The organism is Puniceicoccales bacterium (assembly GCA_031283585.1).
Taxonomy (GTDB): domain Bacteria; phylum Verrucomicrobiota; class Verrucomicrobiia; order Opitutales; family LL51; genus JAIRTH01.
The window spans coordinates 1-57,671 of the sequence record JAITBP010000013.1 but is presented as its reverse complement, the minus strand read 5'-3'; the positions used below and the strand labels follow the sequence as shown (position 1 = coordinate 57,671).

The window sequence follows — 57,671 nt, the reverse complement described above, 5'->3', positions numbered from 1 at the left end:
AAACAATACAACCTACAAAAGGACTGTTGTGTCATATCGCTATGCAAAGGATTGCCCTATGATTCATTGACCTTCCCATCGGACATCATCGAAAGCTCCATATCCACGTCCTTTGCCATATTTGCTGGCCCGACCTACGCTAAAGAAGTGGCCAAAGGGTTACCAACAAACGTCGATTTGGCTTCAAAAAATAAAGCCATTGCCGATATCGCTAATAAATTGAACTTTGGAACCATCGGCATCCGGTGTACCAGTGACATAAGAGGCGTAGAATTAGGCAGTTGTTTGAAAAACATCTATGCCATAGGCGCTGGAATTTTAGATGGAATGGAGCTAGGCGATAATTTTAGGTGCGCTTATATAACCTCAGCCATTAAAGAAATCTCCGACATCGGTGTGAATTTTGGTGGCCAACGTGAAACTTTCTATGGCGCAAGTGGTCTTGGTGATCTGATGGCAACCTGTTCCGGAGTATGGAGCCGAAATAGAACCTTCGGCGAACGGATCGGAAGAGGTGAAACTCCGGAAAAAATACTCGCGACATCTATCTCTGCCATCGAAGGTTACAAAACATCGAAAATATTTTTTAACGAATGTACAAAGCTTGGCCTGAAAATACCAATAATGGAAAAAATATACCACATAGTCTATGGCGGTAAAAGTCTAGAAGAAGCGGATTTCCATTCGTGCATCCTCTAGTTTTTCCTCAGGACTTTCCCAAGAACATCAATCAATTTTGCAATGCCACTGCCAGTTTCACAGGATATTTCTATTAGATCTTGACCGGTCGTTCTTTTGAATTCCTCCAGGTTAGTTTTTGATTGGTCCATATCCATCTTGTTACCAACCAAGATTTTATTTTTTTTTACCAGATCTTCATTATAGTGAGATATCTCGGATATCAAAGTATGATAATCTTCCACCGGCGAACGGTTGTCCGTACCGGCCATATCTAGCAAAAATAGCAAAATATTACATCTTTCTATATGCCTCAGGAACCTCAGGCCTAATCCCTTATTTCGATGAGCATCTTTTACTATGCCTGGAATGTCTGCAATTGTTATCGATTCGGACAGGCCTTCGGATTGTAACACTCCTACCCTGGGCCAAATTGTCGTAAAAGGATAGGCACCAATTTTTTGCTTAGCATTGGTAATCAAACTGATAAGTGATGACTTCCCGGCATTTGGCAGCCCGATCAGCCCAACATCAGCAATGGTTTTCAACACAAACAAAAATTCTCCACTCTCACCAATGGCTCCGGGAATTGTACGTCTAGGTGCCTGGTTTGTAGAGCTTTTGAAATTCATATTGCCTTTGCCACCAGCACCACCGGCTAACAAAATCACGCGCTGGCCATCACTAAGTAACTCACAGGCCATGGTTCCGGTCTTAATATTCTGCACCACAGTACCTTCTGGAACTTTCAGAATGCAATCGCCGCCATTGGATCCATGCTTCTGTGCTCCTCTGCCCGGCTGACCGTTTTCAGCCCTTCCATAGGGTGTAAATCTATATTGAGATAAATCACTTACGTTCGAATCGCAGAGCAAAACCACGTCACCACCTTTGCCACCATCGCCGCCATCAGGGCCACCTTTCGGCATGAATTTTTCCCTGTGAAAACTAAGGCAACCATCGCCGCCTTTGCCGGCACTTAATAATACTTTGGCCTCATCAACAAACATTACTGAAATTGTTACTGATCAATGGCAATGACAAGATAAAATTTATAGACAAATTCGATATCAATTCTAGTTATAGTTCAAGTTATGGTCCTAGGGTACATCGTTCACAGTATCAATCCATTTATCTTAAAATTCCCCGAATGGTTCATAATATCAGGAATCAGGTGGTACGGAATACTTTATGTCATCAGCTTTCTGATAACTTTCGCCTATCTTAATCACGATAGCATTAGCAAAAAATCTGTGATAAAAAAGCATCAAACCGAACAACTTATCCTATTCTGTGCCGGTGGTGTTATAATCGGCGGCAGACTGGGCTATTGGTTGCTATATGACCTGTCAACATTTTTAGCCAATCCATTGATAATATTAAAGATATGGAACGGTGGCATGGCCAGTCACGGAGGATTCATTGGAGTAATACTCGGCCTGGTATTGTTTTCGCATAAAAACAAACTTAATCTGCTACAAGTGACCGACACCATCAGTGCCATAGCGCCAATTGGGCTATTCCTCGGCCGAATAGGAAACTTCATCAATGGAGAGCTGGTGGGCAAAATATCCTATCTGCCCTGGGCAATGAAATTCACGAACAACGGAGCCATTGACCAGGAAATTATCCAACCACGTCATCCTTCCCAGCTATATGAAGCATTTTTTGAGGGATTATTTCTGTTTTTTTATCTACGATACAGAATGAAAAAAGTCACGACGCCAGGGATTTTATCGGCAGAATTTTTGATAGGCTATTCCTGTGCTAGATTTTTTTGCGAATTTTTTAGAGAACCGGATGCTCCACTGATTTTTACCCTATCCCGTGGACAATTTTTCAGCATTTTTTCATTAATATTTGGAGTTATGCTAATTATATATGTTAAGGTCAATACTCTTTGTCGCAGTCGTTAAACGGATTACAGGCAATTAATCTCTTGGCAATCAAATACAAAGCCAAGCACACTCGGTGTTTTTTTAACGCAATTATCGCATATTCCGAACAGGATGGGCTAAATCTACAGCCGCACCCGGGACCAAATATATACGGCTTTAACGGAGACAAAAATACTCTGTAACCCTTTAGAATTAAAATCAATATATTACTGATGATTTTCTGAATGGCCATATTTGGACAACTAAATAGCGATAATTGTGATATTTATTCAAAAATCAATAGCGATTGCTATTGATTTTTGTAAAATATATGACAGCGTATTAGTCTATGAGTAAGGATATTAATATTTATGTAATAGGTATGTGTTGCTTACTGTTAACTGGTTGTGACACCACCGAATCATCACTAGGTGGCGCGGCGCTAGGTGCAGCGGCTGGAGCAGGTATTGGCTACGCCATAGATGGTGGTGCCGGCGGAGCTGCACTTGGTGGAGTTCTTGGTGGCCTAGGTGGCGCCGCTATTGGCCATAATATCGGTTCAGAGAACGATAAAAAGGATGCAAAAATTGCCAGACAAAAGGAAGAATTGCGTAGAGATCGGAGAGATAATTATTCAAGCTATGATTACGATAGACGAAGGTATGAAGAAGAAGAAATCCGCAGGAAAGACCTGGAAAATAAATTACTCAGGAAGGATTTGGAAAGAGCCAGGCTCGAAAAAGAATTGAGTGACACCTACAGATAGTCATTGTGGATACTATCAATCTATATACTCATATCAAAAGTTGTAATTTATTTTATAACAAAATTTTAATTTTTTTATAAATTTATAGGAAAACCGATATTCCACTGGTTATGTCCGCATGAATAGCCGAATAATAGGCATAATTTTATAAAGCTTTGCTAACTAGTACAAAAATTTCTGTCAGGTTTTTTTTTACTTTGACCGGGATGTTGTTGTGCTTTCTATGTATATTTTGCAGGACGCTGTTTATCTCTGTCATTGATAGACATAAATATATTCCCTATGTGGAAAAATTACGCTCCAGCGTAAAAATCCAACAATCCAAACGAGGCCAGATACTAGACCGTAATGAGGTTGCCATGGCCATGACAAATTGTCTCATCGACATCGGGGTCGACCCCTGTGTGGCCGACTATGAACGTGACTTTCAGAAAATACAGCAATTGGCAGCCATGCTAAACATGAATCCTGATGCATTGAAAACCTGCTTCCAAAGGTGCAAATTCCTAAAAAATCAGAAGGTACTGGATATTAGATGGAAAAAGATCAAAACAATAGAAAGCGACACATTGTTTGAACGCATATTGGCACTCAAAATTAAAGGTGTTTATGGTACAAAAAAGTATAAACGGCTCTATCCAACCGATGGCCTGGCCAGTCAGATCATAGGGTTCATAAATGATGATGGCACAGCTTCTTGCGGTATCGAAAAATCGATGGACAGATACCTAAAAGGCCAGGATGGATTGATAGAATCGGAAAAAGATGGTAACCACAAAGAGCTACGCCAGTTCCGGAAATTAGACATCAATGCTCAAAATGGCTGTGATGTGGAGCTATCCATCGACATTATAATACAAGACATGGTCGAAAAAGAGTTGGATAGTATAATTGATAAATTTCATCCCCAATGGGCAACTATCATCGTAAGCGATGCAACAACGGGCGAAATCCTAGGCCTTAGCAACAGGCCAACCTACAACAACAACTTGTACAACAAAGCTAGCATCGATAGTTTTCGAAATAGAGCAATTACAGATATTTATGAGCCAGGTTCCGTTTTCAAAATAGTTGCTTCAAGCATCGCCCTTGAACAGGGCCTAATAACACCAGAGACTGTATTCGATTGCAGTAAAGATTACATAACTGTCTCGAATCGAGAGATAAAGCTACCAAAGGATCATAGCAAATTCGACAAATTATCTCTGACCGATGTGTTGAGAAAATCCAGCAACCGAGGAATGGCTCATATCGGACTGATACTTGGCAAAAAAAGGCTCTATGAAGCGGCAAAAGCCTTTGGGTTTGGTAAACCCACAGGCTATGGACTAGATGGTGAAGTTCCTGGCATTTTGCACCCATATAATAAATGGGATAGTCTAACCATAACACGATTTCCCATGGGCCATGCGATAGGAGTAACACCCATGCAAATACATCAAGCCATGGGAATTATTGCCAATGGTGGATTTTTGTTAAAACCACAAATCGTGAGAAAAATCGTCGATCATTCCGGCCATAATGTGTTAAAATTTCATCCCGAGATAAAAGGAAAAGTATTATCCTACAAAACGACAAATATCATGATAAACATCCTGTATGACCCAAATAATAAGGATGCGAATATAAACGGTCTGGGCATTGTATATAAGACCGGAACATCACAGAAGATTGTGAATGGTAAATATTCATCGTCTCATCATATTTCTTCTTGTTCTGGATTTTTTCCCCAGGATTCCCCCCAGGTACTTATAACCGTAGTCATTGATGACGCAAAACTGGACAATGGTATAGCCTGGGGCCATCGAGTCGCCCTACCGTCTTTAAAATCGTTGGTAGATAAAATTTCCAGGTATATCGATTTACAATAAAGTAAAAAGCCACAGATACTTCTGCAGCTTTTTACTAGCAACATCCTAGATTTTGACCTACCAATGGCGATTACGCCTTCCTCTGGTTCCGCGTCTTCCTCTAGTTCTACGCCTTCCTCTGGCTCTACGTCTTCCTCTGGTTCTACGCCTTCCTCTGGCTCTACGCCTTCCTCTGGTTCTACGCCTTCCTCTACCAGTACCACTGTAGTAAGAATAGGATGAACCACTTGACCCATAGGGAGAATAGGATGATAATGACGGCGTATATGTTGGCGAGGGTGGTACAGACGAGGATACTAATGAGGGTCCAGACGGGTGTGTTAATAATGGTGTAGACGAGCGTGTTAATAGTGGTGTAGGTGTAGATAATGGTGTGAGTGTAGATGAAGATGTAGGTGGCGGCATTAATGGTAATCCGTCAGAAGCTGGAGTTGTTAATAAAATGCCATTGCCAGTGCTATAATCAACAACTCCATCACTTAAGTTATCAAATACGAATGTAAGATCATAGTATTTAGAACATAACATACCTATGTATAAAAAGATACTATTTCTATCTTTAACACCTCTAAGATCATTCGTCAATGCGTTATACTTATTATCATCTAGTAACAAAAAAATTGTAATGGTTACCCATTTATACTGTTTTGCAGATGACTTATCTACATTATATGCACCTTTATTTAGATCACTTCCAGAAACATCAGTCAATAGGATCGACTGAAATACATCATTTACCGACTGATCATTAATAATTTTATTAATTTTATACTCTTTTAATACGCCATTATTTATGTTATAACTAATTACATTTGTGTATGCTCTATTTGGGCAATGGGCATATTTGGCTGGACTTGGTAATAGTGTCCAATTATTACCATTTGGCCTTCTTTGAGCAACGATATAGAGGCTTATATCAAAAATATTAATACCTCCTGCAGTGATTTGATTTAAAGAATTTGCAATATCTTTATCCAGTTCATTCACATCTATTATCAGTTTTTGCTCATTATTTTTCGTCTCGTCTTTGTAAATCGCCGCAATATTTATTCTTGCTTTAGCCTTGGCTGCACGATCTAAACTATGCGCACTACCACTAACAACATTACTCGTTTTTTCTCGTACATTGGCTTCTAGTGCAAAGCAGATTTTCGGCGAATTATCACTACTATCACCATCTCCTATAATAAATGGCACCCTAACAGGATAATTAAATTCCTTTTTATTGTGGGTAAGAACTCCTGGTTTGCATTTATTATAAACAGCATCTGTGTAATCATAATCATTGAGATTCGTAAGAAGTGTATTATTGGCATCACAAATCTTCCGTATGTTTACTGTACCAGCAAAGCTAGATGAAGTAAGCCCAAAAGCCGAGCACAATGAAAGCAACATAACAATATATAATCTTTTTTCCATATCCCATCAACTGATTTACAAATACTATACTAGTCAGGTTGTTCAAGTCAACAACTTAGTAAAAATAATATAAAATATAAAATTATTTTAACAAAAAATTTACCAATGCTAGAATTAACTGCGTCGGGTTACAAAGGAATCCTATACCCACAATTATTTTGCTCAAAATAACCTATTGACGGTAAAAATAATGATAGAATTTATTAAATCCCGAGGTATTCTGAATAACCGGAGTTATAAATAGGCCAATCACTAAAAGGCTAACCTTTGTTATCTGTATCTTTATTTGCAACAGCTACAGGTTGTTGCGCAGCATCTTCGGACACCACATCAAAAGCCAGATCAATAACAATGTCTCGATGCAATCTCACCTTGGCGATATGTCTACCTACATGTTTAGCAGGCTCCATATGAAGTATTTTTTTGTTCAAATTGACACCAAACTCAGCCAACTTGGCTATTAAATTAGCTGCTGTGATGGATCCAAACATTTTCCCATTCTCGCCTATCTTAGCTGAAAATGACAACGCCAGGCCGGCGATGGCTTCGGCTGTGGATTTTGCCCTGGCCAATTCATCGGCCTCACGCTCCAGGCGTTTTTTTTGCAAAGCCTCAATTTGTTTGCCGTTAGCCCTGGTCACCGGAATAGCTATCCTATTAGGTAATAAATAGTTTCTGGCGTAACCAGCTCTGACACTAACCCTATCGCCCTCAGCGCCTAGATTCTCAACCTTTTTCAGTAACAAAATATTAGCAGTAGCCATTTCTTAAAAAATCAAAAAGGAACATCCTCATCACCGCTGATCTGATCCTGGGAAGAATCATTGGAAACAACGCCAACCCGTTCTAATCCAGTACCATCTAAGTTATCATCCCCTTTGGAACCAACAAACTGAAAACTCTCAAGAACAACAACCAGTTTACTGCGTTTTTCGCCGGAGGAAGACTCCCATTGATCCAATCTCAATCTACCCTCTATAAATATAGGTTTACCTTTGGTAAAATATTTAGATATCAAATCAGCTTGCTTACCAAAGCAATCCACATCCACAAACACAACCTCCTCGCGACTATCTCCTTCCTGGGAACGACTAATACGAGTAGTCGCGAGGCCAAACTTACAAATCGATACACCACTATTGGTCGTCCGGATCTCCGGATCTCTTGTCAAATTTCCAAGCAGTATGACTTTATTAAAAGATGCCATTTCACTTATTTACAACGCTCTATCATTATCCTATTGATGGTTTTATCCAATGCGAATCTATCATTAATCATCTTTGGAATACTAGAACCGGCTTCAAACAAAATCCGAACATAAACACCGGCCTGAAATTTTTTATCGGTTATCCTTTCAAAAACTTTCTGACCAATGTGGATCGTATCACTCAGCTGACAGCCAAGTGCAACAAACGCATCCTTCAATTTATCGATCAAAGACTCCAAAGAATCCTGATAATTTCTAGTATCCAACACCATTGTCGCCCGGTAGCGATACATCTTCACTGTGCTTTCCAATACCACGATTTATGAAGTTCATAGAGTAGCTGGCACCTTTGTCAAGCAGTAGCTTCAGTCCATCGAAAATATTATTCAAATTGCTGTCAATTTTTTCTCTATCTTCAGCCGGCAATTGGCCAATTACATGATCTGCAAGCATCATAAGCCTATGTTTTTTCCCTCCTATACCTATTCTAAACCTGGAAAAGCCATGGCCCAGGTATTCAGCTATGCTTTTTATTCCATTGTGACCTGCATCTCCTTCTCTTGTAGTTAGTTTATACTCACCAACAGGGATCGTTATATCATCGCAAAGAACAACGACCTCCTTGGCATCTATTTTAAAATAGGAACAAAACCTTGAAACCGCCGGCCCAGAATCATTCATAAATGTAGCTGGCCGAACCAGAAAGATAGGTCTTTCTTTATATAGCACCTTGGCAAATCTACAGCCCAGTGAATTGTCACGCTTCCAGGAAGCCAATTCAATGGCAAAAACACGACTGGCAAATTCACTAAGTACATGGGCACCAACATTATGCCTTGTGCCATCATATTCAACGCCCGGGTTACCAAGGCCAATAAATACACGGGGCAACATGCCAACGGACTAGGATTTCGAAGATTCAGCTGGTTTTGGTTCCTCGGCAGAAGGTTCATTCTCTGCAGATTCATTCTGACCTACACAGGACAGAACAATGGCATCGCTGCTACCAATCAACTCAACACCTTTCGGCATAGATATGTCTTTAATATGGATCGAATTTCCGACTTTTAAGTTGCTTACATCGATAATGATATGCTCCATCATGTCCTTCGGAAGACAACGAACACCAAGCTCATGACGAACCTGCTCGATAATGGCGCCTTCATTTTTCACACCATAGGATTCACCAACCAACTTTATAGGAACCACCAGATGGATTTTTTCATTTTCTGAAATTTCATGAAAATCCACATGCATAAACCTACCTGAAACAGCCTCGCGCTGAACTTCGGCCACAATTGATAACTTCCTTACCACTTCGCCGCCCAGCTCAACTATGGCCGCTGAACTTCCCTTTTCTTTCATAAGGACACGCAGGTCCTTATCCAAAACACTGATCAGATGTACGCCAGATTTTCCATATACCACAGCCGGAATACGTCCTTTCCTGCGCAATCTGTAAGAACTATGGCGTCCAACTTCACTTCTTTGATCAATAGAAATTTGTAACTGTTTCATAATATACCAATCCTAACCGACAATACAACCTGGTCTATGTTGTATGGCAAAGTCATAAAAAATCAACCAAAACTTTGATCGGCTACACATAAATTTAAAAATATCCCGGCAATTGTGCCTTAAGTACTTGAATTTTAGCTATCTTCCATTCTACCAGTCCAGAACACCCAGAGGCTTTTATCTCATCCTGGGATAGCCAAAAATACTCCGGAACTTCCTTGACATTCGCCACAATGGGCGGTAACTCTCCAAGCCGACAATAAAACGTGGTATCTATTATATGGTTACCATGGATATCCATATATAGATTGCTGCAAAGGTAATGCAATGCCACATCAATATGAAAACCAAATTCTTCTGATACCTCACGCCGCACTGTATTCTCAAGTATATCACGGTGGCCATCGCCGATCTCGACTTTACCACCGGGAAAAATCAACGCTGGACCTAGATTACCAACACTGCGTTTTATCAAAAGAAACCTGTCGGCGCATTCTATCGCACAGACACCTTTAACCATAAACCTGTGTTTTATTTCATCCACAAATAACTAACGATTCACATTCATTAAAAATTCCACATTATTTTGAGTCTTTTTCATCCTGCTTATGAGCATTTCCATGGCTTCCGTGTGATGGACTCCTTTCATCGCCCGCCGCAATCCATATATTTTGGTTATCTCATCAGGATGATACAACAGCTCTTCTTTTCTGGTACCACTGCGTTCTAGGTTTATTGCAGGAAACAACCTTTTGTCCGATAGGGCTCTATCGAGATGAAGTTCCATATTTCCAGTGCCTTTGAATTCTTCGAAAATAACATCATCCATCTTGCTGCCGGTTTCAACCAAAGCCGTGGCTATTATGGTTAAACTACCGCCATTTTCTATGTTTCTTGCCGAACCAAAAAATTTCTTAGGTAATTGTAATGCATTGGCTTCCACACCACCAGATAGCACTTTACCACTGCTTGGCTGTTCGGCGTTATAAGCCCTGGCAAGTCTGGTTATAGAGTCCAAAAGAATTACCACATGTTGGCCGGCCTCGACTCTCCTCCTTGCGTTTTCCGCAACTATCTCCGCCGCATGTACATGACTATCGGGAGACTCATCAAATGTGGAGCTGATAACCTCGCCCAAGGTCTGTCTTGAAAAATCAGTAACCTCTTCGGGCCTTTCATCGATTAACAAAATTATGAGATGGGCATCGGGCCGATTGTTTGTTATCGCATTTGCAATTCCCTGCAACAACACTGTTTTACCTGTCCGCGGTGGAGCAACTATTAACCCTCTCTGGCCTAGGCCAATGGGAGTTAATAAATCGACAATTCGCATAGAAAAATTATCCCATTTTACGCCATCGGTGGTCTCCAGTAAAAGACGCTCCGTCGGGTAATAGGGCACCAGTTCTTTAAACCGTGGTAGCATAGACACTTTATTTGGATCAAACCCAAGAACATCATTTACTCTTAAAACAAATGGACAGGTAGACTGTTCCAATTGGGGATGGATACAGGCCTCGATGTTTTGGCCTCGTCTAAGCCCATAGTATTGCATCAGACATTTTGGTATATAGGCACTTTTGGGCCGTATGCGGTAGTTATCAGCTCTGTACACAATAAGACCATCACCGCCTTCTATTGACTCTATAATACCTGAAACCAACACAGCCCTTTTTTTCAAGTAGGCCTCGGTGATACACAGATCGATGATTTTGCCTTTAGAAATAAATTTGTCGCTCGATAACCCGAACAGATTGATAGCCTTACTCTCCATTACATCCTGGGGATCACCGTATATATCCGACATGTTGAAGGTAGGCTTGGTGTCATCTATGACAGAGACCGCAAGCTCATCCAGTAGGTCTTTTCTTTGGAAAAAACTCAAATTTCTCAGGTTCCCAAGAGAAAACGCTCCAATTCTAACCGTTGACTGAAATCTTTTCTTCAGACCATTGCTGACATAATGTTGTTTTTGATGTATATTTTGGCTTTGGCCTTTATCTTGCTGCGGATGATTATCTTTATATTGAACCTTATTTTGCCTAGTTTCGCCCCTAGGTCTAAAAGAACTGGGTTTATCCACGATGTTTACCTCAGCATATTCCGGAAGGCTATTCAGCGTCAATTCACTGCCTACTTTAATTTCATTTAGACTAGCATTTGGCGACCAATCGTCACCAACTACATGGGAATCAGTGTACTCACAGACCAGAGACGTACAGGCGTCATTTTTACTGTGTGATGCCGTACCTCTGGCAGTTTTAACGCCGGCATGATCTTCTAATTTATCAACATTGTCTCTAATTTTTCTAGGTCTACCACGCAGGCCTTTTTTAATATTCTCGTTTTTAGACTGTACAATTTGCCCCTCCTGGATGTCATTTTCGTTCATAACATTAGTATACTTTTGTTTTATTTCTATAAAAATCTACCAAACCGATTATTCGAAAGATTAATAATTTTGATATCAAGCAAATATTTCAATTATTTTATAAAATTACTTTTAATCAATCCCTATTGATAATAGCCCTAATACAACCGTCTTGGCCTTTTATGATGAGAAACCCTAACTACACAATAAAAAAATTCACATTCTTGTATAAGATACTCAAAATAATACCATTGGCACTAGGAATTATTGGCGCTTGATTTCGTAACAGCATCGACCAGTTCATTGTCAAAATAATTAATATCCATGCCGGCATTTACCACAATGCCCTGACCGTTAATACCGCTTGATCTATTACTCAGTAAAAAAAGCACCGTATTTGCCACCTCGTCGGTGCTAATGGCTTTCTTTCGAAATGTCATTTTTTCAGCATATAAATAGTTATTTATATAGCCTGGTATGCCAGCTGATGCACTGGTTTTCAATGGGCCGGCCCTAACCGAGTTGAACCTAACATTTGTGTCAGCGCTGAACGACTTTGCCAAAAACCTCACACTGCTATCAAGCGCTGCTTTAATCGGAGCCATATAGCCATAGCTTTCAGCAGTCACCTGGGATGAGATCCCCATTGTAACCACCGAGGCGTCTGTAGAAAATATTGGTTTTAATACCCGGGCCATCTCCACCAAAGAAAAGCAGGAAATCGTAACGGATTGCAAAAAATCTTCTCTGGTGGTATCATAAAACTTACATATACCGGCTGAATAATTTGCAAAGGCTATCGAATGTACGAATCCATCAATTTTTTCACCACTTTTCGCAAGATTTTCCCCAAGGGCCAAGATATCTTCACGGTTTTCAACGTCACATATATACACCTCCTCACCGGCAATTAAATTTCCCAGAGCCTCAAGTCTAGCCCTAGACCTCAGGCTAAAAATCACCTTCGCACCCTCGGCTTTTAACTGCGAAGCCACAACCCAGGCTATGCTTTTCCTATTTGCAACTCCTGCCACCAAGATTCTTTTGTTCTCAAGATTTAAAAAGCTCACGGGTATATGAAAAAAATTGAGATAGCGTTGGAAAGTTGAAAATATAAAAAAACATAAGAATGCAAAAACGTAAATACATAAAAACGTAAAAACGTAAAAACTTAATAATATAAATCTACACCGGTAAAATAAAATTAATAAACGATCACAAAAACAAAAAATATGTTAATTATGAGATTCTATGATTGGCAAAATGATTAGCAAAGGCTAGATTATATGACCTATAGTTATGGAAATCACCATTGTTGGAGCAGGTAATGTGGGGAGTTTTTTGGCAGAGACTTTTAGTCAGTCTCATAGAGTAACGGTTATAGATATTGATCCATTGGCATCTAAGGCAATCTATGAACGATGCGAAGCTCGCATCATATGTGCTAATGGCTGTTCTGCTGAGACATTGATAAACGCAGGAATCGAAAACTGTGACTTCTTCATGGCCATGATGAACGACGACAAATCCAACCTATTGTCCGCTTCCATAGCCAAAGCTCTCGGCGCCGAAATGACGATCTGCAGAGCCAGGGACAGAACCTATGTGGATAATTCTCAGCTAAACTATCAATTGCATTTTGGCATAGATATGTTTGTTAATCCCGAGGCATTGTGTGCCATAGAATTAGCAAAGGAAATAATAAACCCTGGGAGAGTAGCTGTGGAAAATTTCGCCAGAGGTTCCATAGATGCCCAGCAAATAAAAATCAGCGCTGATTCAAAATTTGTTGATAGGACACTGCGAGAAATAAGGCTGGATCCAAGCGTTCGAATAGGATGTATCTGTCGCAATGACAAATATGAGGTGGCCACGGCCGAAACCAACATGTGTATCGGCGACATACTAACAGTGGTAGGAAATTCTGTTGCTATAAGCGAAGTTCGCGACCAATTAAAGCCCCAGGAGTTTCCAGAATCATCGTCGATAACAGTGTTTGGAGGTAACGAAACAGCAATAGCTCTGATCAGATATTTGAGCGACTCAAAATATAAGATCCGCATCATTGAAAAAAACAGAGAAACCTGTGATCTTCTGTCGCAACAGTTTAGGAACATAACCGTCATCCACGGTGACGCCACATCGATAACTCTGATGAAAGAAGAACAAATTAACCTCAGTGACTATTTCATCGCCTGCACAAAAGATGATGAGGAAAACATAATGACCTCACTGCAGGCCTGCCACATTGGGACTAAAAATGTCATGCTTACTCTGAATAAAGGCGACTATGAAAACACACTTATGAATATAACCAAGGGTCTCGGTATCAAGAGGATAATATACCCTCGGGTGGCAACAGCCAACGAATTGATCAAATATCTTTCAACGGAAAAATGTGTAGAATTATCGAAATTTCCTGATAATTCCGGATCATTTTTAGAGCTAAAAGTTTCAAAAAATAGTGAATGTATCGGTAAAAAAATGAATGAAATCCAATGGCCAAAAAATTGCGTAATCGTTGCCCTATCGCATAAATTCAGCACAAAAGTTCCCCGGGCAGAAGATGTCATAAATGCCAACGATAGAATGATCGCCATAGTGGATAATGAAAACACACAGAAATTGAAAAAGCTTTTATTGTAAGAGACTTATATCTCCCAGCTTAGGACATCAACCGCATCATCCCTCACGGCTGCGTAATTTTTACCTACTTCGGCACAACTAAAAACCACCACAGATTCATTAAGGCCATCGGCGGGCACCTTGGTTTTAACCGACGGATAGGCATCGAAGGCAGATTGGAGAATTCTGGCAGAAGGAATATTTGAATTAGAAAAAACAGCATAAATAGCCGGGTTATTAAAACTGTCTGCTAATCTATCTTTTTGTATAACGGAATTTTGTTTATACAAATCGCTGTTTGTTATGTCGATGAATCTTAACCTTTTTGGATTCAAATAGAGCAAATCCTCTGGCATGGAATCATCAACGTAATTACAATTACCCACAAGCATTGATGAAAATATTGTACTTTTGTCAACAAAAGAATGGGCTAGATTCGGGGTCAATATATCTGGCCAACAGCCATATTCGTTATAGTAGCTCTTCAACGCATTGACTATCTGGGAAAAGCGTATCTTTGTTTTGGAAATTTTTACAGAGCGACTGGATTTATTTATGGCTGGCAGGGCAATGGATATCAATATACCCACAACCGAAATAATTATAACCAGCTCTACCAGTGAAAATCCTATGGTTTTTTTGTAATTTTTCATAATATTCCAGTGTTATCTGCAATTATATCATCACCTTTATGTTGCGAAATCGTACCGTCGTTGCCAATAACTACGGTTTTTATTCCGTCCACACCCTTGCTAACTAATACAAATGAATGCCTTGTCCATACCCTGTTATCCACATCATTCCTTGTGGCATAATAATACAAATAGCCATTGCCGAACTGATCAATAAATCTTGCGTCTAGTTCCCTTATTCTTGTATTGATGAGGCTTATTTTTTTCCTATCACCAGGGTGAGCATCGGCAGGATCATCAGGGACCACAGCACCAAATGGATCCATATTTCCTTTTAGTGCCGAGTTTAAAGTTTTGCTGTTTTCATCGTCATCTGAATTGTTCGATACCCTTGGGTAATCCCCATGAATCTCCTTGTACTTTTCCAGTGCAGCTACCAATCCAACAAGTTCGGCAACCACACGATTTCGATTAACATGTTCTCTATAAACCGACTCAACTCTGCCTAGGAAAGCATATATCAATAACATCAAACCAATGGTTGCTACCACTTCAAGTGCACTGAATCCAGACAATTTTTTACATAAATTCCTCACAATGGCATCCGGAACATATACTGCCTGAACAAAATCTGCTATTTTTTGATAATTCCACGGACCCTGTTTCCAACTACAAACAAATCCATGGAATAATCATCTATCTCACTACCACCATGTCATCATCCTCTTTGTCATCGAAATTAAAATCATCCACAACCTGGCGGCCATTGGTTCGGCGTTCCTGACGTTTGGGTTCTACCCTATTGTACCTGGATTCCTCGATCATCGAAGCGTTTTCGCCAACTTCGATGGGAATTTTTAGTTCATTGAATCCCCTTGCGTACACAAACAGAGATCCCACATCGCTGTTATTACTACCTTCGATTTGTACCTCGGCAAACCGACTACCTTCGGGAATCCTGACTTCTGGCATAATAACACTATCCGGAATATCTGTCGTTATATCTAGATCTATTCCTCCTTCCGGAGCATCATGGTCTATGAAAAAAGACAACATTGCCTTTTCGCCATTACCAATCCTTATGGATTCCACATCGGTGCCTAATTTAGAAACATCAATAAAAAATTTATCGATAATCACTTTCTCTTCGCCGCTGATTAAAATCACATCATAGAAAGTACCAGCATCCATCAGTGGTATCGTAAATTCGATGGCTCCTTTCGTCACATTATTGACTCTAGCCGGCACGCCACCAACCCTGATCATATCTCTTGGTAAAAAGCCTGATCCTAGTATACAAACCCTTGCACCAACTGGTCCTCTTTTGCAGTCCATGCCAAGCACATACTTATCACTTATCGAGAGGTTGAATAGTTCGGTTTTTTCCACTTCCCTTTCTACTATTGATCCATTTTTATCCACTACCTGACGAACCAATTCGTAATAATATGGTACTTTGCAGACTCCATCGGGAATTTTGTAATCATAGTAAAATAGATTGTTGTCTATGTCATTTACCTTCATTTCATGCCTCTTCCCACCGATTACGATGTAGGGTTTTATCCCTCTTTTTCGAAGGTTATCACTATTATTAATGGATATGGTCATTGTGTATATATTTGACTGATTACGAGACACATGACCAGGTGTCATATCATTGACTATGGAAGCACACCCACCTAATCCTAATCCAAAACACAAAAACATAAATCTGGAAAATTTGGAAAATTTGTAAAAAAACTCTTTTAGTTTCATATTTTAGCAATTGATACAAAGATACAAAAATGAATCTGCAAGCAAAACCTTACACAGATAACCCACTCGGACTGTACGTTCACGTACCGTTTTGTCCAACAAAATGTGCCTATTGTGCGTTTTACCAAGAATCTATATCGAAATTTTCCGTTGATAGATACGTGGAATATCTGCAAAGGGAATTACAAAACATCGAAGATAGCCGAGCTTTTACAACCATATATTTCGGTGGTGGCACACCGGGGGTTTTAACTCCAGAGCATATTGTAACCATTGGCCAGGCCATCGAAAAAAAGTGTCACCAACTTCCCGTCGAGTGGACGTTTGAAATGGCACCATCTACGGTAAAAATCGACAGATTAGCCGCATTAAAAGAAATTGGTATCACACGTATCTCACTTGGCATACAAAGCTTTAACGATCACACCCTCGGACTATTTGGTCGTAGACAATCCAATCAACTGGGTGCCTATTATAGGCTTCGAGACCAAGGTTTTTCCAATATCAATATGGACCTGATTTTTTCGCCAATCCACCAGACGCTCAGATCTTGGGTCGATGATCTTAACCAAGCCATTTGTCTAGCTCCTGAACATCTATCCACCTATTGCATGACCCAGGAAAATGACCCTAGTATTCCTACGGATGAGGACAAGGAAGCGGAATTTTATATAGAGACCTGCGACATATTAAGAGCCAATGGATTCCAGCAATACGAGATTTCAAATTTTTGCCGGCCAGGCCAGGAATCCCTTCATAATATAAATACCTGGAAAATGGGTGAATGGCTTGGCCTGGGACCATCAGCTAGTTCCCAGTACAGATTCCGGAGATATACAAATATTCCGTCACTGCAGCAATGGATGGCCGGTCTTGATTCTGGCATAGCAACCTTGGCCGATGATACCAAATTATGTTCACGTGACCTGTTCATAGATAGCTTGCTCTTTGGCCTGCGAATGAACCAAGGCGTTGATCTACTTAGCCTAACAGCCAAGTTTGGCGATCACAGCAACGCCAGCTTAGAAGATTTATTCCGTCGACTGGTGGATGAAAACTATGCCCAGGTCAACGAAACAACCCTGGCACTAACTGATTCCGGACGTTTACGTTGTGACGCCATAGAACTAGAGATTCTTCAGTGTTTCTAACCTTTCGCTAAACAGGCTGCTTTGTTTTACGCCACCCATGGCCAGTTCTTCATTGCCACCGCCTTTGATATCGATTTTTTCTGACAATTTTTTAAGCATAAGGTTAGCTTTTATCCCGTTCGCCAGAGCTTTCCTAGAGCACGAAATTAAAACAGCACCAGACCTATCAGGCATTTTACCGCAAAGCACAAACCAAAAGCCATCTGACAATTTTTTGGACAGCAATAAAGCAATGGATTTAAGATCAGCAATATTTTCTACATCAATGACATCTAGAATAAACTTAAGATCGTTTTTCAGCGAACAATTGTTAACAAGGGCATTAGCCACAGCCTCATTTTTACTATTTTTCAACATCTTCAACTGACTTTCCATGCAGGCACTATGCTCGATCATATGGGTGAAATTTTCAAAGACCTTATCAATTGAACAGGACAGTTTTTTTGAAATATTTTTCAAATCTCCGATGACTTTTTCCACAAATGAAAACGCAGCAAATCCTGAAACGGCCTCAATTCTTCGGACACCAGCGGATATGGCACTCTCGGACAGGATCTTAAAAAACCCTATTTCGCCGGTACTGGCTGCATGACAACCACCACACAACTCGCAGGAAATGCAACCGATGGTCACAACTCTTACGATTTTACCATATTTTTCACCAAAAAATGCTATACAGTTATCCGGTTTTTCGGCAAATGGCATGGTCTCGCACTTCACGGGCAAATTCTCTAATATGCAACGAGTTACAATATATTCAATGTCGTGTATTTGCTCATCCGAAAGCGGAGAAAAATGGTTGAAATCAAATCTTAATTTTGTGCTGTCTACCAAAGAACCAGCCTGCTTTACATGATCACCAAGCACATCCCTCAGAGCAAAATGCAACAGGTGCGTGGCCGTATGGTTTCGCTGGATGCTTTTCCTTCTTTCCATATCAACAACACATTCAACCCTATCTCCAAGCTTTAGGCCAACATTTTTTGGCAACCTGTGCAGAACAAGATTCGATTCATTCCTAATCGTAGCCAAAACTTCGATCGACCTACCATCCAGGCATAGGCTACCCGTGTCGCCAACCTCGCCACCCATTTCAGCGAAAAACGGAGTGCTGTCTAAAATCACGAAATTGCCAGTTTTGTCATCAACTATGCCAACAACTTCGGCAAAAAATTTTTTATTTTTATCCAAGGAATAGCCTACGAAAGATATCTTTTCCTTATCAACCGAGGCAACGGCTAGGGATACTTTTTTTTGCGATGACCGTGCCCGTTGGCGCTGCCTATCCATTTCCTGCTCAGCAGCTTCCATATCTATTCCAAGCCCTCTCTCCTCGGCCATCAGTTTAGTCAAATCAATGGGGAAACCATAGGTATCATACAATAAAAACACATCCTCACCGGAAATCATCCCACTTTTATTGCTGCTACAAATCTTCTCCAGCACCCTGATGCCGCGGCCGAGGGTCCGATCAAACGAGATCTCTTCCCTCACCAATGTATCATATATAACAGCTTTATTATCAATGAGTTGTCCAAATATTTTTCCCATTTTTTCGATTACCACTTCGGATAATTTTGCAAAAAAACCGCTTGGTAATCCCATTTTTTTACCAAAAAGCACTGCCCTCCTGAGAATCCTCCTCAGCACATAATTCCTCCCTTCGTTGCCAGGCAAAATTCCATCAGCAATGCCGAATGTCAGGGTACGAATATGGTCAGCGATGGCTCTAAAATAGAAGTCGACTTTCTCAGTATCTGACATAAAAGACCTTGAAACCGAGATAGTTCCGGCATATTTCAATCCGGACAAGCGCTCCAGCTCGGCAAATATATAGCTAAACAAATCGCTGTCATAATTGGACGGCTGCCTCGAAAAATCACTAAAATTATTCGTAGTGGCCATTATTCCAACGACCCGTTCCAGCCCCATACCGGTATCCACGTGCTTCTGGGCAAGTTTTTTAAAAGAACCGTCCGAATTGGCATTATATTGGATGAATACCAAGTTCCAGATCTCCAAACACATACACGATCCAGCATTGACAATATTTCCATTCGTATCGCCGCTTTCAGTCAGATCCATGTGGATCTCGGAACAAGGGCCACAGGGACCGGTGTCACCCATCATCCAAAAATTATCCTTTCGGGAACATTTTTTTATATGTACTTCTGGATCAAGCTGTTCTGAAGCAAATATCTCCGACCATATGTCAAAGGACTCCTGGTCAAATTCCGCCGGCTCACCATCGTTTGGGTGATAAACCGTAGCGTAGAGCCTATTTTTGGGAAACTTCCAAACTTTTGTTAGAAGCTCCCAGGCCAGCTCTATAGCCTCCTTTTTAAAATAATCACCAAAAGACCAGTTACCGAGCATCTCGAAAAAAGTATGATGATAGGTATCAAAACCAACATCGTCCAGATCATTGTGTTTTCCGCCGGCCCGGATACAGGTCTGAACATCGGCAACCCTTCTGTCGATGGGCTCCTGGCTACCTAAAAAATATGGCACAAATTGGTTCATACCGGCGTTCGTAAATAGAAGGTTTGGAGACTCCGGTAACAACGACGCAGATGGTAAAATTTTATGTCCATGGGACGAAAAAAAATCAAGAAACTCACTACGTATTTTTGCAGAATCCATCGCAACTAGGAATTATAGTCAACACCCTTGACACCAAATCCAAATAATTTTAAAAATTCCCTACGATAGCCAGCAAAATCTGACAATTCATCAATGGTTTCGGTGGTTATTTTAGAAAACAGATCCATGACCCGGGCTTGCACATCGGCTCTCATCTCCAAATCGTCGAGCCTTATTCTTCCCCGGTCATCCAATTGCAATTTGTCCGCTAGATATAACCTGGATGAAAACAATCTATACATCTGATCCAGACAATCTTCCCATATACCATTTTCTTTCATAACCCTCATCAAAATAGATATATATAGAGGGACCACCGGAATCGCAGCACTGGCCTGAGTTACAACTGCTTTATTGACAGAAACATAGGCATTGCCTCCCAGTTTTGCCAACAGTCCGCCCAATTGCTTCCTTGTCTCATCCAGGTGCTCCTTAGCCCTGCCTATGGTACCTTTGGCATAGATTGGCCAGGTCATCTCTGGCCCAATATAGGAATAGGCGATGGTCTTTACTCCGTCGGCTAATACCTTGGCGGACAACAATATATTTATCCACCTAGCCCAATCTTCTCCACCCATGACTTTCACCGTATCGAAGATTTCTTTATCACTGGCCGGATCCAAATCCACGGTGCAAATTGTGGCTTTGTCGGTGTTGATTGTTTTACTGGAAAAATGCTCACCTATTGGCTTCAACACTGATTTGTAAACCTCTCCGGTCACAGGATCGACCCTTCTCGGTGAAGCCAGGCTATAGACAACACAATCCACCTGTCCAAGCTTTTTTCTTATAAGATTAATGGTTGCATTCTTGGTCTCTTCGGAAAATGCATCGCCATTAAGACTCTCCGAAACCAAACCTAGAGCCGTGGAGATTTTATCCAGGGCTAATGCATTGTAAAAGCCTGGTGACCCAAGCCTTCCATCCTCTTCTGGCCTTTCAAAAAACACACCAACGCTGTTGGCCCCGCAGCTGGCACTGGCAACCATCCGACTTGCTAAACCATAGCCAGTTGATGCCCCTATAACTAGCACATTTTTTGGGCCATTGGTGATTTTTGGCCTGGATTTTAAATAAGCAACCTGTTCCTTTACACTAACCTCACACCCAACCGGATGGGTTGTTGTACATACAAATCCTCGCACTTTTGGCTGAATAATCATAACTGCCTACCATGGCTAAAAAATTTTCTAACTAATACGACAAAAATTATCCGCGATAGTTTAAAATTTCGTCAGCCGTAGCCTGGGATGTGCCAAGTTTTTTTACAACGATTCCGGCAGCGATATTCGCAAAATGAGCCGCAGCTCGCAGGTCAGCCCCGGCGATGATGGCTGCGGTTAGACAGGCAATGGATGTATCACCGGCTCCGGATACATCAAACACTTCGCTGGCATAGGTAGGAATGCTGTCTATTACTTCGCCATTATGACACAATAACATACCTTCGCTTCCAAGGGTTATAACAAGATTTTTTGGAGAAAATTTTTCAAAAATATTCCTACAAACAACCTCGGGATTGAAATCATCAGCTTCGGCCTCCTCATCGAACCCGGCCAACCTCATAGATTCGCTTTTATTCGGAGTCATCAGATCCATGTTTTTATAAAAAATGCGATTCCTTGGCTTTGGATCCATCGCCACAAACACTCCAAGGGAATGGGCCACATTTTCCACATAGTTGACAAGTTCCGATGAAACAACGCCCTTGGCATAGTCGGATATCAGGACACCGTCACTGGTTTCTATTTTAGCTCTGAGCAAATCCTTAACATCTTTTAACGAAAAAGTATAGGAAATTTTGTCCTGCTCCACATCCAATCGGCATAGCTGCTGATGTCGTACCAAAATCCTGGTTTTAACTATGGTCGACACGGACTCTCTGACGCAGAAATTTCGATCAATTTTGATTCCCGACCAACGCAAAATGTCTTCTAACTTACTTCCATAGCTGTCGTTTCCTAGGACACCACATAGCTGCACATCGACACCTAGTACCTTCAGATTCAACGCCACATTGGCTGCTGCGCCCAACATGTACTTTTCACTTTGCACGCTGACCACCGGTACCGGCGCCTCGGGCGAAATCCTGAACACATCGCCAAAAATATATCGATCCAGCATAATATCGCCCAACACAAATATCTTTAGCCGGGAGATGTCATTTAACAGCTTATCCATAAGTATATTATTAATCTTGCTACTTTTTTAAATACTCTGCTATAGAATCAATCACATAATCCATCTGATCGTTGGATAGCTCTGGGAATATTGGAATACTAAGTGCTTCCAGCGCAAGTTGTCTTGACACTGTTATGGTTTCGCGGCCCCGGGAATTAGTCGCAAAACATTTCTGATCTGGTAACGGAATAGGGTAGTATATCTGGCTGCCAATGGCTTTTTCATCTAAAAACCGCTTCAACTCATCTCTTCTGGCACCTTTCACCCGCAGGGTATATTGGTTAAATGTATGAAAATTTCCCTTTCTTTCCCTTGGCAAAACCATAACGCAGGATTCATCAAATCCTACGCCGTCGATCTCAGCCAAAGCATTAGAGTAGTAGGAAGCGTTCCTTCTTCTGTTTTCTATGTAATTGTCCAGGTATGGTAACTTGACATTTAGCAGGGCAGCTTGCAGTGCATCGATCCTAAAATTTCCACCAAGGTAATCGTGATGATACTGCCGGGTCATGCCATGACTACGCAATATCCTGGCCCTGGCCGCAAGCTCATCATCATCGGTGACAAGCATCCCGGCATCGCCAAACCCACCGATGTTTTTACTAGGAAAAAAACTATAACATCCAAAGGTACCAAACTGCCCAACCTGCTTATCATTAAATCTGGCCCCAGTGGCCTGGGCACAATCCTCAATAACATGTATATCCCTTGGGCGGCAAATATCCAGTATAGCATCCATGACAGCGGCCTGACCAAACAAATGCACAGGAATTATCGCTCGGGTTTTTTCCGAAATCAGTCCCTCGATTTTGTTCACATCAATGTTGAAATCGTCGGCCGAAACATCGCACCAAACCACCCTGGCACCTAGCCTAGCTGCGCAGCTGGCCGTGGCAAAAAAGCTATAGGCTGGACTTATAACCTCATCTCCTGGACCAATTTTCAATACCATCATTGCCAACAACAGGGCATCGGTCCCCGAGGATATGCCGATGCAATGCTTCACTCCCACCTGCTTGGCAAAATTTTTCTCAAACTCCTCGGCTTCGGATCCTAGAATAAACTGACCCGAGCGAAAAACCTTGTCAACACCCTCCTTCAATTCGTCATAAATGGCAAAATTCTGCTGCTTTAGATCTAACAGTGGCACCTGCATGGTCTATTCACTGTGAATTAAAAAAATAAATGCAAATATTTCTGCCATGGTTAAGAAATATAACTATCCAGGTATAGGTAGGTAAACACTGTTGCACCACAATTCCTTTTATGCCAAGATCTTAGACGATTAGACAGCTCTTTCCTTCTGGCCTCATCTTCAACCAGATTTATTATTTCTCTGCTGGCATCATCAAAATCCGAAACCCGTATGCTGGCCTTTTCCTTTTCCAACGATGAACACAGCTCGGAAAAATTGTCCATATGATTGCCATAGACCATGGGTAGTCCAAAGGCTGCCACATCAATCGGTGATTGGCCACCGACATTGTCCCCTAGGCTTTTCCCTATGAATGCGATATCAGCCAATTGGGTTAATGTAGCCAGTTCACCGGTGGTGTCAACCAGGCAAACCTCAACGGGATGCCTGGCGGCACCCAGTGACCTCTGGTGCCAAACCAATCCGCTTTTTTCCAGAAGGCCAATGATTTCTCTACGCCGCTCGGCATGTCTTGGTACCAACAGCAGGGCAACTTTATGGCCCCGGGATTTCATCTCTAGGATGCTGTATATCAACATCTTTTCTTCTCCTGGCCAGGTGGATGAACCTAGAATTATCAGACGCTCGCCGGCTAACCCAAGTTCCTCCAGAAGACTGACCCTATCATCCTTCGACAGTGACTGGACTGACAAATCGAATTTCATGTTGCCTGAAACCACAACATTTTTTGCACCAAATTCCGAAAATATCGAAGCATATTCGTCAGAAATGGCAATTATATGGGTCGGCAAAGAAAATATAAACTTGGCTATTTTGGGAAATTTCCTGTATCTGCCTAGTGATTTTTCCGAGATTCTTGTGTTGATGAAAAACAATGGAACGTTCCTGATTTTTGCCTGCTGCATATGTTCTGGCCAAGCCTCACCATCAACCATCAATACCGCATCCGGATCTATATTTGCCCAGGCCCTGCGGCTGCAAGGATAAAAATCCAACGGGAACAATCCACAGAACAGGGCCAAGTTTGAATACTTCTTCCGAACTAAATCATAGGCCGTACTCGTGGTCGTGGTAATTACCACCTCATACTTTTTCAGCAGCAATTTCAGAAGTCCATCTATGGAATTAACTTCTCCGACACTAACCGCCTGTATCCATAGCCTTCTCTTTGTTTTCTCTGGCAGTCTACCAAAAATTCCAAAGCGATAGATAAAGTCCTTGGCATAGCCACCACGTTTCCAGATTTTTAGCAAATATTTTGGCAACATCAATAGTGCAATTGGCAAAAATAGCAGACGATAAAGCCATATCATATTATAAAAGCAGATAAACAAGAATCACGCATTTACAAGCATGATCTCCCTGGCCAATCAGGCTGCTTCCAATTCTTTGATGTTTTCTTGCAAACAATCAAAGGCCGTGCTGGACGCATGGTTTATAAACGCATTCTTCCTATCTTCCTCATTGGAATAGTCGATGACAACCTTCGTACCGATCTGGGCAACTTTTGACTCAGGACTATTTGAAAATGCCACATCGCTGAGCACATCATTTTTAACGCTTAGCTGAAATATCCTTTGGCTAGCATTTCTCAAATCATCGTTGGTCAGGCGAGTTCTTGCCCAAAGAGTCTTATTGACAGGTGCCGGGTTTACAACTATCCCTGGCAACCCGGAAACCGCAGCAGCCAATTGGGCCATACCACCACCAAGCGAATGGCCAGAAATTATTAAATTTTTATCACCAAAACACTGTTTCGCCATATCCGTTAACAAAATAGCGCTTTTGTATAGATTATCCGTCAGACCGAAATGCTGCATGGCATCAGATAATACGGTTTCAATTCTTTCACCACCGGAGGTTCCTCTAAAAGCTAAAAACACATTTTTTGTTTCATTATCATAGGCCAACATGGCTTCAAATGGACCATGGTTGCCATCATCACGATCTTTTTGGCGAATTACTCCATCGTCGCAAATTTCAAACCCACCTTCGCCTAGTTTGGACATAAGTAGAGCAGTTTTCTCCCTAACCTCTTTCGGTAATGAATCAAGCGTAGCAGTACCTCCTATCAACACTGCTCGATCTTTCCCTATTTCACCAAACCTGTTTTTATTGATATCATCTTTTAATGCCGATAAAACCATGGAAGCAAACTGAATTTCCTGCCTTTTTTCTGATTGCACATCGGAAAGAGCGATTTCTTTTTGCGAATTGATCACCTCACAAGAATTCAGTTCTTTTAGCCCCGGAACCACCGACTGGGACAGATGAACATTTTCACCGGTAATAAGCTTTGATATAAGGTTAATTGGCGGCAATATATGGGCAATAATTTTAAATAAAGCATCACCCCAACCAACTAGTACGCTTAGTAACCTTGTTAAATTGCTGCTTTTGGAAAAATTTAAATCTTTGCTGAGCGATGTTTTCCATTTTGGACAGTCATTAACCGTACCTAACCCATCGTTTTTGGCTACCCCACCGGCAATCTGTCTTTCTTTGACAGTAACAGGGATATAGCCTGCTTTCGAGATGGCCAGTCTTCTTTTCAATTCACTGAATATCAAATCCTTACTGGAAGTATTTTCTGAAATGGTAGCTGGGTTTTTATTTTTACTGATACTTATTTTTGAGTCAGCCGGCGTATTTTTCCCGATGGAATGGCTATCTTTGATATTTGACAACAAATTGCTATTGTCATGACTCCCTATCCTATCTATACCCATGATAAATATTATAAAAATTTTTTGACAAATGTGTCATGAAATTCTGACTCAAATAGGTTCCTGAGGGCCAGAAACTTTTTGATAAAATCCTCGGTAATATTGGCCAAATTGCTATACTTCATATCATTTTCATAGATATTTTTAAATGCTACCACATTCATCCTTGTGGCATCCAATCCAAGGCCCAGCCCGAAGGTTTGATAGTTATACAAATTCAATGTCATGAGGCCAAACAGTACCGCTGTCAAATTCTCATCCTCTATATCTATGCCACTCAACACCGAGCTCATTGACAGACAACCAAGCTCCGGTATGCTTTCAATCTGAAACATGTTACCATCCACGGCAAACTGAACAATCCCCAGCTCCCTGTCTAGATGAATAATATCTCGATGACCTTCCAAGGCCTTTAACATCGAATCAATTTCGCTCATTGGTTGTAAATTTTACTCTGATTGGCCACATTGTCAATAAATGTAAATAGAATAAGAAATTTCCTAAAGATGCTTTATTTAATTTATTAATCAGTAAAAAATTTTTGACATGCTTAACATAAATGTCAGAGATCATTGTGGCTGATGATTGATATAACAATTAAAAATCTCACAAAGTCATTCGGTGAGGTCGTAGTCCTAGACGACATCGGCCTTCATGTGAATGCCGGTGAACTATTTTTTTTACTTGGGCCAAGTGGTTGTGGCAAAACAACCCTGCTGAGAACCATAGCTGGGTTTTACATACCAGAATCTGGAACAATCCATTTTGGTGAAAAAAACATAACAAGTCTACCACCACACAAAAGAAAAGCAGGTATGGTTTTCCAAAACTATGCGCTCTGGCCACACATGACAGTATATCAAAACGTCGCTTTTGGTCTGGAGCAAAAAAAATTCAAAAAATCCCATATTTGTTCGCTGGTAACCGAGGCACTAGAAAATGTCCAGATGGAACAATATGCTACAAGAAAACCCAACGAACTCTCTGGTGGACAGCAGCAACGGGTTGCTCTTGCTAGAGCATTAGTGGTCAGGCCAAAGTGTCTACTTCTTGACGAACCGCTGTCGAATTTGGATGCCAAACTGCGCAACGACATGCGGGTCGAAATAAGAAAAATTTGCAAAGAAAACAATCTAACCACCATCTATGTAACCCATGATCAAAAAGAAGCCCTGTCGATAGCCGACAGGGTTGCTGTTTTCTCCCGGGGAAAAATTGAGCAAATTGGCACACCAATTGAATTGTATAAACGGCCAAACAACTGCTTTGTTGCCGGATTCATAGGTGAAACAAACCTGATAGACGGTGTGGTGATAAGAATCGGTGCCAATGAAGCTTTTGTCAGGACCAAGGTTGGTAATTTTCGTGGCATGCTATGCGAATCCAGTCTTGGTGTAAAGCCAGGTGAAAAAGTCAGAATATCCATCAGGCCAGAAAGTCTGAAACTGTGCAACTTCCCAGCCGATGAAAACTGCATAGAGGGTATGATCGGCAGCTCTACCTACTTTGGTGAGGTGGCCCATTACAAGTTTGAAAAAAATGATGTGGAGCTGAAGATTTCAGAATTAAATCCATGCCACCTGGGCCAGATAGATAAATACGGCATGTATGCCTACGCCATTCCCGAGGATGTAGTAATTTTGGGCAACTGACATGACAAAAAGGCTCTCAATTTTACTCATTATAATTCTAGTTATTTGGATGCCATTTGCCTTCAAAGGTACCGAGCAGATTATCCCCATAAACGACGCCAACGTGGTGGTTATAATTACTGCACATAACGAAACCCTACGCCGGGAATATGGCAATGGATTCTCCAAATGGTACAAGGAAAAAACTGGCCAAAATGTGACAGTGGATTGGCGACACCCGGGTGGTGGTCGCGATATAATCAGATATATCGATTCCATGTTTATAAACAATTTCAGATTCTACTGGGAAAACACTTTGAACAAACGATGGTCCCAGAAAATTCGAAGTGCATTCATCCGGCTAGATCAAATAAATCCAGCAACGGCAACTTCCATTGAGGCCGAAGTTATGGAGGCTTTCCTCGCCTCCAATGTGGGCTGCGAGATAGATCTACTATTCGGTGGCGGTGTATATGACCATAAGATTCAGGCAGCCAAAGGCTTTTCTGTGCCATCCAACATTATCCATAGAAGGCCAGATCTGTTTACCGACGACACAATACCAGAATTTTTTGCCGGTGAAAGACTCTGGGACAGTGAAGGTTATTGGGTTGGGACCAATCTCACCAGTTTTGGTATAATATACAATGCCGACGCCATCAAAGACCTAAAAGTTGACACAAAGCCAACCAGCTGGATGGATCTAGCTGATCCAAAGTATTTTAGAGGTATAGCCATTGTCGATCCAACTAAAAGCAGCTCCACGTTGAAGTCCTATGAAATGCTTATTCAGCAGCAAATGCAAATGGTCCTAAAAGAGGAACTGAACAAATCGAATTCCAATGAAATTACAGAAAAAATGGAATCCTACGCAATCTCCGAAGGTTGGATGCGTGGACTGAAGCTAATTCAAAAAATTGTCGCCAATGGTAGATATTTTACAGATTCATCATCCAAAACCGTCGTTGACGTAGCCTCGGGAGACTGCCCCATAGGCATAGCCACGGACTTCTATGGCCGTTCCCAACGAACCACCCTACAGGAACGTTCCAAAAGTGATAGGTTTTGTTTTGTACTTCCCAAAGGTGGGTGTTCTCCATCACCGGACCCAATATCCATGTTTCGAGGCACAAAACATAGAGAACTCGCCGAAGCCTTCATAGAGTATATACTATCATTGCCTGGCCAAAAGCTTACCGGATTTAAGATAGGGACCCCGGGTGGCCCGGTTTGCGCACCGCTTTGCCGAACACCAATATTGAAAACCGTATATTCCGATGAGTATTCACAATACCATAACGATATTTCCGTAAATCCCTACGAAACAACCGAAGATTTTATCTATAGAGAAAATTGGACAAAACCGGTATTTGCCTCCCTGTCCTACCTGTTCAAAATGGCATTTTTAGACGCCAGTGAAGAACTATCTTCGGCCTGGCATGCTATTATAACCGCCAGGAAGGAAGGTAATTATGAAGCAGCCGAACTGGCTCTAGAAACCATGTCTAATTTGGATGACTATGACTATGAAACAGCTAAAACGGACATCGTTGCCCTGGCTAAAAACAAAGATCCACTGGAAGCGGCAAAGCAGCAGTCGAACATCACAAACCACTTTCGAGCCCAATACAAAAGAGCCAAAATGATAGCCAAAAGACGTCAAAGTAAGAATGTTAGGTAATTTTCTTGGCAATTTTTTTCAAAAAACTTTCATACCGGACAAGAATATCTATGGAATACGAAGTTGTAATCGGACTTGAGGTCCATGTACAAGTAAACACCAGGACAAAACTGTTTTCGCCATCTAAATACAAGTACGGAGCAGCCTCAAATACGCTAACCGATGAGATAGTACTCGGCCTACCCGGTTCGCTGCCGGTAATAAACCTTGAAGCAATCAAAAAGACGGTCAAGGCCGGCCTGATATTCGAATGCAAAGTTCCTGATCTATGTAAATGGGACAGAAAGAACTATTTCTATCCAGATAACCCGAAAAATTATCAAATTTCCCAATATGACAATCCGATTTGTTCCGGCGGTTTCGTTGAAATAGAACTGCCGGGGCCATCTAGAAACCTGATGGGCCAGCATAAAAAGATAGCATTGAATCGCATCCAGCTGGAGGAAGACGTGGGAAAACTAACCCATGAGGCTACCCACAGTCGAATAGATTTTAATCGAGCCGGTGTGCCACTGATGGAAATAGTCTCAGAACCATGTATGTCGACGGCCGAGGAAGCCTTTGCCTATCTAACTTCGATGAAAATGCATCTGACCTACGCAGGTATTTCCGACTGCGATATGGAAAAAGGACAGCTACGTTGTGATGCAAATGTCAGCCTACGACCGGCTGGATCCAAATCACTAGGAACCAAGGTTGAACTGAAAAATCTCAATTCAATTTCCGGGGTACGTAATGGCTTAGAATACGAGATTCAGAGGCAAAAACATCTACTGGAATCCGGCGGAACGGTGAAACAGGAAACAAGAAAATGGAACGCAAATGAGTCAATTTCCTACTCGATGAGATCCAAGGAAACCGTCGATGATTACAGATACTTTCCAGATCCAGATCTCCTTCCGATTAAATTAGAAAAAGAATTCATAGAACAGATAAGATCTGAAATTCCTGAACTTCCATTTCGCAAACAGGAAAGATTTTTCGATGAATACAAATTACCCTATAGCCTAACGTCGGTTTTATATCCGCACCAGGAATTATGTGATTACTTCGAAGCCACGGTCCGGGTACATAATAATCCTAGTGCTATAGCCAACCTTATTGTAAATGACATACTTAGGGAACTTTCAGCGGCAGCCCATTCCGGCACCATGTCGATCAACGAATGCAAAATTTCCCCCAGCATGCTGGCCAATCTGGTGAAGCTCATAGATGATGGAACCATATCCAAGCAGGCGGCCAAGGAAGTGCTGATTGAGATGTTTAATACCGGCCAGGATGCCAGCAATATAATAATCGATAAAGGATTGACTAACTCTTTCGATGATGGTAAGTTATACGACTTGTGTCAGGGTGTCGTTCAGGCCAATCCGAAGCCAGTGAATGAATATAGAAATGGTAAATTAACGGCGATAAATGCACTCAAGGGCTTGGTTATGAAAGAGTCAAAAGGTAAAGCAAATCCACAAAAAATAGATGATATATTGAAAGGACTTTTAGGTTAAATGAATCTCATCGACACACATTGCCATCTGGATGGATTTTGTCAGAAAAATATCATCGATAACATACTCCAGCGGGCCAGTAATGCCGAAGTGACCCATCTGGTGACATGTGGAACAGAAGAATCTGATTGGCAAGTACATGCAGAACTTTCCTCCAGATACAATAACATTGACTATACCGTTGGAATCCATCCAACCAATGTTAACAACAACTTTGAATCTTCGTTGGAAGTGATGTATCGCTATCTTTCGAATAATAAAAAAAAGCCTGTGGCGATAGGAGAAATCGGCCTGGATTATTTCAAAATATCCGAGCGAACCGACGATGTGGATGCAACGATAAAACTACAAAAATTAGTACTGGAACAGCAACTATTAATAGCGAAAACCCAAGGGCTTCCGGTTATTATACATGCCCGAGCAGCGTTTGCTGATTCGGTCGACATCATTGAAAAAAGTGGCGTTGATTGGCACAGGGTTGTGTTTCATTGTTTTTCCGAAGGCCCGGCAGAAATAAAAAAACTAAACCAGCGCGGCGGTGTTGGTTCGATCACCGGTACGGTAACCTATAAAAAAGCGGACAATGTGCGTGAATCTGTTATAGCACAAGGACTTGACAAACTGATGATTGAAACAGACTGTCCATTTCTTCCACCGGCACCTTTCCAGGGTAAGCAAAATGAACCGGCCTATCTACGGGAAATCGCAAAATTTTGCGCAACCATTTTGGGTACCACGGAACAGGAAGTGTGTGCTGTAACCACCAGGAATGCTCTGGCATTTTTTTCCATTGATATCCAATGAAACGATTTGCCCTGCAAACGCTTAATGTTATAATTATGCTCATGGCCGTCAGGCCGTTATCAGCCGCCGATGCCAATGATAGATTTCTAGACAACTATGCAACGACGCTCGGAATAATACAGGGAGCCACTGAATTTCTTCCCATATCATCCACGGCACATATGGTTATATTCGAGCAGATTGTTAGACCAAAACACCTTGAGCGAGACCATGATGCAAAACCAAACCAGGAAAACCAAGTCCATGGATTTGGCACCATCATTCAGCTGGGCTCGATGATGGCCATGCTGTTGATGTGCTCTAGCAGGATCAAAATCATCCTATCCGGAATTTTTTTCTTCAATAAAGAAGGCCTAGCCCTGTTACTAAAACTCATACTAGGGCTGATTCCATGCGTTATTGTTGGCTTGATGGTCAATGACTTACTCGAAAAATTCTGTACTCTGCCATGCCTGGCTACAGCTTTGGCCACTGGATCACTGGTAATGTTGTTTGCCGAAAAATTTTATGAAAAATCGGAAAAAATAAGCAGTTTTAATGCGATCACCTACAGGAAGGCATTTTTTATTGGCCTATGCCAGTGTTTTGCGCTGATCACAGGAATTAGCAGATCCATGACCACCATCGTCGGTGGCTATTTATCAAATCTATCGCGATCGATATCCATAGAATTCAGTTTTCTGCTCGGCGCTGCAACCATAGCCCTGGCCGCAACATATAGGTTATTATTTTCCAGTGTGAATCCAGTCAGCACAATGCCTATTGGTTGTATTATCAAAGGCACATTGATTGCATTTATCACATCCCTATTGGTCATGAAACCGTCAATATATATACTAAAAAAATATGGATTATACCCGTTTGCCATCTACAGAATTTTGCTCGCGGTGGCTATAATTTTTCTTGTCAATTTCTACTAATCTACCGATAGTAACAAACCATGGACCATCAAACTGGCTTCGATGTACAAAAATTCCGCAAAAGCTTTCCAATACTAGAAGAAAAGAACTCCCGAGGCAAGCAGCTGGTATATCTGGACAATGGCGCATCTACACAAAAACCTCAGTGTGTCATCGATGCCATAACGGATTTTTTGTCACACAAAAATGCTAATGTCCACCGTGGCATACACTTCCTTAGCGAACGCTCCGACCTGATATACGAAACCACCAGGTCAAAAATGGCCGCCTATTTCAATATCAACGACAAAAATAACGTCATATTCACGGCTGGAACTACCAATGGCCTCAACATAATAGCCAGGTGCTATGCCAAGGACACCCTAGGGACCGACGACGAAATAATAATTTCCGATCAAGAACACCACGCAAACATAATACCCTGGCAGCAGGTCGCCAGGATAACCGGTGCAAAACTGCGCGTTTGCAGGTCTACCCCATCCGGCGATTTTGATGTAAGTAATTTTAAATCAATGCTTTCAAAAAAAACAAAGATCGTGTCCATGGCCTACATCACAAACGTTTTCGGTGCCAGGTATCCCATCGAAACAATTTCTGAACTAACCCATAAAACCAACGCAATTTTTATCCTAGACGGAGCCCATTGTCTTGGGCATAAACCAATTGACGTCACTGCGCTGGATTGCGATTTTTTCCTCTGTTCCTGCAATAAAGGCTATGGCCCGACGGGCATAGGAATCCTCTACGGCAAAAGTCATTTGCTCCACCAAATGAAACCCTATGAATTCGGCGGCAACATGATACTGAACGCAACTTTTGAAGATGCAACTTTTAAAGACATACCTGATAAATTTGAAACCGGCACACCAAATACCATCGGAATAGCCGGTGCCCTGGGCGCCCTCGAATTCCTGAAATCCATCGATTTTGACACGGCCTCGAACCATGCCACCAATCTAGTAACATTTGCCATAGAAGAACTTACTAAAATAGATGAGGTTGATTTGGTGCTAAATCCCACAAACCGGGCCGGAGTAATATCGATAGTAATGAAAGGAATCCATCCCCACGACATCGCCACCATTCTGGACACAGAAGGCATAGCAACCCGCGCTGGACATCATTGTGCTCAGCCACTTATGAAACTACTCAACCTGAATAGCACGCTGAGACTATCTTTCGGATTATACAATACCATCGACGAAATAGCTTTCTGCTGCGACGTGCTCAAAAGCATCAAATCGATTCTTTAAAACCCCGGCCCTCGGGTATAAATTGTAAAAATTTTTCCAATCTAACTATTTTAAGGTACAGCACATATGCAACATGTAATTCGTTGATTACCAGCATGTATATTACCATTAATAATATGCAACCACAATTCATTACAATAAATTAACAAAATTTTGATACATTTGATATGGAAAAAATTATTGACTTGTGGGACAAAATGGGGGAGAATGTCCACCGTTGGGAGATAAGTGAATTTACTAGAAAAGTCATTTTACGTGGGCCAATTCCAGAGAAATATGGACGATAAACTCCGCATTGCTCTGCCGACAAAATGGCGATCAACCGTTGATAATGAAATTTTTCTGGCACTACCAAATCCCATCGGTTGCATAACAATATACCCACCAAAAATGATAACTCGGCTGGAAGAAAAAGTCGCCGAAGTGAGCCTTGGTGACCAAAAAGGCCAATATGTTCTAGCAAAGCTGTTCTCCAATGCCGATACCTTCAGCTGTGATCAAAAGGGTAGAATAAAAATAGAAGAGCGCATCGTGGACCATGCCGGAATCTCAAACGACGTGCTTCTTGTCGGCAGTTACATGACATTTAACATATGGGAACCAAATAGGTTTCAAAACTACATAAAATGTGTCGACCATCAAAGCGACGAGATGAGCGATATTTTGAAAGGATTGGGACTATGACAAATTCAACACACAACCCGGTAATGCCCACCGAAGTCATTGAATTTCTATCAGCCAGTAAAGGTACAAAATTTCTGGACTGCACATTTGGTGGAGGCGGTCACTCAAAACTCATACTTTCTGCCCTGGATTCAAACGCCCTATGGGCAGTGGACCAGGATCCAGATTCATATACACGAGCGATAGAGTTAAACAGGGAATACAGTGACCGCTTCCACTTCTACCAGATGAACTTCCGGAACATCGACCAACTTAAGACAACCTTCGATGGTATTCTGTTTGACCTGGGCCTATCATCTTTTCAAATCGATTCTCAGACCCGAGGATTCTCTTTCAAATTTCACTCAAAACTGGACATGAGGATGGATAACCAGAGTGGCATCACAGCCCATGAATTCCTCGAAAGTGCATCCATGGATGAACTGATCAAAGCCGTTAAAGATTATGGCGAAGAACGGTTTTGGAAGCGCGTTGTCATGGCCATAATCAAACAGCGAGGGACCGATGTGCTGGTCTATTCAGATTCATTTGCTGACATGCTGAGAAAAATCATACCTCACCTTCCGTACACAAGGATACATCCTGCGACTAAGACATTTCAAGGCATAAGGATAGCGATCAACAATGAACTAGAGACATTGGAAACGGCCATAGAAAAAGCTTTCAATATGCTAAACAATCACGGCCGGTTAGTTGTAATAAGTTTTCATTCATTGGAAGACAGAATTGTGAAAAATTTTTTCAAAAAAGTTTCGGATCAAACCGCAGTAAATACAAAGCACCAGGCTAAGGGAGAAAGCCATTATTATGCTAAGTTGCTCACCAAGAAGCCAATAGTGCCATCCGAAAAGGAACAAAAAAATAATCCACGTAGCCGATCTGCCAAGCTGCGTGCCATTGAAAAACGAGAAATTTAATCATGAATAATAGGTTTATAAACAAAGGAATGTTGGCGGCACTTATACTATGTTCCGCCACGGTAATGTTTTTATCGGCACTCGGTACACTGGTCCTTCGCCAAAAGATATTCATCCATGCAGGCATAGTAAACAGCTTGGAATCAGAATGTAGACGCATCGAGGACAAGAACCTGTCGCTGGTTTCAAAAATAGCCCAGATGCAAACACCAAATTATCTTCGCATACGGCTTGGTAATGACATATCTGTCCCAAAGAAGGAGCAAATCATCCACGTCACCAATTGGGACAAATCTCGGCCAGATAAAGACTCTGCGAAGATTACAATAGACAATAACACTCCGGAGTACACATTTACAGCCAAGATTTAGCTCTAGCCAATCGATTTTGCAATATACATCGAGATTTTGCTTTCTAATTTTTCAATAAAGGATAAAATTCCTAGGTTATGGTTCCGGCTGACAGATTAAATTGGTTGATAAACGAGCTAAGTGACATGGTATTAAAAACTTCCAAAGAAAACCTTGTGGTTCCCGAGGGGATGAGCAGTGCAACTGATTTTATGCTCTCCATGTATTCAGATGCCATAAAAATGTTCGCAGCAGACGAAACCTGTTCGGTGATAATAAATAAATTAATAGATTTCGCCAAAGAGGACAAAATAAGCATGGCTTTGACCAAAATAAGCGAACCCGATGTGTCTGTGTTGGAAAATTTTGCCGAAAATGCGACAACCGAAGACCAGGTTAAATTATGGCAACTACTAACATTGGTTATACCCGATGGAAACCCTAATGCCTACGCCTATATGATGCTAGCAGAGAATGTAGCCGACACAAACCTGGAGGCAGGAACAAAAATGTATGATTTTCTGCTTACACTTTTCCCACACCATCCACTGATATTGATGAACGCCGCTGAATGCTTTTTTGATGCAGAGCAACCGGAAAAGGCCGTTAAATCTCTAACCCATGCAAAAGAGCTCTGTGAAAAAGAACCATCTAACAATATATTCCAAGAGCTCTTGCCTGAAATAAACACTTTGCTAAACGCTATCACCGAAGAGTGATTACCACAACTACTTAAAGCTATCCTTTATTTTATTAAACCAACTGGAGCTCTTAATGGCTTTATGGGCATCGTCGCTGAATGTCATCGCAAATGCCTCTAGTTTTTCACGTTGCTCCTGGGTAAGCTTCTTAGGAACAATTATACCTATATGAACATATTGATCTCCCCGATCATCACTTTTCAGCTTCTTCATGCCATGGCCACGTATACGCATTACCGTACCCTGTTGAGTGCCAGGAGATAATTTTAAAACCGCCTCGGCATCTATGGTTTTGACATTGATCTCACCACCCAGTGCGGCCAGGGTAAATGGTATATCCAGCCTACAATGAAGATCATCGCCATCGCGCTCGAATTCATTGTTATTTTTAATATTTATGACCACATATAGATCGCCGACTGGACCGCCTTGATGGCCAGCTTCACCAAATCCCTGTATTCTGAGTTTCATACCTGAGAATGCACCTGGTGGTATCCTAACTTTAGTAGTTGTTTTCTCCATCACCACTCCCGATCCATTGCACTCGGTACAGGGACTGGATATCTTCATGCCCTGCCCATGACATTCTGGACAAGTCTGTTGAATGGAAAAAAAGCCCTGGGACATAGAAAGCACACCGCTGCCTCCACAGCGTCTACACTTAATAGTCTTCGAGTCATCGGCCGCACCGGATCCATTGCATCGATCGCATTTGACATTGCGATTGTATTTAACTAGCTTTTCAACACCAGTAAAAGCCTCTTTTAGAGATATTTCAATATCATATCGCAGATCAGATCCACTGGATTGGGAATGGGACCGGCTAGCAAATATGTCACCAAAAATTCCACCGCTACCACCAAAAACCTCTCTAAATATATCAAAAGGATCGTGGAATCCACCGAAATGACTACCACCTGCCCTATGGCTACCCGATTCGAAGGCCGCATGTCCATGTCTATCATAGGAAGCACGTTTTTGATCATCACCAAGAATTTCATAGGCTTCGGATATCTGTTTGAACTTTTCCTCAGCGGCTTTGTCACCTGGGTTTTTATCCGGGTGATACTTCATGGCCATCTTCCGATAAGCCTTCTTAAGCTCTTCGGATGTAGCGGTTTTAGAAACACCTAACAGGTCATAATAATCTTGTTTTTCAGCCATATTATTCCTGCTCCGATTTACCACTGGAGACCACCACGGCAGCCGGTCTTAACAGCCTACCATTTAGCATATAGCCTGTACGAACGACTTCAATTATCATGTCACTTGGTACCTGATCACTCGGAACATGGGAAACAGCTTCGTGTATAGTCGGATCAAACTTTGCCCCACTGGGCAATATTTCCTCCAATCCATTGTTTTTCAGTATGGATTTCAATTGATTAAACGCCATAACAAATCCGGATACGGCCGGATCTGCTTGATCAACAGATTTAAATCCTATCTCAAAAACATCCAACACTGGAAACATGGCAGACATTAGAGATGCACAGGCATATTTTTGATATTCATCCCTGTCCCTGGCAACACGTTTCCTGAAGTTATCAAAATCAGCCTGTAATAGAAGCATCTTGGTCTCAAGAGCTGACACCTCGCTTTCGCCGGAGTCCACATCATCAACATCGCCCATGGAACCATCTAAATTCATTTCAATATCCTGCCCTTTATCCAAACAATCCGTTACATTGCGTTGTTCTTCTTTCATATAATCTGTCATTATCACTGGTTACTAATGATTGTAGTTAAGCCAGAAAATTTCAACGTTTTTCAATCAACCGAAGTAATAACTGGTGTCTAATATAAGCAAAATGGTTATTTTTTTACAAAAAATATGTCTAAAATGTATTAAAAATTGATTATTCCATATATTTTTGAGTATTTTATTGAATAAATTGGCAAAAAAACAACTTATATTATTGACTAGGTGGTTATAGGTTTCGATAATTCATAACGTCTTTTCAATCAATTGATTGATAGGAAATTATTAAGTTATATTAAAATTTAAAAATATGAATAAGTCTGAATTAATAAATGAAACGTATAATCTATTAAATAAATGTGATTGTAATGGGATGTGCTCATCTGATCATAAGGTTACAAAAGCATCTGCAGAACATACAGTGAACGTGGTTTTGGATGCAATAACAAATGGTATCAAAAAAGATGGCAGTGTGCAGGTCGTAGGCTTTGGCACTTTCAGTGTCACAAAGCGCGATAAGCGAAATGGTGTTAACCCAAGAACCGGTGCAAAAATAATCATAAAAGCATCGAAAAGCGTAAAATTTAAGCCAGGAACTAAATTAAAAGAGTTGCTGTAGCATGCTCGAGTGGAATATGTTATGGTCAATTTTCGTAAATAATTTGTCTAAATATTAATTAGACGGTATTATGTTACATAAAAAGATTTCGTGTATTGCTGTGCTGATTTCACAGGTGGTTTTTTGTTTTGGAGATGTCAAGCCCATAATCCATGCAAATAACGCTCAGGAATTGATTGATAAATTATCAATGTTGACTAGTGATATAAGCGAAAAAACAATTATTATTATTGGTATAGGTGATACTATCATAGAAAATGGTAGTGATATCAGTGGTATTTCTAAATCCACTGCAGAAAATGAAGATGCATTTATAGCACAGAAAAATATTGAACCAATTAGCCGTGAGCTGATTGATTATCTGAAAGAAATAACTAAAAACCCCAATGGCGAAAATTCTACAAAAATCGTTGGGTTTACATCACCTACTTTGTATACCATTAGCTTTAAGGAAATAGGTCATAAAAACCCTGAAGAAGCAATATATGAAATGCGTATTTCACAATGTAAGAGCGAAACAAATCTTTCATTTTCTAAAATTAGATGTAAAGCAATGGAAAAGTTGGGCATAAAATTTTCGCCATTATTAAAATTAAAAGAAGATACAATAAAAGAAGATACAATTTTACCATTCGTGTATGATTACCTTGATGAACATACAGAAAATTATGAAAAATATAGTCATAAAACCTTTAAATTAGGTTCAGGTAAAACCATATTTTCAGTCGATGAAGTCGATGAAGTTGATGAAATACTTTCAAAGAAAATGTTATGTCCGACAACAAAACCGAATGATATGTCAGCAAAGCAAGTCCAATATTTTAAGCAAAAATCATATAACCAGCTAAATCAGAGTTCATGGTTTATTGAAAAAGATCCTGATGGCACAGTCAGAGAAATATCAGCTACGCCTGTGTTTAGAGACGGAATAATTTTCTCAAATTTTGTACGACGCTCCCATTTGAGAAGGAAATTATATGATTCTGGCGAATCTACAGATTATCCTGATGAGTACAGAAAGGGAGATGTCATTGTTTCATTTTTGAAAGCATTAACACCCAGCTGTGATATTAATGATGTCAAAAATATCTATAGGCGTATTATTATTGTTGATGATGACATTCGCCAACTAAAAAATGCTGAGACAATATTAAGGAACACTCCTGGAATTGAGAATATCGATATCTGGTTGATATTGTTTAACTGGAGAAATTTGGCAATCCAATAATTCAAAAATATTCCCTGGGCATTGGTTGTGCCTATTTTTCGTATATTATTTTAGCAATAAATTCTGGTTGATTCTTTTTTAAAACATGTTAGACATCACAATTTATGTTACTTAAAAATTATATATGTGTGGTTTTGCTTGTTATGCAAGCGGTTATTTGTTCAGGCGATCCAATTGAGGTACGCAGTGGACAGAAATTAGTAGACATGCTAAATGAGTTATATTCCACAGGCCAGGCGGATCCTCTCAATACCATAATGTTCGTGGACATAGATAATACCATCATACGTAGCTCCAGCGATTACTTGAATGGTAATAGCACCAAATGTACTGAAGTTGGTCCTAGTAATAATGCGATACCTGTTAGCCAAGAGTTTATTAATTATCTAATGGAATGTCCCTTTAGGGCCGTTGGATTGACCTCGGCCACTGATCATTTCCTAAGCATAGAACCTATAAACCCCACCGGCAAATATAAAACCGTCATTTCGCCTATAAGATGTGGAACTAATTTAGAACATTCATTGGCAACCATCAGATGTGATGCCATGAATCGACTTGAGACAAATTTTTGGGATCCCTTTGGAAACAGCAATAGTACCGAGGGGCCATTTATTGCGTTGCCATTTATTTTAGATAACATTGATATTAATTACCTTGGTACTAGTAATAATTTTGATCTAGAGGATGGTTCAAGGCTTCTTGTTTTAAAAAGCTCATCCAATGATTATCGTATGTTCCATGAAACACCTGAAAAAATAATAACAGAAATATTAGCTGTTCCTGTATTTCAGGGTGGCATAATTTTTTCAAACTTCATACAACCTGATCGGATGAAATTAATAGATAATTTTCTTCTCCTCCAGGGAGAAAGGAAAGGTGACGTCATAATTTCGTTTCTAAAATTTTCAGCTACGGTACAAAAAGTTGAGAATCTATCTGATGTTTGTTCCACAGTCATAGCCATAGATGACAACCCTGTAATGTTACGAAATATAAAGGAAGCATTGTCAGCCATTGGCATCGAAGTTTTCGACATATGGTTCAATTGGGAGAAAAAAGATAAACCACTCAGACTTATACCACCGAATATTCAACATATTAATCTGCATAATGTCCATTTAGGCACAAAATGAATCTATCGTAGCTATAACAATTTGCGCCAAAGATAGATACAATATGGAATAAGGCAGAACACCAGCTGCGTTATTCCACCGATGGCTATCATCGGCGCCAAACCACAATAGGCACAGGCTAGGGTTTTCGCTACCAGAGAAACCAGCGTTGTTATGGAAATTGTAATCATTACAAATTTGATCGATTTTTCATGTTCAAGAAATGCGCCAACAAACATGGAAACGTTTGTGGACACATACCAAATTCCAAAGGCAATGAACATAACCCTTTCCATATGAACTTGTTTACCAGCCCATAGAGCGATGATATCATTGCCAAACATAATTAATAAAACAGCAAAGCCAATGCTTGCCAACAACGTTTTTACCACACCGGCGAAGAACATTTTTCTCAACGCTGTGTACTCATCACAGCCTATTGCGCCATCGATAACTGACCATAGCGGTTGAAACACATAACTCATAAACATCGCCATGGTAAACAATCTAAACCCAATTTCATACCAAATCACCTGATCAACTCCAATTGCCCAGGTAATTATCACATTGTTAGAGCAGGTGTTCAGCATCGCAACCGTTGCCAGGTAAAAATAACAAAAACCTGAACCCAGCAGTGTTTTTATCGAATTTAATGAGACATGCCTGATGGTGGGGGAAATTCCATGTCGTTTTCTAAAAAGGAAAAAATTGTTAAGTAAATGAGCAATGCATGTGCCTGCGAATGTTGCCATCACAAAAAATATCATCCGCGAACCAGGTGAGGCCATCAGCCATATGCCGAAAATATTGATTAGGTTTCCAAAGATTTGCCAAGTGCTTGCCAGATGGCTCTCGTTTACCGCAAGCCTCACATCGCTTCCAATGGATAAAAATGGCAGAAAAGCATAGTAAAAAATCAGCAAAATCGACAGGTACCGCAGCTCGGATAATTCTAATTTTGTTAACCCAAATATCAGCTCATAGTCCAGCATGTTATTAACAAATAACAGGATAAGCGCCTGGATAATACCCAGAATCAATGCTAAAAAATAGCAGGACGATATGCTTTTTTTTACCGATAAATTATCGATGGAATTTACATATTTATTGATCTCAACGGTCAAACTCCGATTGCCGGATTGGCAGCAAAATGATAAAAATACACCCAGGGAATTGATCGTAATCCAAGATCCAGCCAACCTGGGGCCATATATGCTTATAGCCAACGGTATAGCCACTAGCATTGGCAATGTTGACGATATTTTGGCCAAAAAGGAACATATAGACGCTCCGGTTATATTTCGTTCTAGGTACATGTAAATTACAGCTACTTAGAAAAGCCCTGCCGCTGATGTCTAATGCGTTTGGAGTCCACATCAATCGATTGCTCCACCGATGATTGCCATAGCAAATCCCTTGCGCGTGCATTATCCGGGGAAGTTTGTAAAACCCTGTTGGCAATCTCGACTGCCATATCAAAATCGTCAGAATCAAGGTAGGATTCCCCGACAAGCAACCAATCCTCTATATTTCTGTCTTTTTCTGGGATACATTGGATGCAAAAAATCGCGGTTTCGGCAAATCCAAAACCAAATGCCACTTCACTCAATAGCCTGAGAGCCCACTGACAGGTCGGGCAAGCATCCAGCAAACTTTCCAATTCAGCCAACAATTCTCGGTGTCTTTTTTTAATCCTAATGGCACAAAACACAGCTAATACTGTGTGAATCAACAATTGGAAATATATCTTACTTTTTTTTGTAGGCTTCGTATACTGCCTTATTTTCAGCAGGGATTTCCTTGCATCTATACAATTTGGATTGAGATATAGTACCTCCAAACATATAAACTTCGCATAGATCCAATCCTCACTTTGACACAGGTCATCAATTTTCTCCAAAAATCTTATTTCCCAAGATCTCATCGCCCAAGGCCTTACAAATACACTAATGCATAATCGGGCTATTTGCGATAATATTTTTCGCCATTATCAAACATTCATTTGACACATCATCGGACTCGGATTCGACTAAAATCCTAAGCTTAGGCTCTGTGCCAGAGTATCTTATGACCAACCTACCATTAAACTTCGACAGGTAATCGGAAATATTTTTCAATTCACCGGCCAAAAAAGGAATCTCCTCGATGGGAATTATTTTTTTCACACCAAGGCTGCATTTTTTTTGTGGGTACATTTTTACAAGTTTTTGCACATCACTTGCTTTGATTCCTAAAAATGACATGGCATTGATAACCATGATCGCTGAAAGCACGCCATTGCTTGTACTTTCTAGGTCATTAAACAGCATATGACCGGAACATTCTCCACCAAAGTTTGATCCAATTTCCAACATCCTTCTGGCCACATTTCTATCACCAACAGCTGTTCGCTCGACCACCACACCAAGGTTCCTCAGCGCCACATCAAGTCCCATGTTGCTCATAACCGTCGTGACAATGGTCCTATTCTGGCTCATTTTTTTGCTTTTCATAAAATAATCAGAAATCAATGCAAAAATCTTCTCTCCATCGATCACAATACCATTCTCGTCGCAAATGACTACCCTATCTCCATCTCCGTCATGGGAAATACCAAGGTCCGAGCCATTTGCCAAAACAGCAGCCGAGATAACTTCAGGATATTCGCTTCCAACCCTATGATTTATTTTTTTCGTCAAATCGTCACCAATCACAATAACTTTGCCGCAGACATTTTTATAACATTTTCTGACAAAACTAGATAGAGACCCATTCGCCGCATCCACTGTTATTTTTTTTATTTCGCCATGGGCATTGATTCGAGATGCCATGGACTCCAGGAACAGCTTCGATACTTTTTTAGAAATATCTATTATAATATTCGCCTTGCCTCCCTGGGCATTGCGCTGGCAGGACTCTATACATTTTTCCAATCTTTCTTCAAATTCAACGGAAACCTTTCCGGTTTTGTCAAAAAACTTAATACCATTGTCGTCAAATTGATTGTGAGAAGCCGTTATCATAATGCCAAAATCAGCATCCTCAACCAATACAGCCATTGGCACAGCCGGCGAAGGTACTACTCCACACAAAAAAATGCCATCAGCGGCTATGCTATTGTCTAATAGGGTCTTTTCGATTATCCTACCGCTCTCTCGTGGATCACGGCCAATAACTATCTTCAGCGAAGGACTTTCGGAACAAATACGAAGTGCAAGTATCACCCGGCTAACAACATCCAGGGTTACAGGAAATTCGCCAAATTTACCGCGAATACCATCTGTGCCGAAGTACTTCATACTTTTATAAAAATAGAACAAATTCCAAAAATAGCCAATACAATAGAAATGATCCAGACTCTGGTAACAATTTTCGATTCATGTATTCCACTAAGCTCAAAATGATGGTGTAATGGCGCCATCTTAAATATACGTTTTCCTCGGCTTAGCTTGAAATAGCCAACCTGAAGTATGTCAGACAGGGCCTCGATAACAAATACGCCTCCAACCAGTACAAAGGCAATATACTGATTTATCAGAATCGCAATTGTGCCGATCAATCCGCCCAACGCCAGCGAACCAGTATCTCCCATGAATACCGCCGCAGGATAGGAATTATACCAGAGAAACACGAGGGATGCACCAATTATTGACGAGCATAGCACAGCAATCTCCCCTGCCCCATCCAAATGTGGTACACAATACTTCCTGGCTAATGTTTCATTTCCAGCTACTATAGAAGCCACTGCTAAAAATACCAACGATGAAATCACACAACCTATTGCCAATCCATCCATGCCGTCGGTTAGATTCACAGAGTTACTGCTACCGGCTAATACAAAGAAAAAAAGTATGACTATTAATGCCAGTGATATGGTGTATTCATCATGTATCAGTGGAATGTATATGGTATTTTCAACATTACGCCAGTCATTATTATATGCCATAATGGCGATGATAAATAACGTCATAACCAATTGAAATAGTAGCTTTTGTCGGCCGGATACACCTTTGGTATTCTTTTTTATAATCTTTAAATAATCATCTAAAAATCCTAGAATTGAAAAACAAACATAGGAAAAGAGTGCGGTGCAGGTCAAATAATTCTTAGCAGTAAATTCCATCGAACAAATCAAAGCAGGTATCAAAATTATGAACCCTCCAATGGTCGGAGTATTCTTTTTCGACGAATGGAGGTCTGCTAACTTTTTAACCTCTTCCTTTTTCCTGAAAATCTGCTTTATTTTAAACTGCTTTAGTTTCTCAATAAGGCCACCGGCTAAAACCCCGGCGATAATCAGAGAGAACGAAAAGGCCAATGCACACCTAGATAATACATCTGCTATATAACGGTCGTAATCCATAAATATGAACAAGGATTCTTCATTTCAACAATAAATCATTATTTTACAAGAAGGTAATTTAGTTTAATAAAAGAATAAACTACCATCTGACTGGAGACCATAACAATGAATCTTTTGTCGTTGACGATCATAGGATATTTCACATAATTTTTACATGAAAACAGGTATAATCAAAACCACAATTTTAATAGCCGCTAGTGTATTTGGCTGCGTCATTAATGTACCAAAAATTACTGCCTATGACATCATACCACAGCCACCGGGATTGAATGACCCAGAGTTTTATAAAAAATCACTGGAGTTCGCCAAAAGCAACCTTAAAAAGATCAGTGAACTAAGTAAGACAAACACGGATTCTGATAAATATTTAGACTATCTCAAAAGCTATCTACAGGTTTACAAAAAATTTGAATATAATTCATTAATGAAAGTTTCCAGAAAATTAAACACCGAAGAAATAAATCAAATAAGCAATTTGCCAAACAGCTTTGGTCTTAATGAATATAATGTCAGAATAATAGACTATGAATCAGTGCTCAATGCTTTTAATGAAGAACTTGGAAAAGGTCGTGTGGAGTATTACAAAGCCCTCGCAACAGACGCCAATAACCAGGCCTGGACCCATGAATTACAAATGTTTTTTTTAAATACCGAAGAATTGCTCAAAAAACTTGAAGAGAAAGAAGCTAACAAAAATAAGTACAAACCAGAACCTGGTAAGGCAAAAGATGATAGTGCGTTAGATCAACAAGAATACCAGGCACCATCCGTGGCAAAAGACTCAAAAAGCTCAAAAAGCTCGAAAGACTATTCAGGCATACCGGACAGTATCCTAAAAACCACCGAAGGCACTGTAACATTTAGTAAAGAAGACAAATCCAATCCCAATAAATATTCGATTAGAATAAAATGCATCAAACAGATGATGGAGGAAATCAATTCGGACAGAATAAAAAATAACGACGTTCTGAGGCAGCATTTTGTAACATTTTTAGCCATAAATAAGTTGAGATCGGAGCTAGATGAAAATTATAAACTTAACTTTATTTTTAGCGATAATCCATCGGCCCTTGTAACCAAGTCTAAGACCGATATTAATTTAAACCACTCGGATATTTACTGTGATCGGATGTTAACATATCCGGAATTTTCTGATAACTCGCAGCTAAATATTTTTCTGGGACTATCGCCATTTACAAGTTACTTCAGTGCCATGCCACACGAATTCGGCCATGCTTGGTATGTGTATTTAATACAATCTTTTTGCGGAAAATCCTACGCTAAACATATAGATAAATTAAGAAAATGTTTTCATGGGTTAAAATCATCAACATTTTTAAAAAATATGTTCCCAATAGTGGATAATTTCGTAGGTGATGACATGCTCAATGTCATATCGAGTCTAAAAACATCGAACAATAGCTCCAAATCACTATGTTATTGGTGCAAGAACATTTGGGCTGAAAGTAATCTCAGTACCGAGGACATAAATATCTTTATCAACAAAAATCCCTACGATTGTCGCGATATATTAAATACGATGTGTTATAATTATATTTTTGGTAGCTCTGCCGAAATGGCCCAGGTCCTGGGATTGGCAACTGCCAAAAATGAATCACGTGAAACCATCATATTCGTAAACCGTCTAAGTGACTTTGACTACGATGTTTACAATGACTATCCATTCAGAGCAGTCTATGCTGTGAACAACCCTAATCATTGTATAAAAGATGCCACCATGACAGACAAGAAAATTAAAAAAATTAAAAATTTTGTCGATAATTTCAAAAATGATTTAGAGAATCAAAAAACGATAAAAAAACAGGGGCAAGTGGGTAAATACTTTCACAGATATACCTTATTACGCATAAAAGAATTACGTGATCAGGGAATTGAAACCATTATACCATCAGAAAATGCCATGAAAATGTTCTTTGCTCTACATGGTAAAGACCTGGATGACTATCGAAAGAAAAGGAACGAGATAAAAAACGCAGAAGCAGAAAAGACCGAATAAATCGGTCAAATAAATTCGTTGATATACCACGGCGCCCCAGGCGCCGTCGGGCTTTCCTAAAACAATAATAAACAAGCAGTCACGGTAACCATTCTATCCCAAGTTCTATCATCTGAATTGACATATAGTCCACTGATAGTCATAAATCAGTCTCATAGGTATTGATTTTGATTAAAATGGGAAACCATGGCATGATATGTCTAGCATTGGGCAGCAATCTGGGTAACCGATTCGAAAATTTCAGATCGGCTCTGGCGGAATTATCGAAATTTTTTGATGTTAAAACAACATCACATATAATAGAAACCGAGGCAATATTACCAGAAGGTGCTCCGCCCGAATGGAATATCCCATATTTAAATATGATAGTGGCAGGGAATTCTCACTGTCCACCAACGGAACTTCTTGATAAAATAAAAACCATCGAAGCCAAATTAGGACGTAACCTAAATGCTGAAGTTTGGTCTCCAAGAATCATAGACATAGACATACTTTTTTATAACGATGAACATATAAACACTGAAAAGTTGTCTATTCCGCACAGGCAAATCAAAAATCGGGATTTTATTCAGTTTCTACTAAATGAGATCGGTTACGAAATTCCACAAAATATAAAAACCTATTCGGACCAATATATGGCTTTGAACCATTTTGTTCTTGAGCCAAAAATGGTGGCGATTGTAAATGTAACGCCGGATTCCTTTTCCGATGGTGGAAATTTCCTGGCCGTGGATAGGGCCGAAGCTCACATAAATGACCTATATAACAACGGTGCCCAGGTAATAGAACTAGGTGCCCAATCAACAAGGCCTGGGTACAAAGAAGTTTCTGCCTCGGAAGAGATTTCGCGACTTTCTGAAATACTGGAACGCTGTGGTTATATTGACTGCCTGGGCTTGGATTCTTACCAGGATGATGTGTTGAAAGTTTTGATGAAAAATTACAAATTTAAATGGATAAATGATCAAAAATCTAGGCTTAGCGATGAGACATTGAAGCTAATCGCAGCCAGTGGCGCTAAATTTGTAACCATGCTTCAGCATATGGATGTGGACTGGTTCGCCCAGCGACTGGCCTATCTGGAAAACCTCGGATTGAACCGAGAAAACATCATTATAGATCCGGGTATAGGGTTCGGCAAAACCAGATTACAGAACGTAGAAATCACAAAAAATCTTTCTAGGATCAAAGAATTTGGCTGTGACATTTTGTATGGCCACTCACGGAAATCGTTCATGACGCTTTTTTCCAGTGCCCAGGCCAGTGACCGTGATATCGAAACCATCGCCGTTTCAAACTTCGTTGACGGCATTGCAGATTACCTGCGCATACATAACCTGAAGGATCACATGAAATTTTTCGTAGCAAAGCGTTGCATGGAAACAATGACAAATTAGATCACCTTGTTACCTAGTCTAATATATAACATTATCACGGTTTGGAATTCTTCTTATTGACAGTTTAGTTAAGAACTAAAGACTGCGCGAGATTTTATAAAAATGTCAACGGAATTAAAAGATACATTAAATTTGCCGGTCACGAAATTTCCGATGAAAGCGGATCTTACCAAACGAGAACCGGCTAGAATAGCTCATTGGGAAAACATGGATTTATACAATAAAATTCAAAAAAAGAATGCCCAGGGGCAAAGGTTTATTCTCCACGATGGACCACCGTTTACCAATGGCGACGTGCACATAGGTACAGCATTGAATAAGATACTCAAGGATATCATCCTACGATACAAATCGATGAACGGGTTTAGTACTCCATATATTCCAGGCTGGGATTGCCATGGCTTACCAATCGAACACAAAGTCAGTAAAAAATTAAAAGATGAAAACCGCAGTCTCGATATTGTACATCTCCGCCGGGAATGTGCGAATTTTTCTAAATCGTTTATAGAAAAGCAGCGCAGGCAATTCATCCGGCTAGGCATATTGGCTGACTGGGAAAATGAATACAAAACCATGGATCCGGACTACGAATCTGTTGTCCTGAATTGCTTTGCAGACTTCGTCGAAAATGGGCTTGTATATAGAAAAAAGAAACCGGTATATTGGTCCATTCCATGTAAAACAGCTCTGGCCGAGGCAGAAATAGAATACAAAGATCACAAAAGCCCATCTATTTACGTTAAATTTAAAGTCAGCGACCAATGTACCCAAAGGTTAGCATTGCCAAGCAACTCCTATGTGGTGATTTGGACAACAACGCCCTGGACCATACCGTCCAATATGGCCATAGCTGTACATCCAGATCTTAATTACCTGGCTCTAACCAAGGACGATGAAACATTTATAATTGCTGAAAAATTGGTTGATCAATTCGCATCAGCCTGTGACATAAAAATAAAAAATTTCAAAAAAATCCTCACACTGCCCGGCAGAGGCCTCGAAGGTGTGGTAGCAAAACATCCGTTGATAGAAAGAGACAGCAAAGTGATTCTGGCAGATTATGTCAAGGATGATGCAGGAACAGGCTGTGTTCATACTGCTCCTGGCCATGGATTGGAAGACTATGTGACCGGCCTAAAGTACGGAATTGATGTTTATAGTCCATTGGATGACGATGGCTGCTATGTGGATGATGGGCAAATCCCTTCGGATCTTGTAGGCCTAAGCGTTCTAGATATTGATGGCAAGTGCCAAGCAAATGACGCCGTCATCGAAAAACTCAGGGCTGCCAACGCACTGCTTGGATTCCATATTGTCGAGCATCAATACCCGTTCTGCTGGAGGTCAAAAACACCAGTGATATTCAGAGCCATGGACCAATGGTTCATCGAAGTCGACGGCCGGGTAAAAGAAATGGCATTGAAAGCCATAAAGACCGTAAAATGGATACCAAGCTACGGTGAAAATCGTATCATCGGTGCAGTGACATCACGGCCAGACTGGTGCATAAGCCGACAAAGAACCTGGGGAATCCCCATACCAGTATTTTTTGATGAAACCGGCAACTCATTGCTAGATGCCAAGCTAATCCGGGCCCTGGCCGAAAAAATATCCAAATATGGATCGAACTTTTGGTTTGAATCCTCGACAGAAGAAATTCTATCCGGGATTGATCTACCGCCGCCATGGCAGGGTAAACAATTGATCAAAAGCACCGATACACTGGACGTATGGATAGATTCCGGTGTGAGCCACAGAGCGGCGCTTCACAACAGAGATGTTCTCTCCTTTCCATCCGATATGTACTTGGAAGGCAGCGACCAACATCGAGGTTGGTTCCAATCTTCGCTGCTTACCAGTGTGGTTGTCAATGGCGGCTGCGCCCCCTATAAGGAAGTCCTAACCCACGGATTCGTCGTTGGTGAAGACAAGAAAAAAATCTCTAAAAGTGATGGTAAACCACAAACGGCAGACGACTATGTTAATAAATTTGGCACGGATATTCTGCGGCTATGGATTGCCTCCGAAGATTTTAGAAATGATGTGCCATTATCCGATGACATATTTACCAATGTTATCAGCAGCTACCGATCCCTGAGGAACACCATAAGGTTTCAAATAGGAAATCTTTACGATTTCGATGCACCAAAACATGCTGTCGACCAAAAAGATATGACATCGATTGACAAATGGATCATGCATAAAACTAGGATTCTAATAGAGCAATGTACCGAATGTTACAATGACTACAATTTTCACAAAGTCTACCAACTAATCAACAATTTTTGCTCGATAGAATTGTCCGCCAAGTACCACGATATCCTGAAAGATAGACTCTATACTCATGGTCCAAGTTGGTCCACCAGAAGGTCTTCTCAAACAGCTATTCATTACGTACTAAATTCGTTATTGAAATTATTAGCACCAATTCTTATGTTTACCACCGACGAGGCCTTGAGTTTTATGATAAATAGTTGCGAATTTTCCGACATATCCATACATCTTGCCGACTGGCCAAAATGTGATGATTGGCTGGATTTTTCCGATGAATCCGCCGAGGTTGACTCCATAATGCAAATCCGAGATAGGGTTAATGAGCAGCTAGAGTTGCTCAGAAAAGAAAAAAAAATAGGACAATCCCTGGATGCAAAGGTCAGTATATATTGCAATGGTTGGAATTTCGAATTGCTTCAAAAACATACTGATGAATTGGAAGAATATTTCATCGTTTCAGAAGTATATTTGGAAGAAAGTGATGTGTTTTCTGTAAAGGCAGAACCAAGTAAGCTCGAGAGATGTCCAAGAAGCTGGAGGAGAGTCGCAAAGTTTGTATATGCTGGTAGGTTTGGCAGGGTGTCTGAGCGTTGCCTAAAAGCACTTAAGGATAAATACATGGAAGAATTTTAACCTATAATTTTCTATTATGGCTAACAAAAAATTTTCACCAAAAAAGTCTAGAGGCGTAAACCGTGATGCTATTATCGAGATGGTTAAGAACCGACGCAGTTCTATAATCAAACACGATAACCGTGGGTCCAACTATTTTTCGATGGAGGATGTGATGGACATTATACAAAACAGATCCAAGGAAGGTACCGGAACGGTCAACAATGTAAAGGTACAGAATAAACAAAAAATTGTGGAAAAAATCAGGAAAGAAAGCAAAAACATCGTTGTGTCCGCCGCCGGCATCGCAGATATATTGGGCTTCAATCCTTCGACACAAAAAAGCAAACCCGAAGATAAAAAAGCCAAAAATGTGCCGGCAAAACTAAAGATCCATTATGATAACCTGTTGATACTCAAAGAAATAATACAACATAAATTGAATAATAATGAAATTCCAAGCAAACTATTACGGAAAAATGGTGGATTCAATCCAGAGTTTGCTTTTACGATGCTACCACCGGGCATCGAGGCTTTACACGAAATTGACGCAGCCTTGGACAGAATAGAAAACAATGCATTCGGCATCTGCGAAATAACCGGCGAACCCATATCAGACGAAAGGTTGGCGATTTTCCCCTTTACAAGATATTCGGTTGAAGGGAAAAAGGAACATGAACGGCAAATTGCAGTGAAAGAAAAAATACAGTACAATGGAGCATTTGCAGAAGACATCGATGGTGGATTTAATCTTTATGATAATGAAACCACAGAGGAATAATTTTTGCAAATTCTGGACGACATTGCTCATTTTATGTACCTTAGATCAAACCACTAAATACCTAGCCAGGACCCAATGTTTTGGCCAATGTGCGTTTCCTATCACTATCTTGGAGAATTGGATATATTTCGTACCATCGTTTAATACCGGTGCCGCCTGGGGAATGTTCAGTAAAAACGCCCGGGCTCTTGGTATGCTTGGATGCCTGGCTTTGGTGGCAATTTTTTTAGCAAGAAAAAGGCTGGAACTTTTTACCAATCAATACGTCTTTGGTGCCATATGTGGAGGCATCATCGGCAATATCATCGATAGACTGGTGTTTGGATGCGTCACAGATTTCATAGACGTAAATCTGCAAGTATATAGATGGCCAACGTTTAACGTAGCAGACAGCGCCATATGCATCGGCGTGATTTATTACGCCATAAAGACCCATTTTAAATCAACTAACAATTGCCAATGACCCATTGCCCAATCTATAAATCCTGTTAGTCATTTTTGCAAACCTATCATTGTGGGTGACCAATATCAGAGAAACCCCGTCTGAATCACATAAATCCAAGATCATTTTCATGATAGAGGCTCCGGTTTTTTCATCCAAATTACCGGTGGGCTCATCGGCCACAATCACCGCTGGATTGTTTATCATAGCCCTTGCTATGGCCACCCGTTGGCGTTCGCCGCCGGACAATAAACTCGGCAAACTATAACATTTATTTGCCATTCCTAGTATTTCCAATAGCTCCAGGGCCCGGATTTTAGCACTAGGCAAGTTCTTTCCGGCCAATCTAGAAGGTAACAGCACATTGGCCAATACGCTGATCTCATTGATTAGACAGAAGTCCTGGAATATAAATCCCAAAAATTTTGACCTAAAAATGGCTAACTTACTATCTGACAAGCTGGTTATATCAAAGCCGTTCCAGATTATGGTTCCCTCATCTGGCCTATCCAGTCCAGCCACCAGACTCAGCAATGTGGTTTTCCCGCAACCGGACTCACCGATAATACTCATGCTCTTGCCGCGCAGTACATTAAAACTCACACCACCGATGACCGATAGGGCCTCGGCTCCGGTCCCAAAACGCCGAGAAATCGCATTGACCCTAATGATATCATCGTCGCTCATAGTTTATCAAAATCAGCGATGTCTCTCGCCGCTCCAGGTGGTAAATTTTCCGGCTGAATCGAACAGACTGCGAGCCATGCAATTGGACCTCGTCGACCGTAACGCGGTGATATAACCACCAATCGGATCATACTTGGCAAGACTAAACCCTGGCATATGCTTCGGCACAACAGGTTTTGTTTGCAGAAAAATAGTTCGCTCCGGGTCCAAAAGCTTAACCTGCTCAACACTAATAGAATCAATAACATCGGAACCCTTTGTCATGGTAAAAAAATCACCCATACTTTTGGGACATACCACCCTATCATAGGCACCATTTGTCTCCATTGCAAAGCCCAAACTTGTATATGAAAACGTACTAACTCCTTCCATCAGAGATGAATAAGCTCGCAAAAATAGCATAGCTATGCGGAGGCCAACCACCCGGCCAGGACCTTCGCAAAAGACCATTTTGCTAAAAAAATACTTCTCCAGCACAGATTTCAAAAAATCGAAAATCATCATTGGTTCATCGCAGACAAATGAATCCACAACCTGCCATCTGACAACGACGAAAACAAAACTTTTTTGCGTTGCCGTGTCTATCACAAGGTATGCATCTTCTAGGGCCATGGCATACCACTAGGGAATAACCAGGAAATTACTATCGAAAAATTTTGAAAATTGTCAAAAAATGGTTATATTATAACACCATGTGTCCAGCTGAGATAGTGTTGGTCTGCAAGGATTTTTGGCCCGACACCCAGGCCACAAGCCAATTATTTTCCGATCTGATCTACCATCTCACCGAAAAAGGTCACCATATTTCTGTGATATGCGGATATCCCATGGCCTCGGAATGCAAATTCGATGAAACTCAGCCACTTGGGAAAGTAAAAATCACCCGCATTGGACCAAAAAAGCCATCGAAGAAAAATATACTATGCAGACTATATCATTACCTTGCGTTTTCGCTGTGCCTCGGGACCCATATGTTCAAGTACCGCCATAACAAGGTGATAGCGCTTACAGCACCACCATTTCTACCGGCCTGGATCTATATATTACAAAAATTATTCAAGTTCAAATACAGCCTGTTCATTCTCGACCTATACCCAGAAATATTGACAGGATCAAAAATTTTTAAACCAAATATTTTTTTAATAAAAGTATGGAAGTATTTGAATAAAAAGGCATTCTATCATGCAGATAGAATATTTGTTCTTGGTCGAGACATGGAAAACGTGCTGAAAACCTCCTATGGCCTAGGTGAAACCGTTTATTATTTCCCACACTGGAGCCAAACCAACGGAAAGCTAATAAACTTCGAAGATACCTACCTAATCAATAGGTTAAATCTCAGGTCAAAATTCGTGGTCCAGTATTCAGGCAACATGGGATTGCTGCACGATATGGACTCATTCGTTCTCGTGGCAAAAACATTGGCAAGCTATGAGCAAATCCACTTCCTGTTCATTGGCAGTGGGAAGCGCAAAAAGAATGCCCAAAAATTATCCACCAGAATGAAAAACATAACCTGGCTGCCCCAGCAATCCAAAGCCCATCTGGCCGAAACCCTTGCGGCCTGTCACGTCGGCCTTGTTTCGCTTCGAGAAAGCATGCTCGGCTATGCCGTACCAAGTAAACTGTATGGAATCTTAGCCGCGGGCCGGGCTGTAATTGCAATGGCACCAAAGGGTTCTGAAATTGAACAGACCATTACCGAAAGTAACTGCGGAATTGTCACCACTGGAATACAAGATACAGCAACAGCAATCCTGGAATTGTACTATAATAGAGAAAAATTGGAACAGCTATCAGCCAATGGCCATAGGGAGTTCTTGAAAAAATACACATTGGCCAATGCCATTGTCAGATATGAACAATTATGCACAAACGGCTTATAAGTGGCTGATAAATTTCATCCATCGTCATATTTACCCAATCTCTTTAATCCTTAGCTTTGCTCTGGAAGCATTTGTGGTTCAAGAATTGACCATTCCTTCGCTTCATAACAATATTACAAACGCACTGGCAACAAAGTTGCTAAGAGCCCTTATAAATCTATCCTTCTCGACTTTTCTTGTCTCAGTGTTTTTTGGGAAATGCCGAGTTCTATTATATATTGTTAGTATACTTGAATTTATTCTATCACTCGTATTCCTAACCTACTATGGATATTTCAAAGTACCAATAACACTGACCGTCATAATTTCTCAAATCCACGAGTTTATAAAAATATCTGACGTCGCCATCCCATTGATAAGTCCAACGGTATTCCTGATGTTAACCCTATCATTGCTTATAAAGTTCTTTATAATCAGCAGGTTAAAAAATAATAATTACAAAACCAATCCATTTCTTATCCTTCTATCGCTGATTTTTTTGTCATTTCTTATTCAAATATCATTACAATCCACTCTTCAGCACAATTTCTTATATGTACTAGATATGGACGACAGGATACCTGAAGCCTATGGCTACTTGAACGCTTTTACCATCAGTGGATTAAATATGTTAAATAATGGCCAAAATTTTTGCCTAACAACACAAAAATTATACAATGACCGTCGAAATGACACACAGCTATATGCACCAATAAAGCCATTCAAAAACATCATTGTGGTACAGGTTGAAAGCCTGGATTACTCGGTCCTAGGCATGGAATCCAATGGTAAAGAAGTAATGCCTTTCCTTAATTCAGTAACAAAGTCAGCCATTGTAAAAAAAATCTTCTCGAGACACCATGGCGGGTCGGCAAACTCAGACTACCAGTGTTTGACCGGAGCTGAATCACCAAAAATCTACACCTATGCATTGCACACTAAACTGGATTTCTCCAAATTTGAAACTTTGCCAAGGAAGTTTAAAAAATTCAAATCCGTATCATATCACGGCTGCACTGGTAGCTTTTTCTCAAGGAAAATTCCCTACACAAAAATGGGATTCCAGGAAACATACTTTTTGGAAGATTTCGAATCGATTGGATTCAAGGGGTCCAAGATGGGAATACTCGATGGCGATGTGTTTAATTTCGCCATAGACAGGTTAAATACTAGCAAAAATGACCACAATTTCATTTTCATAATAACCCTCACGAGTCACTGTGATTTTGATATGACTCCATCGAAAAATGTATATCCAGAAGGCGAAGACGATGCCCTATGGAAAAAATACATCAATAGCATAAACTACGTCGATCAATGCTTTTGTAAATTATACGAAAAAATGCCAAAGGACACCGTCCTGGTTCTCTACGGTGACCACTGGTCCTATACTGATTACGATGGAGTAAGCATGGATGAAGTACCTCTGGTGATATTTCAAAAAGGCAATGACATCCACAATGGAATTATTTTGAAAACAACCAACGATAGCATCAAATTGCACGATATCCATTGGATAATCTGCGACCTAATGACCAAATATTCCAGTCCACTTGAGGAACCCAGTA

At 40.7% G+C, this 57,671-nt stretch carries 55 protein-coding genes (1 of these 55 running past the window's edge); 26 read left to right on the top strand and 29 right to left on the bottom strand.

Going from position 1 to position 57,671, the window contains the following annotated elements; translation table 11 throughout:
• Window positions 1-699, top strand: the 3' portion of a protein-coding gene (locus tag LBB20_03760) for an NAD(P)-dependent glycerol-3-phosphate dehydrogenase (GenBank protein MDR2735916.1). The gene continues 288 nt to the left of window position 1, outside the view; the window shows 699 of its 987 coding nt (coding positions 289-987); the start codon falls outside the window, past its left edge; its stop codon occupies window positions 697-699.
• Here LBB20_03760 and obgE read toward each other — a convergent pair.
• Window positions 696-1,688, bottom strand: coding sequence for a GTPase ObgE (gene obgE, locus LBB20_03755; protein ID MDR2735915.1), 993 nt, complete (start codon window positions 1,686-1,688; stop codon window positions 696-698). The genes LBB20_03760 and obgE overlap by 4 nt on opposite strands.
• Window positions 1,689-1,772: 84 nt before the next feature.
• Between obgE and lgt the strand changes: the two genes are divergently transcribed.
• The gene (lgt, locus tag LBB20_03750) at window positions 1,773-2,594 is read left to right on the top strand and encodes a prolipoprotein diacylglyceryl transferase (GenBank protein ID MDR2735914.1); all 822 of its coding nucleotides are present in this window, start codon (window positions 1,773-1,775) and stop codon (window positions 2,592-2,594) included.
• Here the strand turns inward: lgt and yidD are convergent.
• Window positions 2,569-2,808, bottom strand: a complete 240-nt coding sequence (gene yidD / locus LBB20_03745) for a membrane protein insertion efficiency factor YidD (protein ID MDR2735913.1) — start codon at window positions 2,806-2,808, stop codon at window positions 2,569-2,571. The two genes, lgt and yidD, sit on opposite strands and share 26 nt — an antisense overlap.
• A gap of 96 nt (window positions 2,809-2,904) precedes the next feature.
• Here yidD and LBB20_03740 point away from each other — a divergent pair, with 96 nt between their 5' ends.
• Window positions 2,905-3,321, top strand: a complete 417-nt coding sequence (locus tag LBB20_03740; protein MDR2735912.1) for a hypothetical protein — start codon at window positions 2,905-2,907, stop codon at window positions 3,319-3,321.
• Window positions 3,322-3,527: 206 nt separating this feature from the next.
• Window positions 3,528-5,192: a penicillin-binding protein 2 gene (locus LBB20_03735; protein ID MDR2735911.1), complete on the top strand. Its 1,665-nt coding sequence runs from the start codon at window positions 3,528-3,530 to the stop codon at window positions 5,190-5,192.
• Window positions 5,193-5,249: 57 nt separating this feature from the next.
• Here LBB20_03735 and LBB20_03730 read toward each other — a convergent pair whose 3' ends face one another.
• The 9 genes from LBB20_03730 to LBB20_03690 form a co-directional block, all read right to left on the bottom strand.
• Window positions 5,250-6,611, bottom strand: a complete 1,362-nt coding sequence (locus LBB20_03730; GenBank protein ID MDR2735910.1) for a hypothetical protein — start codon at window positions 6,609-6,611, stop codon at window positions 5,250-5,252.
• A 260-nt stretch (window positions 6,612-6,871) separates the two neighbouring features.
• Complete coding sequence (rplI, locus tag LBB20_03725) at window positions 6,872-7,375, bottom strand: 50S ribosomal protein L9 (GenBank protein ID MDR2735909.1); 504 nt, start codon at window positions 7,373-7,375, stop codon at window positions 6,872-6,874.
• An 11-nt stretch (window positions 7,376-7,386) separates the two neighbouring features.
• Window positions 7,387-7,818 carry a single-stranded DNA-binding protein gene (ssb, locus tag LBB20_03720; GenBank protein ID MDR2735908.1) on the bottom strand — a complete coding sequence of 144 codons (432 nt, stop codon included), beginning with the start codon at window positions 7,816-7,818 and terminating at the stop codon, window positions 7,387-7,389.
• Window positions 7,819-7,823: 5 nt separating this feature from the next.
• Window positions 7,824-8,090, bottom strand: a complete 267-nt coding sequence (locus tag LBB20_03715; protein MDR2735907.1) for a 30S ribosomal protein S6 — start codon at window positions 8,088-8,090, stop codon at window positions 7,824-7,826.
• On the bottom strand, window positions 8,074-8,712 hold the full coding sequence (gene pth, locus LBB20_03710) for an aminoacyl-tRNA hydrolase (protein MDR2735906.1): 639 nt from the start codon (window positions 8,710-8,712) through the stop codon (window positions 8,074-8,076). The genes LBB20_03715 and pth overlap by 17 nt, the downstream gene beginning before the upstream one ends.
• Window positions 8,713-8,721: 9 nt before the next feature.
• Window positions 8,722-9,336 carry a 50S ribosomal protein L25 gene (locus LBB20_03705; protein MDR2735905.1) on the bottom strand — a complete coding sequence of 205 codons (615 nt, stop codon included), beginning with the start codon at window positions 9,334-9,336 and terminating at the stop codon, window positions 8,722-8,724.
• Window positions 9,337-9,430: 94 nt separating this feature from the next.
• Window positions 9,431-9,880, bottom strand: a complete 450-nt coding sequence (locus tag LBB20_03700; protein MDR2735904.1) for an NUDIX domain-containing protein — start codon at window positions 9,878-9,880, stop codon at window positions 9,431-9,433.
• A 6-nt stretch (window positions 9,881-9,886) separates the two neighbouring features.
• Window positions 9,887-11,110, bottom strand: coding sequence for a transcription termination factor Rho (gene rho / locus LBB20_03695; protein ID MDR2735903.1), 1,224 nt, complete (start codon window positions 11,108-11,110; stop codon window positions 9,887-9,889).
• 854 nt (window positions 11,111-11,964) lie between these two features.
• Window positions 11,965-12,777, bottom strand: a complete 813-nt coding sequence (locus LBB20_03690) for an SDR family oxidoreductase (protein MDR2735902.1) — start codon at window positions 12,775-12,777, stop codon at window positions 11,965-11,967.
• A gap of 229 nt (window positions 12,778-13,006) precedes the next feature.
• Between LBB20_03690 and trkA the strand changes: the two genes are divergently transcribed.
• Window positions 13,007-14,353, top strand: coding sequence for a Trk system potassium transporter TrkA (gene trkA, locus LBB20_03685; GenBank protein MDR2735901.1), 1,347 nt, complete (start codon window positions 13,007-13,009; stop codon window positions 14,351-14,353).
• Between the two features lie 5 nt (window positions 14,354-14,358).
• Here the strand turns inward: trkA and LBB20_03680 are convergent, their stop codons facing one another.
• The 3 genes from LBB20_03680 to LBB20_03670 form a co-directional block, all read right to left on the bottom strand.
• Complete coding sequence (locus LBB20_03680; protein ID MDR2735900.1) at window positions 14,359-14,985, bottom strand: type II secretion system GspH family protein; 627 nt, start codon at window positions 14,983-14,985, stop codon at window positions 14,359-14,361.
• Window positions 14,982-15,560 carry a hypothetical protein gene (locus LBB20_03675; protein MDR2735899.1) on the bottom strand — a complete coding sequence of 193 codons (579 nt, stop codon included), beginning with the start codon at window positions 15,558-15,560 and terminating at the stop codon, window positions 14,982-14,984. The genes LBB20_03680 and LBB20_03675 overlap by 4 nt, the downstream gene beginning before the upstream one ends.
• Before the next feature lie 100 nt (window positions 15,561-15,660).
• The gene (locus LBB20_03670; GenBank protein ID MDR2735898.1) at window positions 15,661-16,719 is read right to left on the bottom strand and encodes a hypothetical protein; all 1,059 of its coding nucleotides are present in this window, start codon (window positions 16,717-16,719) and stop codon (window positions 15,661-15,663) included.
• Between the two features lie 29 nt (window positions 16,720-16,748).
• Between LBB20_03670 and hemW the strand changes: the two genes are divergently transcribed.
• Window positions 16,749-17,870, top strand: coding sequence for a radical SAM family heme chaperone HemW (gene hemW, locus LBB20_03665; GenBank protein ID MDR2735897.1), 1,122 nt, complete (start codon window positions 16,749-16,751; stop codon window positions 17,868-17,870).
• On the opposite strand, the gene alaS is transcribed toward hemW, so the two are convergent.
• The 7 genes from alaS to LBB20_03630 all read right to left on the bottom strand — a co-directional run bounded on the left by alaS (window position 17,847) and on the right by LBB20_03630 (window position 27,013).
• Window positions 17,847-20,513 carry an alanine--tRNA ligase gene (alaS, locus tag LBB20_03660; GenBank protein MDR2735896.1) on the bottom strand — a complete coding sequence of 889 codons (2,667 nt, stop codon included), beginning with the start codon at window positions 20,511-20,513 and terminating at the stop codon, window positions 17,847-17,849. The genes hemW and alaS overlap by 24 nt on opposite strands.
• A gap of 5 nt (window positions 20,514-20,518) precedes the next feature.
• Window positions 20,519-21,676: a trans-2-enoyl-CoA reductase family protein gene (locus tag LBB20_03655; protein MDR2735895.1), complete on the bottom strand. Its 1,158-nt coding sequence runs from the start codon at window positions 21,674-21,676 to the stop codon at window positions 20,519-20,521.
• A gap of 46 nt (window positions 21,677-21,722) precedes the next feature.
• Window positions 21,723-22,694: a PfkB family carbohydrate kinase gene (locus tag LBB20_03650; protein ID MDR2735894.1), complete on the bottom strand. Its 972-nt coding sequence runs from the start codon at window positions 22,692-22,694 to the stop codon at window positions 21,723-21,725.
• Between the two features lie 19 nt (window positions 22,695-22,713).
• Window positions 22,714-23,850 carry a DegT/DnrJ/EryC1/StrS family aminotransferase gene (locus LBB20_03645; GenBank protein ID MDR2735893.1) on the bottom strand — a complete coding sequence of 379 codons (1,137 nt, stop codon included), beginning with the start codon at window positions 23,848-23,850 and terminating at the stop codon, window positions 22,714-22,716.
• A 50-nt stretch (window positions 23,851-23,900) separates the two neighbouring features.
• Window positions 23,901-25,118 (bottom strand): hypothetical protein, encoded by a 1,218-nt coding sequence (locus LBB20_03640; protein ID MDR2735892.1) that lies wholly within the window; start codon window positions 25,116-25,118, stop codon window positions 23,901-23,903.
• A 102-nt stretch (window positions 25,119-25,220) separates the two neighbouring features.
• Window positions 25,221-26,579 carry a hypothetical protein gene (locus tag LBB20_03635; GenBank protein ID MDR2735891.1) on the bottom strand — a complete coding sequence of 453 codons (1,359 nt, stop codon included), beginning with the start codon at window positions 26,577-26,579 and terminating at the stop codon, window positions 25,221-25,223.
• An 8-nt stretch (window positions 26,580-26,587) separates the two neighbouring features.
• Window positions 26,588-27,013, bottom strand: coding sequence for a type III secretion system chaperone (locus tag LBB20_03630; GenBank protein MDR2735890.1), 426 nt, complete (start codon window positions 27,011-27,013; stop codon window positions 26,588-26,590).
• 144 nt (window positions 27,014-27,157) lie between these two features.
• Between LBB20_03630 and LBB20_03625 the strand changes: the two genes are divergently transcribed.
• From LBB20_03625 to LBB20_03580, 10 genes are all read left to right on the top strand, one after another.
• On the top strand, window positions 27,158-28,228 hold the full coding sequence (locus LBB20_03625) for an ABC transporter ATP-binding protein (protein MDR2735889.1): 1,071 nt from the start codon (window positions 27,158-27,160) through the stop codon (window positions 28,226-28,228).
• A gap of 1 nt (window position 28,229) precedes the next feature.
• Window positions 28,230-29,888, top strand: coding sequence for an extracellular solute-binding protein (locus LBB20_03620; protein MDR2735888.1), 1,659 nt, complete (start codon window positions 28,230-28,232; stop codon window positions 29,886-29,888).
• Between the two features lie 50 nt (window positions 29,889-29,938).
• Entirely contained in the window at window positions 29,939-31,393 is a 1,455-nt protein-coding gene (gene gatB / locus LBB20_03615; GenBank protein MDR2735887.1) for an Asp-tRNA(Asn)/Glu-tRNA(Gln) amidotransferase subunit GatB, read from the top strand.
• Entirely contained in the window at window positions 31,394-32,197 is an 804-nt protein-coding gene (locus LBB20_03610) for a TatD family hydrolase (protein MDR2735886.1), read from the top strand.
• On the top strand, window positions 32,194-33,117 hold the full coding sequence (locus LBB20_03605; protein ID MDR2735885.1) for an undecaprenyl-diphosphate phosphatase: 924 nt from the start codon (window positions 32,194-32,196) through the stop codon (window positions 33,115-33,117). Before LBB20_03610 ends, LBB20_03605 begins: the two co-directional genes overlap by 4 nt.
• 20 nt (window positions 33,118-33,137) lie before the next feature.
• On the top strand, window positions 33,138-34,370 hold the full coding sequence (locus LBB20_03600) for a cysteine desulfurase (protein ID MDR2735884.1): 1,233 nt from the start codon (window positions 33,138-33,140) through the stop codon (window positions 34,368-34,370).
• A gap of 228 nt (window positions 34,371-34,598) precedes the next feature.
• The gene (locus LBB20_03595; protein ID MDR2735883.1) at window positions 34,599-35,054 is read left to right on the top strand and encodes a hypothetical protein; all 456 of its coding nucleotides are present in this window, start codon (window positions 34,599-34,601) and stop codon (window positions 35,052-35,054) included.
• Window positions 35,051-35,971 (top strand): 16S rRNA (cytosine(1402)-N(4))-methyltransferase RsmH, encoded by a 921-nt coding sequence (gene rsmH, locus LBB20_03590; GenBank protein ID MDR2735882.1) that lies wholly within the window; start codon window positions 35,051-35,053, stop codon window positions 35,969-35,971. Before LBB20_03595 ends, rsmH begins: the two co-directional genes overlap by 4 nt.
• Window positions 35,972-35,973: 2 nt before the next feature.
• The gene (locus LBB20_03585) at window positions 35,974-36,342 is read left to right on the top strand and encodes a hypothetical protein (GenBank protein MDR2735881.1); all 369 of its coding nucleotides are present in this window, start codon (window positions 35,974-35,976) and stop codon (window positions 36,340-36,342) included.
• Window positions 36,343-36,419: 77 nt separating this feature from the next.
• Window positions 36,420-37,040: a hypothetical protein gene (locus LBB20_03580; GenBank protein ID MDR2735880.1), complete on the top strand. Its 621-nt coding sequence runs from the start codon at window positions 36,420-36,422 to the stop codon at window positions 37,038-37,040.
• Window positions 37,041-37,049: 9 nt separating this feature from the next.
• Here LBB20_03580 and dnaJ read toward each other — a convergent pair whose 3' ends face one another.
• Complete coding sequence (gene dnaJ / locus LBB20_03575; protein ID MDR2735879.1) at window positions 37,050-38,186, bottom strand: molecular chaperone DnaJ; 1,137 nt, start codon at window positions 38,184-38,186, stop codon at window positions 37,050-37,052.
• Window position 38,187: 1 nt separating this feature from the next.
• Window positions 38,188-38,742 (bottom strand): nucleotide exchange factor GrpE, encoded by a 555-nt coding sequence (locus tag LBB20_03570; GenBank protein MDR2735878.1) that lies wholly within the window; start codon window positions 38,740-38,742, stop codon window positions 38,188-38,190.
• A gap of 292 nt (window positions 38,743-39,034) precedes the next feature.
• On the opposite strand from LBB20_03570, the gene LBB20_03565 reads away from it, so the two are divergent.
• The 3 genes from LBB20_03565 (at window position 39,035) to LBB20_03555 (ending at window position 41,707) form a co-directional block, all read left to right on the top strand.
• Window positions 39,035-39,343 (top strand): HU family DNA-binding protein, encoded by a 309-nt coding sequence (locus LBB20_03565; protein ID MDR2735877.1) that lies wholly within the window; start codon window positions 39,035-39,037, stop codon window positions 39,341-39,343.
• A 70-nt stretch (window positions 39,344-39,413) separates the two neighbouring features.
• On the top strand, window positions 39,414-40,571 hold the full coding sequence (locus LBB20_03560; GenBank protein ID MDR2735876.1) for a hypothetical protein: 1,158 nt from the start codon (window positions 39,414-39,416) through the stop codon (window positions 40,569-40,571).
• 143 nt (window positions 40,572-40,714) lie between these two features.
• Complete coding sequence (locus LBB20_03555; protein MDR2735875.1) at window positions 40,715-41,707, top strand: hypothetical protein; 993 nt, start codon at window positions 40,715-40,717, stop codon at window positions 41,705-41,707.
• A gap of 11 nt (window positions 41,708-41,718) precedes the next feature.
• On the opposite strand, the gene LBB20_03550 is transcribed toward LBB20_03555, so the two are convergent.
• From LBB20_03550 to mraY, 4 genes are read right to left on the bottom strand one after another with little or no spacing between them, the layout of a single operon-like run.
• Window positions 41,719-43,002, bottom strand: a complete 1,284-nt coding sequence (locus tag LBB20_03550) for a hypothetical protein (protein MDR2735874.1) — start codon at window positions 43,000-43,002, stop codon at window positions 41,719-41,721.
• An 11-nt stretch (window positions 43,003-43,013) separates the two neighbouring features.
• A complete protein-coding gene (locus LBB20_03545; protein ID MDR2735873.1) occupies window positions 43,014-43,610 on the bottom strand; it encodes a hypothetical protein in 597 nt (198 codons plus the stop codon).
• A 22-nt stretch (window positions 43,611-43,632) separates the two neighbouring features.
• On the bottom strand, window positions 43,633-44,985 hold the full coding sequence (locus tag LBB20_03540) for a hypothetical protein (protein MDR2735872.1): 1,353 nt from the start codon (window positions 44,983-44,985) through the stop codon (window positions 43,633-43,635).
• A complete protein-coding gene (mraY, locus tag LBB20_03535; protein MDR2735871.1) occupies window positions 44,961-46,028 on the bottom strand; it encodes a phospho-N-acetylmuramoyl-pentapeptide-transferase in 1,068 nt (355 codons plus the stop codon). Before mraY ends, LBB20_03540 begins: the two co-directional genes overlap by 25 nt.
• A 154-nt stretch (window positions 46,029-46,182) precedes the next feature.
• Between mraY and LBB20_03530 the strand changes: the two genes are divergently transcribed.
• From LBB20_03530 to lspA, 5 genes are all read left to right on the top strand, one after another.
• Entirely contained in the window at window positions 46,183-48,045 is a 1,863-nt protein-coding gene (locus LBB20_03530; GenBank protein ID MDR2735870.1) for a hypothetical protein, read from the top strand.
• A 176-nt stretch (window positions 48,046-48,221) separates the two neighbouring features.
• A complete protein-coding gene (gene folP / locus LBB20_03525; protein ID MDR2735869.1) occupies window positions 48,222-49,442 on the top strand; it encodes a dihydropteroate synthase in 1,221 nt (406 codons plus the stop codon).
• A 102-nt stretch (window positions 49,443-49,544) separates the two neighbouring features.
• Window positions 49,545-52,349: an isoleucine--tRNA ligase gene (gene ileS, locus LBB20_03520; protein MDR2735868.1), complete on the top strand. Its 2,805-nt coding sequence runs from the start codon at window positions 49,545-49,547 to the stop codon at window positions 52,347-52,349.
• A 16-nt stretch (window positions 52,350-52,365) separates the two neighbouring features.
• Entirely contained in the window at window positions 52,366-53,109 is a 744-nt protein-coding gene (locus tag LBB20_03515; protein ID MDR2735867.1) for a TraR/DksA family transcriptional regulator, read from the top strand.
• On the top strand, window positions 53,090-53,572 hold the full coding sequence (gene lspA, locus LBB20_03510; protein ID MDR2735866.1) for a signal peptidase II: 483 nt from the start codon (window positions 53,090-53,092) through the stop codon (window positions 53,570-53,572). The genes LBB20_03515 and lspA overlap by 20 nt, the downstream gene beginning before the upstream one ends.
• Here lspA and LBB20_03505 read toward each other — a convergent pair.
• Window positions 53,552-54,238, bottom strand: coding sequence for an ABC transporter ATP-binding protein (locus LBB20_03505; GenBank protein MDR2735865.1), 687 nt, complete (start codon window positions 54,236-54,238; stop codon window positions 53,552-53,554). The genes lspA and LBB20_03505 overlap by 21 nt on opposite strands.
• Before the next feature lie 12 nt (window positions 54,239-54,250).
• Window positions 54,251-54,850, bottom strand: a complete 600-nt coding sequence (locus LBB20_03500; protein ID MDR2735864.1) for a hypothetical protein — start codon at window positions 54,848-54,850, stop codon at window positions 54,251-54,253.
• A gap of 80 nt (window positions 54,851-54,930) precedes the next feature.
• Here LBB20_03500 and LBB20_03495 point away from each other — a divergent pair, with 80 nt between their 5' ends.
• Window positions 54,931-56,124 carry a glycosyltransferase family 4 protein gene (locus LBB20_03495; protein MDR2735863.1) on the top strand — a complete coding sequence of 398 codons (1,194 nt, stop codon included), beginning with the start codon at window positions 54,931-54,933 and terminating at the stop codon, window positions 56,122-56,124.
• The coding region (locus LBB20_03490; protein ID MDR2735862.1) for an LTA synthase family protein at window positions 56,096-57,671 on the top strand (1,576 nt) is incomplete at its 3' end. The genes LBB20_03495 and LBB20_03490, both read left to right, overlap by 29 nt.

Excerpts from the sequence above, each read along its gene's own strand:
- obgE (MDR2735915.1), bottom strand. The coding sequence starts at position 1,688 with ATGTTTGTTGATGAGGCCAAAGTATTATTAAGTGCCGGCAAAGGCGGC.
- lgt (MDR2735914.1), top strand. The coding sequence starts at position 1,773 with ATGGTCCTAGGGTACATCGTTCACAGTATCAATCCATTTATCTTAAAA.
- yidD (MDR2735913.1), bottom strand. The coding sequence starts at position 2,808 with ATGGCCATTCAGAAAATCATCAGTAATATATTGATTTTAATTCTAAAG.
- LBB20_03740 (MDR2735912.1), top strand. The coding sequence starts at position 2,905 with ATGAGTAAGGATATTAATATTTATGTAATAGGTATGTGTTGCTTACTG.
- LBB20_03735 (MDR2735911.1), top strand. The coding sequence starts at position 3,528 with ATGTTGTTGTGCTTTCTATGTATATTTTGCAGGACGCTGTTTATCTCT.
- LBB20_03730 (MDR2735910.1), bottom strand. The coding sequence starts at position 6,611 with ATGGAAAAAAGATTATATATTGTTATGTTGCTTTCATTGTGCTCGGCT.
- rplI (MDR2735909.1), bottom strand. The coding sequence starts at position 7,375 with ATGGCTACTGCTAATATTTTGTTACTGAAAAAGGTTGAGAATCTAGGC.
- ssb (MDR2735908.1), bottom strand. The coding sequence starts at position 7,818 with ATGGCATCTTTTAATAAAGTCATACTGCTTGGAAATTTGACAAGAGAT.
- LBB20_03715 (MDR2735907.1), bottom strand. The coding sequence starts at position 8,090 with ATGGTGTTGGATACTAGAAATTATCAGGATTCTTTGGAGTCTTTGATC.
- pth (MDR2735906.1), bottom strand. The coding sequence starts at position 8,712 with ATGTTGCCCCGTGTATTTATTGGCCTTGGTAACCCGGGCGTTGAATAT.
- LBB20_03705 (MDR2735905.1), bottom strand. The coding sequence starts at position 9,336 with ATGAAACAGTTACAAATTTCTATTGATCAAAGAAGTGAAGTTGGACGC.
- rho (MDR2735903.1), bottom strand. The coding sequence starts at position 11,110 with ATGGAGAGTAAGGCTATCAATCTGTTCGGGTTATCGAGCGACAAATTT.
- trkA (MDR2735901.1), top strand. The coding sequence starts at position 13,007 with ATGGAAATCACCATTGTTGGAGCAGGTAATGTGGGGAGTTTTTTGGCA.
- LBB20_03680 (MDR2735900.1), bottom strand. The coding sequence starts at position 14,985 with ATGAAAAATTACAAAAAAACCATAGGATTTTCACTGGTAGAGCTGGTT.
- LBB20_03670 (MDR2735898.1), bottom strand. The coding sequence starts at position 16,719 with ATGAAACTAAAAGAGTTTTTTTACAAATTTTCCAAATTTTCCAGATTT.
- hemW (MDR2735897.1), top strand. The coding sequence starts at position 16,749 with ATGAATCTGCAAGCAAAACCTTACACAGATAACCCACTCGGACTGTAC.
- alaS (MDR2735896.1), bottom strand. The coding sequence starts at position 20,513 with ATGGATTCTGCAAAAATACGTAGTGAGTTTCTTGATTTTTTTTCGTCC.
- LBB20_03655 (MDR2735895.1), bottom strand. The coding sequence starts at position 21,676 with ATGATTATTCAGCCAAAAGTGCGAGGATTTGTATGTACAACAACCCAT.
- LBB20_03650 (MDR2735894.1), bottom strand. The coding sequence starts at position 22,694 with ATGGATAAGCTGTTAAATGACATCTCCCGGCTAAAGATATTTGTGTTG.
- LBB20_03645 (MDR2735893.1), bottom strand. The coding sequence starts at position 23,850 with ATGCAGGTGCCACTGTTAGATCTAAAGCAGCAGAATTTTGCCATTTAT.
- LBB20_03640 (MDR2735892.1), bottom strand. The coding sequence starts at position 25,118 with ATGTTGCCAAAATATTTGCTAAAAATCTGGAAACGTGGTGGCTATGCC.
- LBB20_03635 (MDR2735891.1), bottom strand. The coding sequence starts at position 26,579 with ATGGGTATAGATAGGATAGGGAGTCATGACAATAGCAATTTGTTGTCA.
- LBB20_03630 (MDR2735890.1), bottom strand. The coding sequence starts at position 27,013 with ATGAGCGAAATTGATTCGATGTTAAAGGCCTTGGAAGGTCATCGAGAT.
- LBB20_03625 (MDR2735889.1), top strand. The coding sequence starts at position 27,158 with ATGATTGATATAACAATTAAAAATCTCACAAAGTCATTCGGTGAGGTC.
- LBB20_03620 (MDR2735888.1), top strand. The coding sequence starts at position 28,230 with ATGACAAAAAGGCTCTCAATTTTACTCATTATAATTCTAGTTATTTGG.
- gatB (MDR2735887.1), top strand. The coding sequence starts at position 29,939 with ATGGAATACGAAGTTGTAATCGGACTTGAGGTCCATGTACAAGTAAAC.
- LBB20_03610 (MDR2735886.1), top strand. The coding sequence starts at position 31,394 with ATGAATCTCATCGACACACATTGCCATCTGGATGGATTTTGTCAGAAA.
- LBB20_03605 (MDR2735885.1), top strand. The coding sequence starts at position 32,194 with ATGAAACGATTTGCCCTGCAAACGCTTAATGTTATAATTATGCTCATG.
- LBB20_03600 (MDR2735884.1), top strand. The coding sequence starts at position 33,138 with ATGGACCATCAAACTGGCTTCGATGTACAAAAATTCCGCAAAAGCTTT.
- rsmH (MDR2735882.1), top strand. The coding sequence starts at position 35,051 with ATGACAAATTCAACACACAACCCGGTAATGCCCACCGAAGTCATTGAA.
- LBB20_03585 (MDR2735881.1), top strand. The coding sequence starts at position 35,974 with ATGAATAATAGGTTTATAAACAAAGGAATGTTGGCGGCACTTATACTA.
- LBB20_03580 (MDR2735880.1), top strand. The coding sequence starts at position 36,420 with ATGGTTCCGGCTGACAGATTAAATTGGTTGATAAACGAGCTAAGTGAC.
- dnaJ (MDR2735879.1), bottom strand. The coding sequence starts at position 38,186 with ATGGCTGAAAAACAAGATTATTATGACCTGTTAGGTGTTTCTAAAACC.
- LBB20_03570 (MDR2735878.1), bottom strand. The coding sequence starts at position 38,742 with ATGACAGATTATATGAAAGAAGAACAACGCAATGTAACGGATTGTTTG.
- LBB20_03565 (MDR2735877.1), top strand. The coding sequence starts at position 39,035 with ATGAATAAGTCTGAATTAATAAATGAAACGTATAATCTATTAAATAAA.
- LBB20_03560 (MDR2735876.1), top strand. The coding sequence starts at position 39,414 with ATGTTACATAAAAAGATTTCGTGTATTGCTGTGCTGATTTCACAGGTG.
- LBB20_03555 (MDR2735875.1), top strand. The coding sequence starts at position 40,715 with ATGCAAGCGGTTATTTGTTCAGGCGATCCAATTGAGGTACGCAGTGGA.
- LBB20_03550 (MDR2735874.1), bottom strand. The coding sequence starts at position 43,002 with ATGTACCTAGAACGAAATATAACCGGAGCGTCTATATGTTCCTTTTTG.
- LBB20_03545 (MDR2735873.1), bottom strand. The coding sequence starts at position 43,610 with ATGAGATCTTGGGAAATAAGATTTTTGGAGAAAATTGATGACCTGTGT.
- mraY (MDR2735871.1), bottom strand. The coding sequence starts at position 46,028 with ATGGATTACGACCGTTATATAGCAGATGTATTATCTAGGTGTGCATTG.
- LBB20_03530 (MDR2735870.1), top strand. The coding sequence starts at position 46,183 with ATGAAAACAGGTATAATCAAAACCACAATTTTAATAGCCGCTAGTGTA.
- folP (MDR2735869.1), top strand. The coding sequence starts at position 48,222 with ATGGGAAACCATGGCATGATATGTCTAGCATTGGGCAGCAATCTGGGT.
- ileS (MDR2735868.1), top strand. The coding sequence starts at position 49,545 with ATGTCAACGGAATTAAAAGATACATTAAATTTGCCGGTCACGAAATTT.
- LBB20_03515 (MDR2735867.1), top strand. The coding sequence starts at position 52,366 with ATGGCTAACAAAAAATTTTCACCAAAAAAGTCTAGAGGCGTAAACCGT.
- lspA (MDR2735866.1), top strand. The coding sequence starts at position 53,090 with ATGAAACCACAGAGGAATAATTTTTGCAAATTCTGGACGACATTGCTC.
- LBB20_03505 (MDR2735865.1), bottom strand. The coding sequence starts at position 54,238 with ATGAGCGACGATGATATCATTAGGGTCAATGCGATTTCTCGGCGTTTT.
- LBB20_03500 (MDR2735864.1), bottom strand. The coding sequence starts at position 54,850 with ATGGCCCTAGAAGATGCATACCTTGTGATAGACACGGCAACGCAAAAA.
- LBB20_03495 (MDR2735863.1), top strand. The coding sequence starts at position 54,931 with ATGTGTCCAGCTGAGATAGTGTTGGTCTGCAAGGATTTTTGGCCCGAC.